This is a genomic window from Mesorhizobium sp. C089B (genome assembly GCF_030323125.1).
Classification (GTDB): domain Bacteria; phylum Pseudomonadota; class Alphaproteobacteria; order Rhizobiales; family Rhizobiaceae; genus Mesorhizobium.
Genome location: NZ_CP100469.1, coordinates 1,794,868 through 1,850,547, shown reverse-complemented (window position 1 = coordinate 1,850,547; position 55,680 = coordinate 1,794,868). Strand labels below are relative to the sequence as shown.

General features: G+C 62.4%; 54 protein-coding genes, 1 tRNA gene and 3 pseudogenes (2 of these 58 cut by a window edge). 26 read left to right on the top strand and 32 right to left on the bottom strand.

The annotated features are described in order from the left end of the window. Together NLY44_RS09405 and NLY44_RS09400 are read right to left on the bottom strand one after the other, a co-directional pair. A protein-coding gene (locus tag NLY44_RS09405) for a hypothetical protein (protein WP_023805306.1) crosses the window boundary here: on the bottom strand, window positions 1-104 show its beginning. It extends 550 nt beyond the left edge of the window; 104 of the gene's 654 nt are visible here — the first part of the coding sequence; the start codon lies at window positions 102-104; its stop codon lies off the left edge, out of view. Continuing rightward, window positions 101-400 carry a DUF3572 domain-containing protein gene (locus NLY44_RS09400; protein WP_023681573.1) on the bottom strand — a complete coding sequence of 100 codons (300 nt, stop codon included), beginning with the start codon at window positions 398-400 and terminating at the stop codon, window positions 101-103. Before NLY44_RS09400 ends, NLY44_RS09405 begins: the two co-directional genes overlap by 4 nt. Window positions 401-639: 239 nt before the next feature. Here NLY44_RS09400 and NLY44_RS09395 point away from each other — a divergent pair, with 239 nt between their 5' ends. Together NLY44_RS09395 and NLY44_RS09390 are read left to right on the top strand one after the other, a co-directional pair. Further along, the gene (locus NLY44_RS09395) at window positions 640-1,011 is read left to right on the top strand and encodes a response regulator (protein WP_023667574.1); all 372 of its coding nucleotides are present in this window, start codon (window positions 640-642) and stop codon (window positions 1,009-1,011) included. Window positions 1,012-1,035: 24 nt separating this feature from the next. Then, window positions 1,036-2,409, top strand: a complete 1,374-nt coding sequence (locus NLY44_RS09390; protein ID WP_023710626.1) for a PleD family two-component system response regulator — start codon at window positions 1,036-1,038, stop codon at window positions 2,407-2,409. Between the two features lie 409 nt (window positions 2,410-2,818). Here NLY44_RS09390 and rpmG read toward each other — a convergent pair whose 3' ends face one another. The 8 genes and pseudogenes from rpmG to NLY44_RS09350 form a co-directional block, all read right to left on the bottom strand. After that, on the bottom strand, window positions 2,819-2,986 hold the full coding sequence (gene rpmG, locus NLY44_RS09385) for a 50S ribosomal protein L33 (RefSeq protein WP_006201775.1): 168 nt from the start codon (window positions 2,984-2,986) through the stop codon (window positions 2,819-2,821). Window positions 2,987-3,309: 323 nt separating this feature from the next. Continuing rightward, window positions 3,310-3,765, bottom strand: coding sequence for a YqfO family protein (locus NLY44_RS09380; RefSeq protein ID WP_023710625.1), 456 nt, complete (start codon window positions 3,763-3,765; stop codon window positions 3,310-3,312). 116 nt (window positions 3,766-3,881) lie between these two features. Further along, window positions 3,882-5,057: an MFS transporter gene (locus NLY44_RS09375; RefSeq protein ID WP_023805305.1), complete on the bottom strand. Its 1,176-nt coding sequence runs from the start codon at window positions 5,055-5,057 to the stop codon at window positions 3,882-3,884. A gap of 79 nt (window positions 5,058-5,136) precedes the next feature. Then, a complete protein-coding gene (locus NLY44_RS09370) occupies window positions 5,137-5,877 on the bottom strand; it encodes an NUDIX hydrolase (RefSeq protein ID WP_023805304.1) in 741 nt (246 codons plus the stop codon). An 87-nt stretch (window positions 5,878-5,964) separates the two neighbouring features. Further along, window positions 5,965-6,417 carry a DUF983 domain-containing protein gene (locus NLY44_RS09365; protein ID WP_031194788.1) on the bottom strand — a complete coding sequence of 151 codons (453 nt, stop codon included), beginning with the start codon at window positions 6,415-6,417 and terminating at the stop codon, window positions 5,965-5,967. After that, window positions 6,417-8,722, bottom strand: a pseudogene (gene rnr / locus NLY44_RS09360) (ribonuclease R). Before rnr ends, NLY44_RS09365 begins: the two are co-directional and overlap by 1 nt. Before the next feature lie 4 nt (window positions 8,723-8,726). After that, on the bottom strand, window positions 8,727-11,390 hold the full coding sequence (gene topA / locus NLY44_RS09355; protein WP_023805302.1) for a type I DNA topoisomerase: 2,664 nt from the start codon (window positions 11,388-11,390) through the stop codon (window positions 8,727-8,729). Between the two features lie 316 nt (window positions 11,391-11,706). Further along, complete coding sequence (locus tag NLY44_RS09350) at window positions 11,707-12,084, bottom strand: COG4315 family predicted lipoprotein (RefSeq protein WP_023688318.1); 378 nt, start codon at window positions 12,082-12,084, stop codon at window positions 11,707-11,709. Window positions 12,085-12,302: 218 nt separating this feature from the next. Here NLY44_RS09350 and NLY44_RS09345 point away from each other — a divergent pair, with 218 nt between their 5' ends. The 4 genes and pseudogenes from NLY44_RS09345 (at window position 12,303) to NLY44_RS09330 (ending at window position 18,098) form a co-directional block, all read left to right on the top strand. Then, window positions 12,303-13,052: a cytochrome c biogenesis CcdA family protein gene (locus tag NLY44_RS09345; RefSeq protein ID WP_023688319.1), complete on the top strand. Its 750-nt coding sequence runs from the start codon at window positions 12,303-12,305 to the stop codon at window positions 13,050-13,052. 792 nt (window positions 13,053-13,844) lie between these two features. Beyond that, a complete protein-coding gene (glmU, locus tag NLY44_RS09340) occupies window positions 13,845-15,218 on the top strand; it encodes a bifunctional UDP-N-acetylglucosamine diphosphorylase/glucosamine-1-phosphate N-acetyltransferase GlmU (protein WP_023805301.1) in 1,374 nt (457 codons plus the stop codon). A 194-nt stretch (window positions 15,219-15,412) separates the two neighbouring features. Further along, window positions 15,413-17,235, top strand: a pseudogene (gene glmS, locus NLY44_RS09335) (glutamine--fructose-6-phosphate transaminase (isomerizing)). A 92-nt stretch (window positions 17,236-17,327) separates the two neighbouring features. Then, a complete protein-coding gene (locus NLY44_RS09330) occupies window positions 17,328-18,098 on the top strand; it encodes a DUF502 domain-containing protein (RefSeq protein ID WP_031193123.1) in 771 nt (256 codons plus the stop codon). On the opposite strand, the gene recG is transcribed toward NLY44_RS09330, so the two are convergent. Next, window positions 18,050-20,158: an ATP-dependent DNA helicase RecG gene (gene recG / locus NLY44_RS09325; RefSeq protein ID WP_023805300.1), complete on the bottom strand. Its 2,109-nt coding sequence runs from the start codon at window positions 20,156-20,158 to the stop codon at window positions 18,050-18,052. The two genes, NLY44_RS09330 and recG, sit on opposite strands and share 49 nt — an antisense overlap. A gap of 314 nt (window positions 20,159-20,472) precedes the next feature. On the opposite strand from recG, the gene NLY44_RS09320 reads away from it, so the two are divergent. Beyond that, window positions 20,473-20,760: an FAD assembly factor SdhE gene (locus NLY44_RS09320; protein WP_023805299.1), complete on the top strand. Its 288-nt coding sequence runs from the start codon at window positions 20,473-20,475 to the stop codon at window positions 20,758-20,760. A 10-nt stretch (window positions 20,761-20,770) separates the two neighbouring features. Then, window positions 20,771-24,262, top strand: coding sequence for a transcription-repair coupling factor (gene mfd, locus NLY44_RS09315; protein WP_023805298.1), 3,492 nt, complete (start codon window positions 20,771-20,773; stop codon window positions 24,260-24,262). On the opposite strand, the gene NLY44_RS09310 is transcribed toward mfd, so the two are convergent. Next, window positions 24,259-24,867 (bottom strand): hypothetical protein, encoded by a 609-nt coding sequence (locus NLY44_RS09310; RefSeq protein WP_198028971.1) that lies wholly within the window; start codon window positions 24,865-24,867, stop codon window positions 24,259-24,261. The two genes, mfd and NLY44_RS09310, sit on opposite strands and share 4 nt — an antisense overlap. A 270-nt stretch (window positions 24,868-25,137) precedes the next feature. On the opposite strand from NLY44_RS09310, the gene NLY44_RS09305 reads away from it, so the two are divergent. Further along, window positions 25,138-26,511, top strand: coding sequence for a class II 3-deoxy-7-phosphoheptulonate synthase (locus NLY44_RS09305; protein WP_023734446.1), 1,374 nt, complete (start codon window positions 25,138-25,140; stop codon window positions 26,509-26,511). A gap of 58 nt (window positions 26,512-26,569) precedes the next feature. On the opposite strand, the gene NLY44_RS09300 is transcribed toward NLY44_RS09305, so the two are convergent. From NLY44_RS09300 to NLY44_RS09290, 3 genes are all read right to left on the bottom strand, one after another. Next, window positions 26,570-27,340 carry an RES family NAD+ phosphorylase gene (locus tag NLY44_RS09300; RefSeq protein WP_023734445.1) on the bottom strand — a complete coding sequence of 257 codons (771 nt, stop codon included), beginning with the start codon at window positions 27,338-27,340 and terminating at the stop codon, window positions 26,570-26,572. Then, window positions 27,300-27,698, bottom strand: coding sequence for an MbcA/ParS/Xre antitoxin family protein (locus NLY44_RS09295; RefSeq protein ID WP_023701176.1), 399 nt, complete (start codon window positions 27,696-27,698; stop codon window positions 27,300-27,302). The genes NLY44_RS09300 and NLY44_RS09295 overlap by 41 nt, the downstream gene beginning before the upstream one ends. Before the next feature lie 105 nt (window positions 27,699-27,803). Beyond that, window positions 27,804-28,874: a GGDEF domain-containing protein gene (locus tag NLY44_RS09290; RefSeq protein WP_023681555.1), complete on the bottom strand. Its 1,071-nt coding sequence runs from the start codon at window positions 28,872-28,874 to the stop codon at window positions 27,804-27,806. Between the two features lie 338 nt (window positions 28,875-29,212). Here NLY44_RS09290 and NLY44_RS09285 point away from each other — a divergent pair, with 338 nt between their 5' ends. The 3 genes from NLY44_RS09285 to NLY44_RS09275 all read left to right on the top strand — a co-directional run bounded on the left by NLY44_RS09285 (window position 29,213) and on the right by NLY44_RS09275 (window position 30,698). After that, window positions 29,213-29,632 carry a GFA family protein gene (locus NLY44_RS09285; protein WP_023725736.1) on the top strand — a complete coding sequence of 140 codons (420 nt, stop codon included), beginning with the start codon at window positions 29,213-29,215 and terminating at the stop codon, window positions 29,630-29,632. Between the two features lie 75 nt (window positions 29,633-29,707). Beyond that, complete coding sequence (locus NLY44_RS09280; RefSeq protein ID WP_023667554.1) at window positions 29,708-30,067, top strand: diacylglycerol kinase; 360 nt, start codon at window positions 29,708-29,710, stop codon at window positions 30,065-30,067. A 43-nt stretch (window positions 30,068-30,110) separates the two neighbouring features. Then, complete coding sequence (locus tag NLY44_RS09275; protein ID WP_023667553.1) at window positions 30,111-30,698, top strand: hemerythrin domain-containing protein; 588 nt, start codon at window positions 30,111-30,113, stop codon at window positions 30,696-30,698. A 3-nt stretch (window positions 30,699-30,701) separates the two neighbouring features. Here the strand turns inward: NLY44_RS09275 and NLY44_RS09270 are convergent, their stop codons facing one another. Further along, complete coding sequence (locus NLY44_RS09270; protein ID WP_023805296.1) at window positions 30,702-31,310, bottom strand: DedA family protein; 609 nt, start codon at window positions 31,308-31,310, stop codon at window positions 30,702-30,704. Beyond that, window positions 31,307-31,869 (bottom strand): annotated as a pseudogene (locus tag NLY44_RS09265) (DUF1003 domain-containing protein). The gene NLY44_RS09270 and the pseudogene NLY44_RS09265 overlap by 4 nt, the downstream one beginning before the upstream one ends. A 91-nt stretch (window positions 31,870-31,960) precedes the next feature. Here NLY44_RS09265 and NLY44_RS09260 point away from each other — a divergent pair. The 6 genes from NLY44_RS09260 to NLY44_RS09235 all read left to right on the top strand — a co-directional run bounded on the left by NLY44_RS09260 (window position 31,961) and on the right by NLY44_RS09235 (window position 39,014). Further along, on the top strand, window positions 31,961-32,677 hold the full coding sequence (locus NLY44_RS09260) for a DNA-3-methyladenine glycosylase I (RefSeq protein WP_023805294.1): 717 nt from the start codon (window positions 31,961-31,963) through the stop codon (window positions 32,675-32,677). 62 nt (window positions 32,678-32,739) lie between these two features. Beyond that, entirely contained in the window at window positions 32,740-34,455 is a 1,716-nt protein-coding gene (locus NLY44_RS09255) for an NAD+ synthase (protein WP_023681548.1), read from the top strand. Window positions 34,456-34,489: 34 nt separating this feature from the next. Next, window positions 34,490-35,374, top strand: coding sequence for an SPFH domain-containing protein (locus NLY44_RS09250; protein ID WP_023805293.1), 885 nt, complete (start codon window positions 34,490-34,492; stop codon window positions 35,372-35,374). Window positions 35,375-35,387: 13 nt separating this feature from the next. Then, window positions 35,388-36,338 carry a diacylglycerol kinase catalytic domain-containing protein gene (locus NLY44_RS09245; RefSeq protein ID WP_084012992.1) on the top strand — a complete coding sequence of 317 codons (951 nt, stop codon included), beginning with the start codon at window positions 35,388-35,390 and terminating at the stop codon, window positions 36,336-36,338. 70 nt (window positions 36,339-36,408) lie between these two features. Next, the gene (locus NLY44_RS09240) at window positions 36,409-36,819 is read left to right on the top strand and encodes a GNAT family N-acetyltransferase (protein ID WP_023681545.1); all 411 of its coding nucleotides are present in this window, start codon (window positions 36,409-36,411) and stop codon (window positions 36,817-36,819) included. Between the two features lie 389 nt (window positions 36,820-37,208). Beyond that, entirely contained in the window at window positions 37,209-39,014 is a 1,806-nt protein-coding gene (locus NLY44_RS09235) for an ABC transporter ATP-binding protein (RefSeq protein WP_023681544.1), read from the top strand. A 43-nt stretch (window positions 39,015-39,057) separates the two neighbouring features. Here NLY44_RS09235 and NLY44_RS09230 read toward each other — a convergent pair whose 3' ends face one another. Genes NLY44_RS09230 through NLY44_RS09220 form a run of 3 tightly spaced genes read right to left on the bottom strand, consistent with a single transcriptional unit; the run spans window position 39,058 to window position 40,279 of the window. Then, on the bottom strand, window positions 39,058-39,471 hold the full coding sequence (locus tag NLY44_RS09230; protein WP_023681543.1) for a GFA family protein: 414 nt from the start codon (window positions 39,469-39,471) through the stop codon (window positions 39,058-39,060). Window positions 39,472-39,497: 26 nt separating this feature from the next. Beyond that, window positions 39,498-39,962: an SRPBCC family protein gene (locus tag NLY44_RS09225; RefSeq protein ID WP_023681542.1), complete on the bottom strand. Its 465-nt coding sequence runs from the start codon at window positions 39,960-39,962 to the stop codon at window positions 39,498-39,500. Beyond that, window positions 39,959-40,279 carry an ArsR/SmtB family transcription factor gene (locus NLY44_RS09220; RefSeq protein ID WP_023681541.1) on the bottom strand — a complete coding sequence of 107 codons (321 nt, stop codon included), beginning with the start codon at window positions 40,277-40,279 and terminating at the stop codon, window positions 39,959-39,961. Before NLY44_RS09220 ends, NLY44_RS09225 begins: the two co-directional genes overlap by 4 nt. Before the next feature lie 339 nt (window positions 40,280-40,618). Here NLY44_RS09220 and NLY44_RS09215 point away from each other — a divergent pair, with 339 nt between their 5' ends. Further along, window positions 40,619-41,209 (top strand): flavodoxin family protein, encoded by a 591-nt coding sequence (locus NLY44_RS09215; protein WP_023805291.1) that lies wholly within the window; start codon window positions 40,619-40,621, stop codon window positions 41,207-41,209. Window positions 41,210-41,342: 133 nt separating this feature from the next. Here the strand turns inward: NLY44_RS09215 and NLY44_RS09210 are convergent, their stop codons facing one another. The 4 genes from NLY44_RS09210 to NLY44_RS09195 all read right to left on the bottom strand — a co-directional run bounded on the left by NLY44_RS09210 (window position 41,343) and on the right by NLY44_RS09195 (window position 44,307). Then, window positions 41,343-41,840, bottom strand: coding sequence for an NUDIX hydrolase (locus NLY44_RS09210; protein ID WP_023667541.1), 498 nt, complete (start codon window positions 41,838-41,840; stop codon window positions 41,343-41,345). Window positions 41,841-42,046: 206 nt separating this feature from the next. After that, entirely contained in the window at window positions 42,047-42,547 is a 501-nt protein-coding gene (gpt, locus tag NLY44_RS09205; RefSeq protein ID WP_023667540.1) for a xanthine phosphoribosyltransferase, read from the bottom strand. Between the two features lie 87 nt (window positions 42,548-42,634). After that, window positions 42,635-43,468: a universal stress protein gene (locus NLY44_RS09200; RefSeq protein ID WP_023805290.1), complete on the bottom strand. Its 834-nt coding sequence runs from the start codon at window positions 43,466-43,468 to the stop codon at window positions 42,635-42,637. Window positions 43,469-43,566: 98 nt separating this feature from the next. Beyond that, window positions 43,567-44,307 carry a competence/damage-inducible protein A gene (locus NLY44_RS09195; RefSeq protein ID WP_023681539.1) on the bottom strand — a complete coding sequence of 247 codons (741 nt, stop codon included), beginning with the start codon at window positions 44,305-44,307 and terminating at the stop codon, window positions 43,567-43,569. Between the two features lie 175 nt (window positions 44,308-44,482). On the opposite strand from NLY44_RS09195, the gene NLY44_RS09190 reads away from it, so the two are divergent. Next, entirely contained in the window at window positions 44,483-45,484 is a 1,002-nt protein-coding gene (locus tag NLY44_RS09190; RefSeq protein WP_023805289.1) for an alpha/beta fold hydrolase, read from the top strand. A gap of 65 nt (window positions 45,485-45,549) precedes the next feature. Continuing rightward, window positions 45,550-45,822, top strand: a complete 273-nt coding sequence (locus NLY44_RS09185; protein WP_023805288.1) for a hypothetical protein — start codon at window positions 45,550-45,552, stop codon at window positions 45,820-45,822. Window positions 45,823-45,941: 119 nt separating this feature from the next. Here NLY44_RS09185 and NLY44_RS09180 read toward each other — a convergent pair whose 3' ends face one another. The 4 genes from NLY44_RS09180 to NLY44_RS09165 form a co-directional block, all read right to left on the bottom strand. Then, window positions 45,942-46,181, bottom strand: coding sequence for a DUF2188 domain-containing protein (locus NLY44_RS09180; RefSeq protein WP_023667535.1), 240 nt, complete (start codon window positions 46,179-46,181; stop codon window positions 45,942-45,944). A 59-nt stretch (window positions 46,182-46,240) separates the two neighbouring features. Further along, on the bottom strand, window positions 46,241-46,519 hold the full coding sequence (locus tag NLY44_RS09175) for a DUF982 domain-containing protein (protein WP_050588904.1): 279 nt from the start codon (window positions 46,517-46,519) through the stop codon (window positions 46,241-46,243). A gap of 84 nt (window positions 46,520-46,603) precedes the next feature. Further along, a complete protein-coding gene (locus NLY44_RS09170; protein WP_023805286.1) occupies window positions 46,604-46,879 on the bottom strand; it encodes an SH3 domain-containing protein in 276 nt (91 codons plus the stop codon). A 16-nt stretch (window positions 46,880-46,895) separates the two neighbouring features. Then, entirely contained in the window at window positions 46,896-47,993 is a 1,098-nt protein-coding gene (locus NLY44_RS09165; RefSeq protein ID WP_023805285.1) for an NADH:flavin oxidoreductase/NADH oxidase, read from the bottom strand. A gap of 144 nt (window positions 47,994-48,137) precedes the next feature. On the opposite strand from NLY44_RS09165, the gene NLY44_RS09160 reads away from it, so the two are divergent. Together NLY44_RS09160 and NLY44_RS09155 are read left to right on the top strand one after the other, a co-directional pair. Further along, entirely contained in the window at window positions 48,138-48,716 is a 579-nt protein-coding gene (locus NLY44_RS09160) for an NUDIX domain-containing protein (protein ID WP_023805284.1), read from the top strand. A gap of 89 nt (window positions 48,717-48,805) precedes the next feature. Next, on the top strand, window positions 48,806-49,777 hold the full coding sequence (locus NLY44_RS09155; RefSeq protein WP_023729826.1) for an ATP-grasp fold amidoligase family protein: 972 nt from the start codon (window positions 48,806-48,808) through the stop codon (window positions 49,775-49,777). A gap of 371 nt (window positions 49,778-50,148) precedes the next feature. On the opposite strand, the gene NLY44_RS09150 is transcribed toward NLY44_RS09155, so the two are convergent. After that, entirely contained in the window at window positions 50,149-50,337 is a 189-nt protein-coding gene (locus tag NLY44_RS09150; RefSeq protein WP_023688348.1) for a hypothetical protein, read from the bottom strand. Between the two features lie 724 nt (window positions 50,338-51,061). After that, window positions 51,062-51,283 carry a hypothetical protein gene (locus tag NLY44_RS09145; RefSeq protein WP_023805283.1) on the bottom strand — a complete coding sequence of 74 codons (222 nt, stop codon included), beginning with the start codon at window positions 51,281-51,283 and terminating at the stop codon, window positions 51,062-51,064. Window positions 51,284-51,369: 86 nt separating this feature from the next. On the opposite strand from NLY44_RS09145, the gene NLY44_RS09140 reads away from it, so the two are divergent. Beyond that, on the top strand, window positions 51,370-52,233 hold the full coding sequence (locus tag NLY44_RS09140; protein ID WP_023805282.1) for an ATP-dependent DNA ligase: 864 nt from the start codon (window positions 51,370-51,372) through the stop codon (window positions 52,231-52,233). Here the strand turns inward: NLY44_RS09140 and NLY44_RS09135 are convergent. Next, window positions 52,230-52,478: a hypothetical protein gene (locus NLY44_RS09135; RefSeq protein WP_023695401.1), complete on the bottom strand. Its 249-nt coding sequence runs from the start codon at window positions 52,476-52,478 to the stop codon at window positions 52,230-52,232. The two genes, NLY44_RS09140 and NLY44_RS09135, sit on opposite strands and share 4 nt — an antisense overlap. A gap of 891 nt (window positions 52,479-53,369) precedes the next feature. After that, the gene (locus NLY44_RS09130) at window positions 53,370-53,561 is read right to left on the bottom strand and encodes a hypothetical protein (protein ID WP_023805281.1); all 192 of its coding nucleotides are present in this window, start codon (window positions 53,559-53,561) and stop codon (window positions 53,370-53,372) included. Between the two features lie 1,537 nt (window positions 53,562-55,098). Between NLY44_RS09130 and NLY44_RS09125 the strand changes: the two genes are divergently transcribed. Beyond that, a tRNA-Leu gene (locus NLY44_RS09125) sits at window positions 55,099-55,183 on the top strand. A 286-nt stretch (window positions 55,184-55,469) separates the two neighbouring features. Then, on the top strand, window positions 55,470-55,680 hold the 5' portion of the coding sequence (locus NLY44_RS09120; RefSeq protein ID WP_286457004.1) for a hypothetical protein. Its footprint extends 143 nt past the window's final position; only the first 211 of its 354 coding nucleotides appear in the window; its start codon is at window positions 55,470-55,472; the stop codon falls past the right edge of the window.

Sequence of the window (55,680 nt, the reverse complement as noted above, 5' to 3'; positions counted from 1 at the left end):
CGGATGAATTCGAGCACGACATCGTCGACATCGAGGATCAGCAGAGGCCGGTCGTCGGCTGCAAGTTCGGCGATCTGGCGTGCCGTCTCGGGATCGTCGCTCATATCGAATGCTCATGGTCGTCGCCGCCAAGAGGCAGCGCCCGCAACGCCTTGCCGATGGCGGCCGGGGGCGTGTCGGTTTCCTCGGCAAAGCGCAGCAAGGTCGGCTCGTGGGCAAGCATGAACTGCAGCACGCCGGCAAGGAATCCCGGTTCGGCCGCGGCGCGGCGGATGGCGGACGCCTCGATGCCGGTGAGGGCCAGGAAGCGCGGCAGGAGTTCGGGGTCGGCGGCGACGAAGCCCAGTGCCTTCACGGCAATGGTTTCCGCTTCCTCGCGCATTGACGCTGCGTTTGCCATCACTACTTTCTCGTTGCGGAAATGAGTCTCTTTTCCGCAGTAATCGCAAGCGTCGCCTGCGGCAAGCCACAGCCCCGATCCAATGTGGTTTTCGAGGTGGAATCCGAATGGCTTTTGCCGCTTCGGGTTTCCATTTCGTCAATCATATTGCCTTAAGAGTGAGCGAGGGTTTGGTGTGCTTCGACAAGGGCGCATAGCGGCAGGGCTTCGGGCAGAAGCCTGGCCGGGACGGGAAATCGATGCCTAAGAAGGTCATGATCGTCGAGGACAACGAGCTCAATATGAAGCTCTTTCGCGACCTCATCGAAGCCAGCGGTTATGAAACGGTGCGCACGCGCAACGGGCTCGAGGCGCTCGATCTGGCGCGCCAGCACAGGCCCGACCTGATCCTGATGGACATCCAGCTGCCCGAAGTGTCGGGGCTGGAAGTGACGAAATGGCTGAAGGAGGACGACGACCTCCATTCCATTCCGGTCATCGCCGTCACCGCCTTCGCCATGAAGGGCGACGAGGAACGCATTCGCCAGGGCGGTTGCGAGGCCTACATCTCCAAGCCGATCTCGGTGCCGCGTTTCATCGAGACCATCAAATCCTATCTCGGTGATGCCTGATGCCTTCAGCCGGAGCCTTGTGACATGACCGCGCGGATCCTCGTCGTCGACGACATCCCTGCCAATGTCAAACTTCTCGAGGTTCGGCTGCTGGCCGAATATTTCGAGGTGTTGACGGCCTTCAACGGGCCGGACGCGATCGAGACCTGCGAAAACGGCAAGGTCGATGTCGTGCTGCTCGACGTGATGATGCCCGGCATGGACGGGTTCGAGGTCTGCAAGCGGCTGAAAAGCGATCCGGCGACCGCGCATATACCGGTGGTCATGGTGACCGCGCTGGGCCACGTTGCCGACCGGGTGCGCGGCCTCGAGGCAGGCGCCGACGACTTTCTCACCAAGCCGGTCAACGATCTGCAGCTGATGACGCGGGTGAAGAGCCTGGTCAGGCTGAAGTCGCTGACCGACGAGCTGCGGCTGCGCGCATCGACCACCCGCAACATCGGCATCGAGGCGCTGTTGAGCCGCAGCTTCGCGTCGGAGGACGCCACGCCGAAGGTGCTGTTGATCGACGAGCGCAAATCGTCGTTCGAGCGCATCCAGAAAATGCTGCGCGGCAGCGCCGAGCTCGACATTGCGACCGATCCGCATGCCGGCTTCTTCCAAGCCGCCGAGGCGCCCTATGAGTGCGTGCTGATCTCGACCGGTTTTGCCGATTTCGATCCGCTGCGGTTGTGTTCGCAATTTCGTTCGCTCGACCGCACCCGCTTCCTGCCGATCATCCTGATTGCCGATGGAGGCGAGGAGGGGCGCATCATTCGCGGGCTCGAGCTCGGCATCAACGACTATCTGATGCGGCCGATCGACCAGCAGGAGCTGACGGCGCGGCTGCGCACGCAGGTGCGCCGCAAGCGCTACAACGACCAGCTGCGCGCCAGCGTCACCCAGACCATCGAGATGGCGGTGACCGACGCATTGACCGGCCTGCACAACCGCCGCTACCTCGACAGCCATTTGCAGACGCTGTTCGACCGCGCCGTGGCGCGGCGGCGGCCTCTGTCGGTGATGATCACCGATCTGGACCGCTTCAAGACCGTCAATGACTCGCATGGCCATGATGGCGGCGACGATGTGCTGCGCGAGTTCGCAAGGCGGCTGCGCAAGAACGTCAGGGGTATCGACCTTGCCTGCCGCTTCGGCGGCGAGGAATTCGTCGTTGTGATGCCGGACACGGACGGCGCGGTGGCGGAGAAAGTTGCCGAGCGCATTCGCGCTGAAATCGCCCAGCTGCCGTTTGCCATCGGCCCTGAAGGCAAGGCGATCGAAGTCACGGTCAGCGTCGGCGTGTCATCGGTTCTGAAGGGCGCGGACACGGTCGCGGCGTTGATGAAACGTGCCGACGTGGCGCTCTACGAAGCCAAAAGTGGCGGCCGCAACCGGGTCGTCGCCAAGGCAGCGTAGGCTAGACCACCGATTATGCAGTCAATCGGACAGGGTTAGGAATTTACCTTAATCCAAGCGATTCGGCAGGCTTGGTTAAGAAACTATTGATTTTCAAACATTGTTGCGCAAATGTGCGGTGCAAGAACAAGGGCGATGCGGGCACGAGGGTAGACAGCCGCATCGCTTCGCCGAATACCCCATGATGCTCAGGTCCGCCGCATCTCCTGGGTCCGTGGGGTCGGCCGGCCGGCGCTGGCACATAGTGGCCTCCTCGTACCGCTGCCATACGCCGACCGGCCCCCTTTTTTGCCAAAAAATGAGATGAGCACTTCGCGCCAAACAGCGGAGGGTTCTGGCTTTTCGGGGCCTTGAATCAAAAACGCCGCCCGAAGGGGCGGCGCTTTTGACAGAGCGTATGAAAACCAGATTACTTGATCTTGGTTTCCTTGAACTCGACATGCTTCTTGGCGACCGGGTCGTATTTGCGGAACGACAGCTTGTCGGTCTTGGTACGGCTGTTCTTGCTGGTCACGTAGAAGAAACCGGTGTCGGCGGTCGACAGAAGCTTGATCTTGATGTTTGCGGCTTTGGCCATTGTATCAGTCCGTTATGTTCGTGGGGTTTTGGCCGCTGGAGCGGGGGAAAACACCCGGACGCGGGAAACTTGGCGCGACACATAAAGAACGTGCCCGGAAAGTCAAGCCCGGCGCGGCCGCCGTGTCGTAAGCACATGAGTTGTCCGGATTAGGTAGCACATGAGTTGTCCGGTTTTATCACCGGCTCGATGGAGGCTGAGGCTCAGGGCGTTCGAATCTCGAAAACCAAGCAATTGGCTTTTCGTCCGCTACGAGGCCGCTTCTCACCCCACAAGGAGAGAAGGTAAGGTCGCTGTTGCTCGCCCTCAGCGGGGCCGGATTTCTAGGCTTCTTCCTTAACTGGAAGCGCTTTTTTCCAGTCCCCGGTGGTGTTCCACCAGCGATTCGGATTGGCGCGGTCGTCCAGGCCCTTGGAGCGGCTGGCGAGGATCGGCTGGATGCGGATCACCGGCTCCTGGTAGGAATGCGCCTGGAAAATCGCCTCGACGACGCGGGCGGCGAGCACCTGGTCGTCGGGCAACTCGAACGAGACCTCGACGGTGCCGGGGCGGCGGCGCAGTTCGGTTTCGACGCCGGCGGCTGCACCTTCCAGCGGTCGGTAGCGTTCGATGCCGTGCGCCGTTTGATAGGCGTTGCGGTCGTATTTGCCCATTGCCAGCGGCGCGATCGCGACCACGGCGTCCATGATGCGGTCGACATCGGTTGCCGGGGCCTGGAAGCTGACAAGCAGCAGAAGCGTCATGCGCAGAGATGTGGTTTCAAAGCCGCTGTCGATCATCGCCGTATCCTCAAACTCGGGTTTTTTGGGACACCCTTTTAGCTGAGGTCTCCTGACACGGTTCTGTCAGCAGCGGCGACATCCCGTCAGGATTGCGCAGGCTGGCGACGGACAGGCTACCAGATCTTGCGGATCAGCCTGGCGCTGACCAAGGCGATATAGGCGGCAAAGAACAGGCCGAGCGACCAGCCGAAGCCGGAGGGCCCGAAGGCATCCATGCCGATGCCGATCGCCTGCGGGCCAAGCACCATGCCGACGCCGTAGCAGAGCACGAAGGCGGCGTTGGCCGAGGCCAGTTCATGGCCGGAGAGCTGCGAGCCCAGATGGGCAAGGCCGATCGTGTACATGGCGGCCACCACGCCGCCCCAGACGAACAGAAGCGTCGCCATCAGATGCCAATTGCCGGCGAAGAACGGCATGAAGATGGTGCCGGCAAGTCCGACCGTGGCGCAGGCCAAAAGCAGATAGCGGCGGTCTGAGACGCGGTCGCTGATCATGCCGATAGGGATCTGCAACAGCACGTTGCCGAGGCCGATCATGGTGAGCAGGAGGGCTGCATCCGCCTCGGAATAGCCGATGCGGTTGCCATAGACGGGGAACAGCGCAAAGCCGCCGGTCTCGACAGCGCCGAACACCAGCACGGCGGCGGTCGCTGTCGGCACCAGCCAGATGTAGCGCAGGAAGTTGCTGGTTTCGCCGTCAACCACGATTGTGGGACTTTCATTCCGTGCGGCCAGCACCGGGATTGCGGCCAGCGCGACCAGGACGATGATGACGCCGAACGGCAAGAAGCCGGTGCTGCCGATATGGGCGAAGATCCATGGCCCGGCGGCGAAGCCGAGCGACAGCACGGTGGCGTAGATGCCGAGCACCAGGCCGCGCCGACGCGGCGGCGCCGAGGTGCTGATCCAGAATTCCGACAGGATGAACAGCACCGTCAGCGCGATGTGCAGCACGATGCGTAGTGGGAACCACATCCAGAAGTCCGGCGCGAAGTGGAAGCCGACAAAGGCGAGCGCGCCGGCGGCGATCATGGCGATCATCGTCCAGGCGACGCCGAAGCGCATCGCCAGCGGCGTGGCCAGCGGGGCGCCGGCGATCGAGGCGAGGCCGGCGACCGCGGTGTTGAGGCCGATCATCGATGCCGAGTGGCCGCGGCTCTCGAGAATAACGCTGAGCAGCGGCATGCCGAGGCCTATGGCGATGCCGACGACGCTGATCGACGAGATCGCGGCGATCATCGGTAGCCAATGTACGCGCTCGTCGCCCTCTTGCTGGGTATCGACCGTCATGTGATGCCTGAATACTCTGTCTGTTTGATATTGCGTAATTCCGGACGGAAAACCGCGTCACACTTTTCCTAGAATTGCTCTAAAGAATTTCGCGAACGAAGCGGTTGCGGACAAGCCGGTAGAACGGCACGGACCCACCGGGTCGCAGGCGCGGATCGCCGGCAAGCCGCGTCTCCAGCTCCAGCAAGATCGTTCGGGTGATGTCGGGGATATTGGCCTCTCTGGCCTTGGCAAGCGGCAGCCAGATCAGTTCTTCCAGCTCATTGGTCGGGCCGCCACCCGGCAGTTCCACGGCGACATCGCTGCGCCAGGCGCTGAAGAAGCGGGTGTCGAAACGACGCACGCGATTGGGCGGGGTGATGGCGCGGGCGAGGAAGCGCAGCGGCGCCAGCGAAGGCTGGACGCCGTGCTCGACAAAGCCCTGCCAGTCGCGTTTGTCGGTTGCGAAAGAGCCTTTGCTGCCGATGAGCAGGCCGGCTTCCTCATAAGTCTCGCGGATGGCCGAGAGCGCGATGGCACGGGCCCGCGACGGGCTGATGCGGCCGACGCCGGCGGTCAGCCTGGCTTCTTCCTCCGGGAGCAATGGGGTGGCAACGGCAATGCGGCTGTCGGCCGAATCGGTGCGGCCGCCGGGAAAGACGAACTTGCCGGGCATGAAGGCGTGGCCTGCGTGGCGCCGGCCCATCAGCACCAGAATCTCGTCGCCCTCGCGGTCGAGCAGGATCAGGGTGGCGGCATCGCGCGGGCGTATGGGCAGGCCGCTGTGGGCGGCTGCGCCACGGTCCATCCTGCTGACTTCCGCCTTGGTCATACCTTCCATGCGCAGGACCTAGCGGAAACTTCTGGCAAACGAAAGTGGCCTTTCACGGTCGGCATGTTGCGCCAGGCGACATTGCCCTGACGCAAACTAGGTTCCGGGATGCGGCTCGGTGCCGTCTTTTTCGCCGCCGAAGCCGTGCATATAGAGCGCCCATTGCAGTCCGATGACGGCGCCCTTGACCGGTTGCAGCAGAGCGACCGACAACACGATGGTCAGCGGCACCCAAATGGCGATGTGCTGCCACATGGAGAGCGTCGAGGTCGCCTCGACGCCCATGAAGGCGCCGAGAACGATGTGGCCGACAATGACGATGACGAGATAAGCGGGCAGGTCGTCGGCGCGGTGGTGGTGGAACTCCTCACCGCACACGGCGCATTTGTCGACGCTTTTGGTGAAGCCGGCGAACAACCTGCCTTCGCCGCAATGCGGGCAGCGGCCAAGGGCGCCGCGCTTCATCGCCGTCCACAGCGGGCGGGCGACTCGGCCCGAATGATGTTCGCCGCCGAAAACCTGCTTCTGGATTCCCATTTCGCTTGCCATTATCGTCTCCTGCCGCGCGACCCCGGGCGCGATTGCGACGCGCGGGCGCGGCCTTTTGCCTTGTGAAACGACCGTTTGGAGCCGGGCAGGGGCTTCGGGTCGGTCAGCATCTCGAAACGCATCGCGCCGGCCATAGGCGCCACCTCGATCAGGCGAACCTCGACGCGGTCGGCAAGCTGATAGCCCTTGCCGGTGCGTTCTCCGAACAGCGATCGCGCGGTTTCGTCATATATATAGTAATCGCCATCCAGACTTGACACCGGGATGAAGCCATCTGCGCCAAACTGCGCCAATTGGACAAATAGTCCCGATTTGGTGACGCCCGAAATGCGGGCGTCGAAGCGGTCGTCGATGCGCTCGGCGAGGTAGGCGGCGATCAGCCGGTCGACGGTGTCGCGCTCGGCCGCCATGGCGCGGCGCTCGGTGCCGGAGATCAGCACCGCGACGTCTTCCAGCCGCGTCTCTTCGTCCTGCGTCAGCCCGCCGGGCCGAGCCCAAGTGCGGCAATCAGCCCGCGATGCACGATCAGATCGGCATAGCGGCGGATCGGCGAGGTGAAATGCGCGTAGCGCTTCAGGTTGAGGCCGAAATGGCCGATGTTCTTGGGCGAATATTCGGCCTGACTCTGCGAGCGCAGCACCACTTCGTTGACCAGCCCCTCATTGTCGGCGCCACGCACGCGCTCGAGAATGCCGTTGAACTGGGCGGGCCGCATCTGCGCGCCACGCGCCAGCGACAGGCCGAGCGTCTGCAGGAACTCGCGCAGCGATTCCTGCTTGGCCAGCGACGGCGCATCGTGGACGCGGTAGACCAGCGCCTGCTTCTTCGCTTCCAGCGTTTCGGCGGCGGCGACATTGGCCTGGATCATGAATTCTTCGATCAGCTTGTGGGCGTCGAGCCGCTCCGGGACGATGACGCGGTCGACGGTGCCGTCCGGCTTGAGCAGGATCTTGCGCTCCGGCAGATCAAGCTCGAGCGGCTGGCGGCCATCGCGGCCACGCTTGAGGATGGCGTAGGCGTCCCATAGCGGCTTCAGCACCGTATCGAGGATCGGGCCGGTCTTGTCGTCAGGAAGGCCGTCTATCGCGGCCTGGGCCTGCGGATAGGCGAGCTTTGCCGCCGATTTCATCATGACGCGGTGAAAGGTGTGACGCAGCTTGCGGCCATCGGCGGCAAAAATCATGCGCACGGCAAGCGCGGGACGGTCCTGGCCTTCGCGCAGCGAGCACAAGTCGTTGGAGATGCGCTCTGGCAGCATCGGCACGACGCGGTCGGGGAAATAGACAGAATTGCCGCGTTTCAGCGCCTCGCGATCGAGTGCGGTGCCATAGCGGACATAGGCCCCGACATCGGCGATCGCCACTGTGGCGATCACGCCGCCGGGGTTCTTCTCGTCGAGGTCGGGCGTGGCGAAGACGGCGTCGTCATGGTCCTTGGCGTCGGCCGGGTCGATGGTCACCAGCGGCAGGTCGCGCCAGTCCTCGCGGTGAGCAAGCGTCGCCGGTTTTACCGCCTCGGATTCGGCGATGACGTCGGCCGGGAAGATATGCGGAATGTCGTGCGCGTGGATGGCGATCATCGAGACCGCCTTTTCGCTGGTCAGCGAGCCCAGCACCGCCACCACTTTTGCGCGCGGCAAACCATACCGGGAGGCCCGCGCCGGCTCGACCTCGACAAGGTCGCCGTTCCTGGCGCCGTTCTGGAATTCCTTGTCGACGATCAGTTCGGGCTGGCGACGTTCGACCGGCTCGATTCGGAAGGTGCCGTCCCTCAGGATACGGAAGACGCCCAGCACGGCATCGGTGCGCTTCTCGAAAATCTTCATCACGCGGCCGGTGTAGGCAGGCCCGGTCGCATCGTCGGTCGGGAAGGTCTTGGCCAGCACACGGTCGCCGATGCCCGGCTGCGGGCCATTGCCGCCGCGGGAGACGCGGATCGAGATGACCGGCGGTTCGCCGGTGCCGACGGCCTCCGCCGGATGCGCCAGCAGGATGCCGTCGCCATCGCGGCCAAAAATGTCGAGTACGGCGACATGCGACAAGGCGCCGACACGGGCCAGCCGTTTGCGCTCCTTGGTCAGGATGCCTTCGTCCTGCAGGTCGCGCAGGATGTCCTTCAGCCAAATGCGGTCGTCGCCGCGCAAGGCAAACGCCTTTGCGATGTCGCGTTTTCCCGCGCGGTCGGGGTTCTCGGCGATGTAGCGCAGGATTTCGTCACGCGACGGCCTGTAGTCGTCCTTGACCTTGGCCCTCGTGTCGGCGGTGCGCGGATCGCCGTGGCTTCTACCGGTGATCCTGCGCGCCACTCTGCTATCCCTTTTTCTTCGCCGCCGGCTTCTTGGTCGCCGACTTCTTGGCTGTGGTTTTCTTGCCAGTGGTTGTTTTGGCAGTGGTTTTCTTGGCTGTGGGGGCCTTGGCGGCTGCCGCCTTGCGGAACGGCTTCTTGCCGCCGCCCTTGGCTTCCTTCTCGGCAATCAGCGCCACCGCATCCTCGACGGTCACCGACTGCGGATCCTTGCCCTTGGGCAGTGTCGCGTTGACCTTGCCGTAGTTGACATAGGGCCCGTATTTGCCATCGCGCACGACGATCTTGCCGCCGCCATCGGGATGGTCGCCGAGTTCCTTCAGCGCCGCCGCGGTGCCGCCATTGCGGCCGCCCTTGCCCTTCAGCTGCTTCTCGGCGATCACGGTGACAGCGCGGTTGAGGCCGATCGAGAACACATCCTCTATGCTGTCGACATTGGCATAGGTGCCATCATGCAAAACGAATGGACCATAGCGGCCAAGCCCGGCGGAGATCATCTTGCCGGATTCAGGATGCTTGCCGATATCGCGCGGCAGCGACAGCAGCGCCAAGGCCTTTTCATGGTCGATCGAGTCGGGCGTCCAGCCCTTGGGCAGGCTGGAGCGCTTGGCTTCCTTGCCGTCGCCGCGCTGGATATAAGGACCGAAGCGGCCTGAGCGCAGCGTGATTTCCTCTGCCGTGTAGGGATCGTTGCCGAGGACCTTGGTGCCGTCCTCGCCGCCGCCATTCTCGCCATTCGGGTTGGCGGCGTCGCCGAGCTGGCGGGTAAAGGAACATTCCGGATAGTTGGAGCAGCCGACGAAGGCGCCGAACTTGCCGAGTTTCAGCGACAGATTGCCGGAGCCGCATTTCGGGCAGATGCGGGGATTCGAGCCATCCTCCCGCGCGGGGAACACCAGCGGCGCCAGTTCCTCGTTCAGCGCATCGAGCACGTCGGTGACGCGCAGTTCCTTGATGTCGGCGACCGCGCCGGAAAAGTCTTTCCAGAAGTCGCGCAGCACGTCCTTCCAGGCGAGCTTGCCGTCGGAAATCTCGTCAAGCTTTTCCTCGAGTGAGGCCGTGAAGTCATATTCGACATAACGCTCGAAGAAGCTTTCGAGGAAAGCCGACAGCAGCCGGCCCTTGGCCTGCGGCACCAGCCGGCGCTTGTCGATGCTGACGTAGTCACGGTCTTCCAACGTCTTCAGGATCGCGGTGTAGGTCGACGGACGGCCGATGCCGAGCTCTTCCAGCTTCTTGATCAGCGACGCCTCGGAATAGCGCGGCGGCGGCTCGGTGGTGTGCTGGGTGGCATTGATCGCCTGACGGGCCAGCTGCTCGCCGGCACGGATCTCGGGCAGGCGACGGTTTTCCTCGTCTTCGGCGTCCTCGTCCTTCTGGTCGGTGTAGGCGGCGATGAAGCCGTCGAAGCGAACGACCGAACCGACGGCGCGAAGCTCCGCCGTGCGGGCGCCATTGACCGCCTCGATTTCGACCGTGGTGCGCTCGATCTCGGCCGACTGCATCTGGCTGGCGATGGCGCGCTTCCAGATCAATTCGTAAAGCCGCAGCTGGTCGGAATCGAGATACTGCCTGACCGAAGCCGGCGTGCGCATGAAATCGGTCGGGCGGACCGCCTCGTGCGCTTCCTGGGCATTCTTAGCCTTGGCTGTGTACTGGCGCGGCTTTTCCGGGAGGTATTTTGGGCCGAATTCCTTGGCGATGGTGTCGCGGGCGGCGTCGATCGCCTCCGGCGCCATCTGCACGCCGTCGGTTCGCATATAGGTGATCAGGCCGGTGGTCTCGCCGCCGATCTCCATGCCTTCATAGAGGCGCTGCGCCACTTGCATGGTGCGCGTCGCCGAAAAGCCGAGGCCCGACGATGCCGCCTGCTGCAGCGTCGAAGTGGTGAAGGGCGGGCCAGGATTGCGCCGCGTCGGCTTGGCTTCCACCGACAGAGCCTTGAAGGTCGCGCCTTCGAGCATGCCCTTGATATCGTCGGCCTGCGCCTTGCTGGCGATGTCGAGCTTCTGCAGCTTCTTGCGCTCGAAGGCGGTCAGCCGCGCCTCGAAGCTGTCGTTACGTGGCGTGCCGAGGAGGGCAGCGATCTGCCAGTATTCCTCGCGGATGAAGCGCTCGATCTCAGATTCGCGGTCGCAGACCAGGCGCAGCGCCACCGACTGGACGCGGCCGGCCGAACGGGCGCCCGGCAATTTGCGCCACAGCACCGGCGACAGCGTGAAGCCGACGAGATAATCGAGTGCGCGGCGAGCCAGATAGGCATCGACCAATGGTGCATCGATCTGGCGCGGATTGGCCATCGCTTCCAGCACCGACGACTTGGTTATGGCATTGAAGACGACGCGGCTGACCGGCTTGTCCTTCAACACGCGCTTCTGCTTGAGCACCTCCAGCACGTGCCAGGAAATGGCTTCGCCCTCGCGATCCGGATCGGTGGCGAGGATCAGGCCATCGGCATCCTTGACCGCGTTGGCGATGTCGGTGAGACGCTTTCCGGAAGCGGTGTCGACCGCCCAGGACATGGCGAAATCCTCGTCGGGACGCACCGAACCATCCTTGGCCGGCAGATCGCGGACATGGCCGAACGAGGCCAGAACCTTGAAGTTCTTGCCGAGATACTTGTTGATTGTCTTTGCCTTGGCCGGCGATTCGACGACGACGACGTCCATGAGGTCTCATATCAGCTGTGGGGCGGCAGAAGAATTCCGCTGCGTGACGCATTCAATTGGTCGCTCACATGGCCGCGCTTTTGCGATCGGTCAAGGGCAAGCGGCCAAAATGCGGAGGCGTGTGCCGCAATACACTCTTAGAGTGTATGGAGAAGATCACAAAATTTTTGTCTGGGACGGTTCGTGTGCCGAGCCCCCGGGAAAGGCGCCGCGACCGCGTCGCGCTGCCCGTAAATGCCGAACTGGCCGCCGGGTCGCTTGGAGCCGGCGGCCAGCCGAGTCCCGCCGACGGCGCGCGGGATAGAGGTTCGGACGATCAGTCGGCCTTGACGATGTGCCAGACCTCGCCGACGCCGTCGCCGGTGACGTCACCGGCCTTCTTGTCCTTGATGAAGGTGTAGACCGGCTTGCCGTCATAGGCCCACATCTTGGTGCCGTCGGTGCGTTCGACGATGGTCCATTCGTCGTCCGCCTTGGCGCCATCCTCGGCCTTCAGCGGCGGCCAGTTGGTGGCGCATTTGTCATAGCAGTTGGTCTTGCCCTTCTCGTCCTTGTCATAGGTATAGAGCGTCATGCCGTTGGCATCGGTGTAGATCTTGGTGCCAGCGACTTCCGCTTCCTTCCACGCTTCGGCGGCGAAGGATGCGGCGGTGCTGAGCAGAAGGGCGGCCAGGCCGACGGTGATCGTTTTCATGGAAATCTCCCTGGTGATCCGACGAAGCGCGCAGAAATCGCGGCTTCGCTCTGTGAACGTTCGGCGAGGGACATTTCTTCCCCGGCTTGGTCAACTTGGGATTGGCCGACAACAATTCGTCCGGCCGGATCGTATCTGTAGCCAAATTCCACACGATGGTGATTGGCGAACACGATTTTGCGTCGCTATATCGGCGCCAAGGAATCTGGAGTTCTGGAATGCCATTGGACATCGGCTATGTCAGCGCGGTCGGAGCGGGGGCGATCTCGTTCCTGTCGCCTTGCGTGCTGCCGCTGGTGCCGCCCTATCTCTGCTACATGGCCGGCGTGTCGGTCGACGACTTTCGCGGTGGCGGTGCCGGCGTCGCGGCCAAGGCCGGCGCCCGCGGCGCGCTCATCTATTCCTCGCTCGCCTTCGTACTCGGTTTCTCCACGGTATTCGTGGCGCTCGGCGCCGGCGCCTCGACCATCGGCCATTGGCTGCGCGTGTGGCAGGAGCCGCTGGCGATGGCTGCCGGGGTGCTGATCATCCTGATGGGGCTGAATTTCCTCGGCATCCTGCGCATACCACTTTTGTCGCGCGAGGCGCGCTTCCAGTCGCAGGGCAAGCCCGCCAGCATGGTCGCCGCCTATGTCATGGGGCTGGCCTTCGCCTTTGGCTGGACGCCGTGCATCGGCCCGGTGCTGGGGCCGATCCTGACCTTGGCCGGCGGCCGCGAGACGGTGGGCGAGGGGGCGCTGCTGCTCGCCGCCTATTCGCTTGGCCTCGGCATTCCGTTCCTGATCGCTGCCCTGTTCTCCGGCGCCTTCATGCGCTTCCTCGGCAGGTTCCGCGTCCATCTCGGTCGCGTCGAAAAGGCGATCGGCGCGCTGCTGGTCGTCGCCGGGGTGTTCTTTCTCACCGGCGGCGTGCAGACGGTGTCCTACTGGCTGCTGGAGAATTTTCCGGTGCTGGGCCGGCTGGGGTAGGTGCTGGGCTTGACCCTAGGAATATCCGCTTCTGTGCACTTCAAATCGCCGTCCGATCTTCTCCGGAATGACTACCTCCTGGCCATCCGAGTCGATCCACGCACCATTTACAACTAAGCATTCTCCCATTGGGGCGGACGATCCATGTCCGTCCCACCCTGGGATGTTAAGATCGTGTTTGGGTGCGGTAGAGACCAACTCGTATCGCCATATCCTTGCCGATGTTGCGTCGATGGAGTTGTCGATTGACCAATTTTTATGCGCAATCGGTAGCGATTCATTCTTATAGGCATCAAGCAACTGCAATCTGAGAGCCGCGATCAACACGCAGTTTGCCGCCTGTCCAAGATCAGGATGAACTAGATACTGAGCTCGCAAACCCGTGGGGCTATTAAAGAAAATGTCAAAGGTCGTTGGCTTAACCCGCAAACAAAACCCAGCGCGATGACACCCGAATAATTCGGCTCGGTTCCCGGGCCTTACAGGCGCATCTATCTTTCTTGAAGCGGCTTCCTTGCATATTCGCTCTACAATCTCGTCAAAAGCAGGCGAATTCTCCAACTCAAATCGCCGCTGTTTGTCGAAATCGGACCGAAAGGCCCAACTGACAGCTCGCGGGAACGAAATCTGGGTATTCATCCCCAAAGCACTTTCTGTCTCCTGCGGATGACCATACTTACCTGACGACCGCCAAGGGTCTTTGTTAGGTTTCTACCGAAATTCAGCCGCATTGGACCGCGATGCCTCCGGTGCTAAGACTGCAACGAATCTCGGTCCTCGGAAACTCCCAACATGCAAACCAGATCCTGCCTGTCCGTTATCCTCGCCGCCGGTGAAGGCACGCGCATGAAGAGCGCGACGCCGAAGGTGCTGCACCAGATCGCCGGACTGCCGATGGTCGCCCATGTGGTGAGGGCGGCAGAGGCCGCCGGCGCCCGCAGCCAGGCGCTGGTGATCGGCCATGGCGCCGAGGATATGCGCAAGGCAGCGGCGAAGTTCGCGCCCAAGGCCGAGACGTTCGTGCAGGAGAAGCGGCTCGGCACCGCGCATGCGGTGCTGGCCGCACGCGGTGCAATATCAACGGGTTATGACGACATTCTCGTGATGTTCGGCGACACGCCGCTGATCGATGCTGAAGCCCTGGTGGCCGCGCGGCAAAAGCTTGCCGATGGCGCGGCTGTTGTGGTGATCGGCTTCCGCCCGCCCAGCCCGGCCGGCTATGGCCGGCTGATCGAAAAGGGCGGCAAGCTCACCGCCATCCGCGAGGAGAAGGACTGCTCCGCCGAGGAAAAGAAGATCGGCTTCTGTAATGCCGGCATGATGGCGGTGGCGGGCAAGCATGCGCTCGAACTGCTCGACAAGGTCGGCAACAAGAACGCCAAGGGCGAGTTCTATCTCACCGACATCGTCGAGATCGCCAGTGCGAAAGGGCTCGATGTCGTTGCCACCGAAACCAGCTTCGAGAGTGCGCTAGGCATCAACAACCGGGCCGAGCTGGCGCAGGCGGAAGGCATCTGGCAGGTGCGCCGGCGCTACGAGGCCATGCTGTCAGGCGTAACGCTGATCGCGCCGGAGACGGTGTATTTCTCGCACGACACCGAAATCGGCGCCGACACGATCGTCGAGCCCAATGTCTGGTTCGGCCCGGGCGTGAAAATCGCCGGCGGCGCCAAGATCCACGCCTTCAGCCATATCGAAGGCGCGACCGTCGCTGCCAATTGCGACGTCGGTCCGTTCGCACGGCTCAGGCCAGGCGCCGATCTCCGCGAGAAAGCCAAGGTCGGCAATTTCTGCGAGGTCAAGCAGGCGGTCATCGAGGAAGGCGCCAAGGTCAATCATCTGACTTATATCGGCGATGCCCGCGTCGGCGCGGGGGCCAATATCGGCGCCGGCACCATTACCTGCAACTATGACGGCTACTCGAAGTTTTTCACCGACATCGGCGAGGGCGCCTTCATCGGTTCGAACTCGTCGCTGGTGGCGCCGGTTACGATCGGCAAGGGCGGCTACATCGCCTCGGGTAGCGTCATAACCGAAAGCGTGCCGGACGATGCGCTGGCCTTCGGCCGCGCCCGCCAGAAGACCATTCCCGGGAAAGGCAAGGAATTGCGCGAGCGCTTTGCCTCGGCCGCTGCGGCGAAGAAAAAGGCCGGCACCGACCATTAACCGCCGAAGCAATTGAACAACCGAGGAATTGCGGTAACCGGATTGCAAGAGCGGTGTGTCATGGTGCATCGGGTTGAGAAGCGTTCCGTTACACCAGACGAAATGCAAAGTGACTTTCGCGGCGGGCCGGCAATCCCTAGATAACGCTGGTTTTCCATCGGGACTGGTTTTCCAGGTGAATCGGGGGCAGGCGCATGTGCGGTATCGTCGGAATTGTCGGCCAGAGCCAAGTCGCGCCGCTCATTGTCGATGCTTTGAAGCGGCTTGAATATCGTGGCTATGACTCCGCCGGAGTCGCCACCGTCGAGAAAGGTGCGCTCGGCCGCCGCCGCGCCGAAGGCAAGCTCATCAACCTCGAACGCCGGCTGAAGGAAGAACCGCTCGACGGCACCATCGGCATCGGCCACACGCGATGGGCGACCCATGGCGTGCCCAACGAGACCAACGCCCATCCGCATTTTTCCAACGGCGTCGCCATCGTTCACAACGGCATCATCGAGAATTTCGCCGAGTTGCGCGATGAGCTGATCCGCGACGGCTATTCCTTCTCGTCGCAGACCGACACCGAGGTCGTAGCGCATCTGGTGGCGCGCGAACTGGCCAAGGGCTGAAGCCGATCGAGGCCGCGCACCAGGCGCTGAAGCGGCTGGAAGGCGCCTTTGCGCTGGCCATCATGTTCACCGGCGACGAGGACCTCATCGTCGGCGCCCGCAATGGTCCGCCTCTGGCCGTCGGCCATGGCGATGGCGAGATGTTTCTGGGCTCCGACGCCATCGCGCTGGCGCCGTTCACCAATTCCATCACCTACCTCGAAGACGGCGACTGGGCGGTGGTGCGCCGCGATGGCGTCACCATCTTCGACATCGACGGCAAAGAGGTTGCCCGCAAGCGCCAGCAATCACTGTCGACCAGCTTCATGGTCGACAAGGGCAACCGCCGCCATTTCATGGAAAAAGAAATCCATGAACAGCCCGAAGTGATCTCGCATACGCTGGCGCACTATGTCGATTTCGTCTCTGGCGTGTCGAAGCCGCTGGAACTGCCGTTCGACTTTGCCAAGATCGGCCGGCTGGCGATCTCGGCCTGCGGCACCGCCTATCTAGCCGGCCTGATCAGCAAATACTGGTTCGAGCGCTATGCGCGGCTGCCGGTCGACATCGATGTCGCCTCGGAATTCCGCTACCGCGAAATGCCGTTATCGGCGGATGATGCCGCCTTCTTCATCTCGCAGTCCGGCGAAACCGCCGACACGCTGGCCTCGCTGCGCTATTGCCGCAAGGCGGGCATGAAGATCGGCGCCATCGTCAATGTGCGCGAATCGACCATGGCGCGCGAATCCGATGTCGTGCTGCCGACCTTGGCCGGTCCGGAGATCGGTGTAGCCTCGACCAAGGCTTTCACCTGCCAGCTTTCGGTGCTGGCCTCGCTGGCGGTGCGCGCCGGCGTGGCCCGCGGCACGATCTCGAAGGACGAGGAAAAGACGCTGGTACGCGCTCTTTCGGAGGCGCCTCGCTACGCCAACCAGGTGCTCAAGCTCGAGGAGCAGATCGAGCGCATCGCGCGCGAAATCTCGCGCTACAAGGACGTGCTCTATCTCGGCCGCGACACCAATTTCCCGCTGGCCATGGAAGGCGCACTGAAACTCAAGGAAATCTCCTACATCCACGCCGAGGGCTACGCCGCGGGCGAGCTGAAGCATGGGCCGATCGCGCTGATCGACGAGAACATGCCGGTCATCGTCATCGCGCCGCATGACCGCATCTTCGAAAAGACTGTGTCGAACATGCAGGAGGTGGCGGCGCGCGGCGGCAAGATCATCCTGATCACCGACGCCAAGGGCGCGGCGCAGGTCAGCGTCAAGACGATGGAGACGATCATCCTGCCCGACGTGCCGGAAATCATCTCGCCGATTATCTATGCGCTGCCGATCCAGATGCTGGCCTACTACGCCGCCGTCTTTATGGGGACAGACGTCGACCAGCCGCGCAATCTAGCGAAATCGGTGACCGTGGAGTAGTCGGCGCTCATCGGCGGTCTTAAAAACTTCGCGGTTCCAAAGCGCCGTTCGCTTCACTAGTGTGGCCCTGCAACCCGCGTCCCCGGTGAACCATGTCCGATGCTCCCAGAACTTCCGGCATGACCCGGCTGAGGAACTATTTCCTCACAGGCTTTATCGTCTGCGCGCCGCTGGCGATCACCGCCTATATCGCCTGGTCGTTCGTCGGCTGGGTCGATTCCTGGGTGAAGCCGTACATTCCGGCGCGCTACAGCCCCGACACCTATTTGCCGTTTCCGGTGCCCGGCTTCGGCCTGATCGTGGCGCTCGTGCTGATCACGCTGATCGGCTTCATGACCGCCAACATCGTCGGCCGCGCGATCGTCAATTTCGGCGAACGGCTGCTTGGCCGTATGCCGCTGGTGCGCGGCATCTACGGTTCGCTGAAGCAGATTTTCCAGACGGTGCTGTCGAACAAGGGCGATATGTTCCGCCAGGTCGGGCTGGTCGAATATCCGCGAAAAGGCGTCTGGTCGCTGGTCTTCGTCGCCAGCGAGAAGGAAACCGAGATCAACCAGAAGCTCGACCATGCAGGCGACCCGATGATCGCCGTGTTCATGCCGTGCACGCCGAACCCTACCACCGGTTTCCTGATGTACGTGCCGAAATCCGACATCGTGCTGCTCGACATGACGATCGAGGACGGCGCCAGGCTGATCGTCTCGGCCGGGCTGGTGGCGCCCGAAGTCAAGCCGAAAATGGTGACTATGAACGGCCAGCCGATCGACGGAGATCTCGCCAACCCGCCGCTTGGCGGGCTGATCGCCGAGGGCGCTCAGCCGGCGCGCAAGAGCCGTACGGCCTCGTCGCGGCCGAACAAATAGAGCAGCAGGCGCAGCGCCTCGCCGCGCTCAGACTGTAGTTCCGGGTCGCGCGACAGGATCAGCCTTGCATCGTCGCGGGCTGCTTCGAGCAAGTCGGCGTGCACCTCGATGCGCGCCACCTGGAAGCCCGGCGTGCCGGACTGGCGGGTGCCGAGCAATTCGCCTTCGCCGCGCAGCTTCAGATCCTCTTCGGCGATCAGGAAACCGTCCTCGGTCTCGCGCATCACCGACAGCCGGCGCTTTGCCGTCTCGCCGAGCGGGTCCTTGTAAAGCAGCACGCAGGAAGAAGGCTTGTCGCCGCGCCCGACGCGGCCGCGCAGCTGGTGCAGTTGCGCCAGGCCAAAACGCTCGGCATGCTCGATGACCATGATCGTGGCGTCCGGCACGTCGACGCCGACCTCGATGACGGTGGTGGCGATCAGGATGCGGGTTTCGCCGGCCTTGAAGGCGCGCATCGCCTCGTCCTTTTCGGCGCCCCTCATGCGGCCATGGATGAGGCCGATGCGATCGCCGAACAAGGGCTGCAGCGAGGCAAAACGGTCCTCGGCCGACATCAGCTTGATCTCTTCGGATTCCTCGACCAGCGGGCAGATCCAGTAGATCTTCTGGCCGTCGGCAACGGCATCAAGCATGCGCCCGACCAGCTCGTCCAGCCGTTCCAGCGGCAGCGTGACGGTGCGGATCGGCTGGCGGCCAACCGGCTTTTCCGTCAGCTTGGAGACGTCCATGTCGCCGAAGGCGGTCAGCACCAGAGTGCGCGGGATCGGCGTCGCCGTCATCACCAGCATGTCGGGGGCGTCGCCCTTGGCGGTGATGGCAAGCCGCTGGTGGACGCCGAAGCGGTGTTGCTCGTCGACCACGGCAAAGACGAGGTCGTGATAGGTCACCGTTTCCTGGAACAGCGCATGGGTGCCGACGACGATGTCGATGTCGCCGCTGGCCAGGCCCGCCAGCGTATCGGCGCGCTCGCGGCCCTTTTCGCGGCCGGTGAGGATGGCGACGCGCAGGCCGGCCTGTTCGGCCAAAGGCGTGATCGTCGCCAGATGCTGGCGCGCCAGGATCTCGGTCGGCGCCATCAATGCCGCCTGGCCACCGGCCTCGACTGCGCGCCCCATGGCCAGCAGTGCCACCACCGTCTTGCCGGAGCCGACATCGCCTTGCAGCAGGCGCAGCATGCGCTCGGGGTCGGCCAGATCGGCATTGATTTCGGCAAGCGCGAATTCCTGGCTGCCGGTCAATGAATAGGGCAGGGCTGCGCGCAGTTTCTCGACGATGCGACCGTCGCCGATGAGCGGCCGGCCCGACAGCCGGCGCACTTTTGCCCGCACCAATGCCAGCGACACCTGGCCGGCGAGAAGCTCGTCATAGGCAAGGCGGCGCCATGCCACCCCCTCGATGGCGACATCGATCGGGTCCGCGGGATAGTGGACGCGGGCGAGCGCGTCGGCAAAGGCCGGAAAGGTCTGCTTGCGCATGAAGGCAGCGTCCTGCCACTCCGGCAATTCCGGCAGCCGGCCGAGCGCCTGGCCGATGGCGCGGCGCAGCACTTTTCCGGACAGGCCCGCAGTGAGCGGATAGACCGGTTCGACGAGCGGCAGGCTCTCAGTGTCACCTGCCAAAGCGATATGGTCGGGGTGGACCATGGTCGGGCGGCCGTTGAACCATTCCATCCGGCCGGAGACGACGACATGCTCGCCCACCGGCATCGCCTTTTCGAGATAGGCGGCATGGGCGTGGAAGAAGGTCAGCCCGATCTCGCCGGTGTCGTCATGGGCATAGACGCGGTAAGGCACCGACCGGTTGCCGCGCGGCGGCGGCTGGTGGCGGTCGATGCGCACGTCGAGCGTGACGATGGAGCCGGCCGGCGCAAGCGCGATGCCGGGACGATTGCGGCGGTCTATGACGGTGTGCGGCAGAACGAACAACAGGTCGCCGGCGCGCGCCGGCCGTTCGCCGAGATCGGCCGCCACCACCTTCTCGATCAGAGCGCCAACCTTGGGGCCGACGCCGGCAAGCGAAGTGATGGGGACGAAGAGAGGGTCGAGGAGGGAGGGGCGCATGCCTTTACCCTCCCCCCTGTGGGGAGGGTCGATCCGCGAAGCGGAGCGGGGTGGGGGTAGGTGCGCGTCTAACTTTCGAGGAAGTCGGTAGGTCAGCGCCGCACCCCCACCCCGTCTCACTCGCTTCGCTTTGCGAAGCGTGCTCGCCGACCCTCCCCACAAGGGGGAGGGTGAAGTGCGGGCGGTGTCCGGCACCAGCGTTGTCAGGAGTGTTCTTCACACCCGGGATGTTTAGCCGCCCACCCGTGCGTTGCAAGGCTGACACCGCCCTCTATCCACGCTATATGCGCCGCACCAAGCAAGGATGCGGCACGATGACCGGGACGAAACGATCAAGCGAGGGGCTGGATATCAGGCGCCGCAAGCTGTTGTTCCGCTCCTGGCATCGCGGGATGCGCGAGATGGACCTTATCCTCGGTACGTTTGCCGACAACGAGATCGGCGCCTTGACCGGCGATGAAATCGACCAATATGAAAGGCTGCTCGACATTCCCGACGCCGAATTCCTGCCCATGGTCACCGGCGAACGCCCGGTTCCCAGGAATATCGACTGTGCCGTCCTGCAAAAGATCCTGGCATCGCGCCGGACCATGACATTTTAAACGTGCAACCATGAGCCTCATTCCCAAAATCGGTCTGCCGAAAGGCCGTGCCGGCCAGTTCATCGTCGACGGCGTTGCCGATGGCTACGAAGCCTTTGCGCTGGTGCAGGCGATCCATGAGATTGCGCCTGACAAACCGGTGCTGTTCGTGGCGCGCGACGGCCAGCGCCTGCCGTCGATCATCGAGGCGCTGACCTTTGCCGCCCCCGGCCTGCCGGTGCTGGAGTTGCCGGCCTGGGATTGCCTGCCCTATGACCGCGTTTCGCCAGGCTCCGATGCCGCCGCCAAGCGGCTCGATGCCCTGACGGCGATGATCGCGCTGGCAAAAAAGCCGCATCGCGCGGTCATCCTGACCACTGCCAATGCGCTGCTGCAGCGCATTCCGCCGGCCGATCTGGTCGAAGCGCAGACTTTCCACGCAAAGCCCGGCAACCAGATCGACATGAACGCGCTGGTGTCCCGGCTGGAGATTTCCGGCTTCGAGCGAGTGCCGACGGTGCGCGGTATCGGCGAATTCGCCGTGCGCGGCGGCATCCTCGACCTCTACGCACCCGGCTGGACGGAAGCACTGCGGCTCGATTTCTTCGGCGACACGCTGGAATCGATCCGCGTCTTCGACGCCGCCACGCAGCGCACCACCGGCCAGCGCAAGTCGATGGCGCTGCAGGCGATGAGTGAAGTGGCGCTGACCCCCGAAACCATCAGCCGCTTCCGCCGCTCCTATATCGAAGCCTTTGGCGCGCCGCAGCGCGACGACGGCCTTTATGCGGCGGTGAGCGAAGGGCGGCGCTTTGCCGGCATGGAGCACTGGCTGCCGCTGTTCTACGAGCGGCTGGAGACAGTGTTTGATTATCTGCCGGATGCGCCTGTCATCTTCGACCATCTGGCGCACGAAGCGCTGGCTGAGCGTCACACGCTGATCCTCGACCACTACGAAGCGCGCCGCAAACAGGCCGACGCCGCCTTGAAGGACGCCGTGCCCTACAAGCCGGTGGCGCCGGACCTGCTCTATCTCTCACCGGAAAACCTCGTAGCGTCGCTCGGACCGCGCGAAGCCATCGACTTCACCGCCTTCGACGCGCCCGATGTCGGGGCCAAGAAGGTCTTCCATGGCGGCTCGCGCCATGGCCGCAGCTTTGCCGAGGAACGGGCTGACCCAAACATCAACGTCTTCGATGTCGTCGTAAAACACATCGCCGACGAGCGCGCGGCGCGCCGGCGGGTCATCGTCGCCGGCTGGACCGAAGGCTCGCTCGACCGGCTTGGCCAGATCCTGGCCGAGCACCATCTCGGCAATCTCGTGCCGGTGGCGACGCTGGCCGAGGCGGAAAAGCTCGAGCCGGGGCAGGCGGCACTCGCCGTGCTGCCGCTGGAATCCGGCTTCGAGACCGAACAACTGGTCGTCGTCGCCGAACAGGATATTCTGGGCGACCGGCTGATCCGGCGCTCGAAGCGCAAGAAGCGCGCGTCGGATTTCATCGCCGAGGCGTCGTCGTTGTCGGCGGGCGACATCGTCGTCCATGCCGATCACGGCATTGGCCGTTTCATCGGCCTGCGCACCATCGAGGCGGTCGGCGCGCCGCATGATTGCCTGGAAATCCACTATGCCGGCGACGACCGGCTGTTCCTGCCGGTGGAAAACATCGAGCTTCTGTCGCGCTACGGCTCTGACACAGCCGAGGCGACGCTGGACAAGCTCGGCGGCGGCGCCTGGCAGTCGCGCAAGGCGCGGCTGAAGAAGCGCCTGCTCGACATGGCCGGACAGTTGATCCGCATTGCCGCCGAGCGCCAGATGCGTACCGCGCCGCCCATGGTGCCGGCGGAAGGGCTTTACGGCGAGTTCTCGGCCCGCTTTCCCTATGAGGAGACCGACGACCAGCAGGGCGCGATCGAGGCCGTCGTGGACGACCTCGGCGCCGGCAAGCCGATGGACCGGCTGATCTGCGGCGATGTCGGCTTCGGCAAGACCGAAGTGGCGTTGCGCGCCGCCTTCATCGCGGCGATGGAAGGGTTCCAGGTCGCGGTCGTGGTGCCGACGACGCTGTTGTCGCGCCAGCATTTCAAGACCTTTTCGCAGCGCTTCTCCGGCCTGCCGATCCGCGTCAGCCAGGCCTCGCGGCTGGTCGGCGCCAAGGAACTGGCGGAAACCAAGAAAGGCATCGCCGAGGGGCAGGTCGACATCGTCATCGGCACCCATGCACTGCTCGGGTCGGCGATCTCGTTCAAGAATCTCGGCCTGCTGATCATCGACGAGGAGCAGCATTTTGGCGTCAAGCACAAGGAACGGCTGAAGGACCTCAAAACCGACGTCCACGTGCTGACGCTGTCGGCGACGCCGATCCCGCGCACGCTGCAGCTTGCCTTGACCGGCGTGCGCGAACTGTCGCTGATCGCCACGCCGCCGATCGACCGCATGGCGGTGCGCACCTTCATCTCGCCTTTCGACCCGCTGGTCATACGCGAGACGCTGCTGCGCGAACGCTATCGCGGCGGCCATTCCTTCTATGTCGTTCCGCGCATCAGCGATCTCGCCGAAATCCATGATTTCCTGCGCGAATCCGTCCCCGAGCTGAAGGTGGCGGTGGCCCATGGCCAGATGCCGCCGGGCGAACTCGACGACATCATGAACGCCTTCTATGACGGCCAGTACGACGTGCTGTTGTCGACCACCATCGTCGAATCCGGGCTCGACATTCCGACCGCCAACACGCTGATCATCCATCGCGCCGATATGTTCGGCCTGTCGCAGCTCTACCAGCTGCGCGGCCGCGTCGGCCGTTCCAAGGTGCGGGCATATGCGTTGTTCACGCTGCCGGCCAACCGCAAGCTCACCGACACGGCCGAGCGCCGGCTGAAGGTGCTGCAGTCGCTGGACACGCTTGGCGCCGGGTTCCAGCTCGCCAGCCACGACCTCGACATCAGGGGCGCCGGCAATCTACTCGGCGAAGAACAATCCGGACACATCAAGGAGGTCGGCTTCGAGCTCTACCAGCAGATGCTGGAAGAGGCGGTGGCCGAGGTGAAGGACTCCGGCGAGGTCCAGGACGGCGGCTGGTCGCCGCAGATCGCTGTCGGCACGGCTGTCATGATCCCGGAAAGCTACGTGCCGGACCTTCAGCTCAGGCTGGCGCTCTACCGCCGCCTTGGCGATCTCGAAAACACCGAGGAGATCGATGCTTTCGGCGCCGAGCTGATCGACCGCTTCGGCCCGCTGCCGGAGGAAGTGAAGCATCTGCTCAAGATCGTCTTCATCAAGGCACTCTGCCGCAGGGCCAATGTCGAAAAACTCGATGCCGGCCCCAAGGGCGTCGTCATCCATTTCCGCAAGCGCGAGTTTTCCAACCCGGTCGGGCTGGTCAAGTACATCGGCGAACAGGGCTCGCTGGCCAAGATCAGGGCCGACCACAGCGTGGTCTTCATCCGCGACTGGCCGACAGCCGAGAAGCGTCTGGCGGGCTCGGCTGTCGTCATGACGCAGTTGGCGCGGCTGGTGGCCACCTAGACTTTCGGATGGAAATTCGACTGCAACTGCAGGTCGGATGCCGAGAACGTGCCGGCGCCGACGATGACGTGCCCGGCAGGCACGGTGAAGCCGCGCGCGGCGCCGGCGCCTTTCAGCAATCCGGCCCGTCGGTCGGGGTCGGGCTCACGAAAACTGCCGCCCGGTTCCAGCCGGCAACTGTCGACCGTGATTGCACCGAGAAGCTGGCTGCCTGAACCCAGCACCGTTTCGCCGAAGACCGCCGCGCCGTTGAGATAGCGGCCTTGATCGCCGATCACGATCGAGGCTCCCGGCCTGTTGGCCTTTGCAGTAAAACCACCTTCACCGAACTGGTTGCGTGAGCCGACGCGGATGATGCCTGTGGCTGCTTCGAACAGTGTGTTGGCGTGGAAAATGTTGGCGTCGCCGATCTCCAGCGCGCCACCGTCGGTGCAGAACAGGTAGGCGCCGGGGAAGAAGACGTTGCCTCGCCCGATGACGGCGCCTGCGGAAATCAGCGTGGAGTAGGGGTCGTAGATCACGTTGCCGCGCTCGGACAGGCCAACCACCTCTTCGATCGTAAACAGGCCTTGCTCGCGGCGCACGCGGTCAAAGTAGGCGGACACGGACATAGGGACTCCATGGAGAATTGTTGCGCGGCGGACGATGACCGGCGCGACTAGATCGGTGAGGATCGATTCTGGCACCAAGCGATATTGCACAGCCGTCGCGAAGATAAGAAGCCAAAGTGGGTCGCGGCATGGCGCTCCCCATCATTCGCCAGCGCTTGAATTCCGGTCTAGAATAGGAAATCGGCTTCGTGTATGGAGCCGCCATCCCCATATGGGGCGGAATGGCGGGCAAAAGCCTGCTGGAAAGAGCGTTTGGGTGCAGCGATGACGAAATGGTCGCCGAATTCTTGGAGAGCGAAGCCGATCAAGCAGGTTCCTGCCTATCCGGACCTTGCCGCCCTGAAGAGCACGGAAGCCCAGCTCGCCACCTTTCCGCCGCTGGTTTTTGCCGGTGAGGCGCGCAAGCTGAAGAAGCAGCTTGCGGCCGTCGCTGCCGGCGACGCATTCCTTCTGCAGGGCGGCGATTGCGCCGAGAGTTTCGCCGAGCATGGCGCGGACAACATCCGCGACTTCTTCCGCGTCTTCCTGCAGATGTCGGTGGTGCTGACTTTCGCCGGCGCGCAGCCGGTGGTGAAGGTCGGCCGCGTTGCTGGTCAGTTCGCCAAGCCGCGCTCGTCCGACAATGAGACCAAGGGCGAGGTGACGCTGCCGAGCTATCGCGGCGACATCATCAACGGCATCGAGTTCGACCCGAAGTCGCGTATTCCCGACCCGGCCCGCCAGGAGATGGCTTACCGCCAGTCGGCGGCGACGCTCAACCTGTTGCGCGCCTTCGCCCAGGGCGGCTATGCCAGCCTGGAGAACGTGCATAGCTGGATGCTGGGTTTCGTCTCCGACAGCCCGCAGGGCGAGAAATACGGCAAGCTCGCCAACCGCATCACCGAGACGATGGACTTCATGAAGGCCGTCGGCATCACCTCGGAAACCAACTACGCCTTGCGCGAGACCGATTTCTACACCAGCCACGAAGCGCTGTTGCTGGGCTATGAAGAGGCGCTGACCCGCGTCGATTCGACGTCGGGCGACTGGTATGCAACCTCCGGCCACATGATCTGGATCGGCGACCGAACCCGCCAGCCCGACCATGCCCATGTCGAATATTGCCGTGGCATCAAGAACCCGCTCGGCCTCAAATGCGGTCCGTCGCTGACGCCGGATGGTTTGCTGGAGCTGATCGACCTGCTCAATCCGGAGAACGAGCCGGGCCGGCTGACGCTGATTGCCCGCTTCGGCTCCGACAAGGTCGCCGACCATCTGCCGAAGCTGGTGCGCGCGGTGCAGAAGGAAGGCCGCAGCGTCGTGTGGTCGTCCGATCCGATGCACGGCAACACGATCGAGGCCGCCGGCTACAAGACGCGGCCGTTCGACCGCATCCTCAAGGAAGTGCAGACCTTCTTCGAGGTGCATCGCGCTGAGGGCACGCACCCCGGCGGCATCCATGTCGAGATGACCGGCAAGAATGTTACCGAATGCACCGGCGGCGCCCGCGCCATCACCGCAGAGGAATTGCAGGACCGCTACCACACCCATTGCGACCCACGCCTTAACGCCGACCAGGCGATCGAATTGGCTTTCCTCGTCTCCGACCTGTTGAAGAAGAGCCATCCCGTGCAGCACAAGCAGGCGGCCAACGGCTGAACCCGTTTTCAGATTGAAGTGGAAAGCGCCGGAGAGATCCGGCGCTTTTTCGTTTTGATCAACGCCCGCGTTCCCAGCGCAATCCGTTGAGCCGGGGATCGTTGGCAAAGGCGGTTCTGGAAAACTCGATGCGCCTTTCCGGAAATTCGCAGATCGCCTGGACGCCGAGGGAGCCCAGCCGGATGCGCCATGTGTGCGGCTCCAGCGGCTTGGCCTTGGTAAAGCCGCGGCATGTCAGCAGCGCCACATTGACGCCCTTCGGGTCGCGCGCCGAACGGTAACGGATCGCCTCCAGCCCAGCCTCACGCGCGACATCGGCAATCGCCTGGCTGGCGGCATAGTCGGTCGGATGCGTCCAATGGGCCCGGTCGCGGTCGAGCGGCGGCCGCGTCAGGTCGATGGCCTTGTCGGTACGGATCGCGGCGGCGAAGGCGGTGTATTCGGCGGCGTCGTGCGGCCATGGCGTGTCGGGCGAATCGGCGAAGAACAACAAGCGGTAGAAGGCCATTTCGGCGACCGCCGTCATGATCGTCTCCGCGGCATAGTAGACACCCAGGGTGCGGCCAGCGCGGCGGAAGCGCGAGCCGTAGGGATAGATCGAGCCGTAGCGGAAGGGCGTCGCCAGGAGATAGTGGAGATGCCGGCATTCCATGGGGATTTGCGGCTTGGTCTCCTCGATCAGATCCTCGAGCAGCGCCTGTTCGTCCAGCGTGTCGACGATCTTCAGCGTCGAGACGCGGTGCTGCGCCTCGACCATGCGCCAGTATTTGCCGTCGAGCCGGACGGCTTCAGACGAGAGCGCGTCGGGAGTCCAGATAGGCAATGACATCGACAAGCCCGGTAATAGTGAGGATCTTTTCAAGCGGGCTGCCATCGAAAGCCGTGTTGGCGTTCTTCAGCCATGCCCGGGCTATCGTCTCGTCACCGCCGACAATGGCATCGAGCGAACGGAACAGCCGCACGAACAGCACCGCGAGTTCGAACGGCTTGGTGCCGCGCTCCAGCAGGAATTCCTGCCTGCGCATGCGTGAAACCGTGGCTTCCGAGACGCCGATGATCGACGCAAGCACCCTGGCGGTTATATCCAAGAGTTCGGCGGCGCGCAGCGTGGCCTTGGTCAGAACCGCGTTTTCGGCCGCCTTCGCGGTCAGATCAGGGGCGGCAGCATTGGGTGGTGTAACAGACATGGCCTCTCTCTTTCCATGGAAAATATAGTCCACGGAAATTCATATGGAAAGAGGCGGGATCCGATAAATTTGCCTGTGCCCGGGAATTGGCTGCACGCCGAAGCGTCAGTCTTTCTTGTAGAGCAGCCAGTTCTTGCCGGTGCGGCCGGCCATTGTCGAGTGCCGGGTGACGCGGTTGCGCCCGCCAACCTTGGAGCGGTAGAGCGCCCGGTCCGCCTTGGTGTAAAGATCCTCCGGGCTTTCCGCTTCGGAAGCCATGCAGATGCCCATGGAAACGGTCACCGTGCCGTAATTGGCGCCGGTCTGGCTGCTGGTGAACGGCGTCTGTTCGATCAGCACGCGGATGCGTTCGGCGATCTCGTAAGTGGTATCCTCGCTGGCGCCCTCGACGATCAGCGCGAATTCCTCGCCGCCGGTGCGGGCAACGAACATGTCTTCACGGATGCTGGTCTGGAAGATTTCAGCGACGATCTGGATGATCTTGTCGCCGACCGGGTGGCCGTAGCGATCGTTGACACCCTTGAAATGGTCGATGTCGGCAAGGATCAGGGCGTTGAACAGGATCCCCTTGTTGGAGGTGTAAATCGCCGTGATTTGCTTGTCGAAGGCGCGGCGGTTCCAGATATGCGTCAAGGGGTCGGTGTCGGCGAGCCGCTTGTACTCCTCAAGCTTCGACTTGACGCTCTCCAGTTCCGCCGTCTTGTCGCTCAGCGTGGTTGCAACCTGCTTGCCGTGGTCGAGGGTCGAGTTGGTGGCCGCCGCCATGGCGCTGGCGACCTTCTGCAGCAGATCCTGCGAAAGCAGGCTGCGGTTGGCGAGGCCACTCGATGTCTCATCGAGGATCTTGCCGTATTTCTCGATATGGCTACGTTCGCTGCGCAGCAGCAAGGCGATGTCCTCGAGTTCCCTGGCCAGCACGTCGCGCGCCTGCTCGACAATGCCGGGACCGTGATGCTGGGCAAAGAAAGCGCGGCCGATGCGGTCGAGATCGTCCTGCGTCGGCTGGTTGCCCAGCGCGACGACGGCCAGGCCGAGTTCGCGATTGGTGCCTTTCAGTGCTTCGTAGAAGATTTCGTAATTGCGCGGCAGGCCAAGCACGCCGAGCTGACGCATGGTCGCCACAACGGCTGTTGCAATGTCGCTGTTTCGGTCGGTCTGGACGGCTGCCGGCTGCATGTTCTGTTCACTCTGCCTCTGGGAACCATCGCAGACCGTGCGAGATGCCGCCGACCGGAGAGTGCCAGCCGTATTTCGGATCATCCTGCGAAAGACACGTCCCCAATCGCGACATTCGCTTGGCAACGACCATAGATGCGCCGGCGCTAAAGTTTCCTTAATGTGCCGCCAGGTAACGCGTCCGTTCTACCGCAGGCTGCAGAAATGGTTTGCAAAGATCCTGAGGTCAGGTCCGAACACGCCCACCCCATGTCGCATTTGCCGGTGCCCGGCTGCGGCAAAACTGAAATCCTCTCGGCCAGCGGCGAAGCCGTGGACGATGGCTGGTGGAGGTAGGGATGAGCAACAACCACAGCGGATCTTGCCTGTGTGGAGCCGTGCGTTTCCAGACGCGAGGGCCGTTGCGCGGCGTCATTTATTGCCACTGTTCGCAGTGCCGCAAGCAGAGCGGGCATTTTTACGCCGCGACCAACGTCGCCGACGGCGACATCACGATAACCGGCGCCGACAACATCAGCTGGTACGAATCGTCTTCCTTTGCGAAGCGCGGCTTTTGCAAGATCTGCGGCTCGGTGCTGTTCTGGAAGCCGGGTCAGAATGCGTATGTCTCAGTTCTGGCCGGATCGTTCGACAACCCGACCGGGCTCGAAGGCCAATGCCACATCTTTGTCGGCGACAAGGGCGATTACTATACGATCGACGATGGACTGCCGCAGTTCGAGAAGTCGACGCCGACGATCAAGGTTGCGGAGGAGTGATTTTGCGGCGGCTGCCTTATTCCCTTGATCCAGCCATTGCGATATCCCCTGCCGGTGATTCGAAGGGGATGCGGCATGCAGCGGCTGATCGGTGCTTACTTCAATTCTGTGCGAGCCTTTCGCAAGCTCGCCGCCAGCGAAAGGGCATTTCAGCAGGAACTGATGCTGCTGGTGCTGGCGCTGCCGCTCGGCTGGTTCGTCTCGGTCTCGTGGCGCGGCTACGCGCTGTTGATCGGCGCGGTGCTGCTGCTCATCATGGTCGAAGTGCTGAACACCGGCATCGAGGCAGCCTGCGATGCCTTCAGTCGCGAGTTCAACGTCGACATCCAGCTCGCCAAGGACTGCGGCTCGCTGGCGGTGCTGATTTCGGTTGTTATCGTCGCCGGCGTCTGGGGAATCGCCCTCATCGAGCGCATCACGGGACTACCGATCTGATCTGAACGCTCCCATATGTTAGTCACCAAAGGAGACTGACGTCGTGGAAGCCAATTTTCTGCTGCTTGAAAGAGCCGGCCTGCCGGAAGACCTGCGCTGGCTGGCGGAAAAATATCCGCGCGAGACATGGCAGGGCCACGCCAACATCCACGGCATGGCAAACATGTGGCTGCAGCGGCACGACATGTTCCGAGAGCTGGGCGGCATGCTCACCAACGGCATTGGCGACTATCGCGAAGGCAGGCTGACGGCGCCGGATTTCGCGCGCTGGTTCGCGCCGCGGCTGAACCACTTTCTCGGCAATCTCGACGGCCACCACAATGTCGAGGACTACCAATATTTCCCGGCTTTCGCCAAGGCGGAGCCGCGCCTGAAGCGCGGCTTCGAAATCCTCGATGCCGACCATCACACCATTCATGAGGGGTTGGAGCGCAACGCCGAGACGGCGAACGCCTTCATCCGCACGCTCGAGGAGAGCGAGGACAGGCAACGCTTCGCCGCCGACGCCTATGCGGACGAGAACAGCCGGCTGATCGCCATGCTGAAGCGGCATCTGGCCGACGAGGAAGATCTCATCATCCCGCTGATCCTCGATCGCGGCGACCGGGCTCTGGTCGAGGACGACGACTGAACCTTACGATGTGGTTTCGCTGTCGCGGGCGTCCTTGGCGCGCTCCTTGCCGGCGACGGTGCGGGCGATGAGCCAGGCAAGGATGGCGACACCCAGACCTATGGCAAGCGCGATCAGCAGCCGTTCGTGATGGAGCAGTGCCTTGCCTATCATCTGCTCGGCTTCGAGGCCGAAGACGTAGCCGATGCCGCAGAACAAAGCCGCCCAGACCAGCGACGACACCGCGTTGAGGATAACGAAGCGCGCTACCGAAATGCTGGCGAAACCGGCCGCGATGCCGCCGACCAGGCGCAGGCCATAGATGTAGCGGTTGGACAGGACGAATATGTTGGGATGGGACGAGACGAGACGGTAGGCGTGGTTGAAGCCGGGCCTCGCCTTCAGTTTCAGCACCCTGGGATGGTCGGCAAAGCTGCGGCCGAGAATGAAGAAAAACGTGTCGCCGACGAAGGCGCCAATGGCGGCCGTGAGGAAAGCCTTCCAGAGGATGAAGACATGCTGATGGGCGAAGAAGCCGCCGAGGATGGCCGCACTTTCGCCTTCGGCGACACAGCCCATGAAAACCGCGATCAACCCATATTGCTCGATGAGGTGATGGACGATCCCGGTCATTGAGAGGTTTGCCGGCCCGACAGTTTTTCGTCTATGCGGTTCACCTGTTCGGCCAGGCGCGCGATGTCCTCGCGCACGCCGATGATCTGGCTGTGGCGCAGTTCGTCCAGCTTTTCATGCAGAGCCATGATCTCGATCTCGGCCTTGAGGTTGACCTCATAGTCATGCGCGGCGTCGATGCGGTCGCGCGCGGCCTGGCGGTTCTGCGACATCATGATCACCGGCGCCTGCAAGGCGGCGATCATCGACAGCACCAGGTTGAGGAAGATGAAGGGGTAGGGGTCGAACGAGTCTCGCCGAGCAGCCACCAATTGGTGCCGATCCACAGCACCAGGAAAGCAATGAAGGACAGGATGAACGTCCATGAGCCGCCGATGCGGGCAATGGCATCGGCGATCCGGTCGCCGGCGCCCTGAAGGCCGGTGAGGCTGTCGTTGATATCCTGCGAGATGGGCTTGCGGTCGACAGTGCTCTGCAACACCCGCCGCTCGAGCTCGCTGAGGGTTTCAGGCGTTCGCCTCAACCAGCGGTTGGCAAGTTCTGGCACGGTCTTGTGCATGGATGTCTCCATAGGAAAAGCGTCGGCTTGGCAGCCTCGTTTGCATATAGGAAGATGGCGTTTCGTCAAAAGCGCGGCGCGAGGATGCAGGATGCCCGATTTCGCGAAGATTCGCGCCCGTGCTGCAAAACGCAAAGGCGGCGACGCGGTGCTGATGTCGCTGCTCGGGCCGGCGCCTGAAAATGCCGCCGTGGCTGACATTACGGACGATCGTATCCTCTCGACGATGGCCGAGCGGGTGTTTGCCGCCGGCTTCGTCTGGCGCGTTATTGAACAGAAATGGCCCGGGTTCGAGGACGCGTTTCTCCATTTCCAGCCGAAACGGCTGTTGTTTCAACCTGATGACTTCTGGCACGACCTGACGGCTGATCAACGCATTGTGCGCAACCCGCAGAAGATCAAATCCGTCCGCGACAACGCCGCCTTCGTTGAGCGTGTGTCGAAGGAACATGGCGGTTTCGGCAAATTCCTCGCGGAGTGGCCTGACGACGACCAGGTCGGGCTGATGGCGTATCTCGGCAAGCATGGCAGCCGGCTTGGCGGCAACACCGGCCAGTATTTCCTGCGCTGGCTGGGCTGGGACGCCTTCGTCATCTCGGCCGATATGGTCGCGGCTTTGCGTGACGCCGGCCTCGACATCGCCGAAAGTCCGACGTCGAAGAGGGATCTCGACAGGATTCAGGCGCAGATCAACAAATGGGCGCAGGAAACCGGCCTGCCGCGCCGGCACATCTCGCGCATTCTGGCGATGTCGATCGGAGAGAACCATTCGCCGCAATCGCTGCGCGAATATATGGGCGATGACTGATCACCGAATTGGTCCAAACGAACGCCATTGCCGGGGCAATTCTGCCGCGCTAAACCGCACAGATGACCCAGAAGACCGCACCCGATATTCTGCGCATCGCCGTTGCCCAGCTCAACCCGACGGTCGGCGATGTCGCCGGCAACCTTGCCAAGGCGCGCGAGGCGAGGGCGGATGCCGCCCGCCAGGGCGCCGACATCGTGCTCTACACCGAGCTTTTCCTTGCCGGTTATCCGCCGGAGGACCTGGTGCTGAAGCCGGCCTTCCTCAAGGTTTGCGAGAAGGCCGCTCAGGATTTCGCCGCGGATACCTCCGATGGCGGGCCGGGCGTCATCATCGGCACGCCGCTGAAGCGCAAGAGCGGCACCCACAATTCGATCATCGTCGCCGATGGCGGCAAGATCCTCGCCGAGCGCTACAAGCTCGATTTGCCAAACTATGGCGAGTTCGACGAGAAGCGCGTCTTTCAGGCCGGCCCCGAGGCTCAGGGACCCGTCAACTTCCGCGGTGTGCGCATCGGAATTCCGATCTGCGAGGACATCTGGGGCGACGTCGGCATCTGTGAAACCTTGGCCGAGAGCGGCGCGGAAATCCTGCTGGTGCCGAACGGCTCGCCCTACTACCGCGCCAAGATGGACGTGCGCCATCAGGTCGTTATCCGCCAGGTCATCGAGACCGGTTTGCCGATGATCTATGCCAATCAGATCGGCGGCCAGGACGAGCTGATCTTCGACGGCGCCTCTTTTGCCATCGGCGCCGACAAGACGCTCGCCTTCCAGATGAGCCAGTTCGAGGAAACTGTCGACGTCACCACCTGGAAGCGCAACCGCGTCGCCGCAGGCGCGCAAAACGCAGAAGAGTTCGACGGCTGGGTCTGCTCGGAAGGGCCGATGTCGAAAATCCCCGAGCGCGAGGAGGCGGACTACCGCGCCTGCATGCTCGGCCTGCGCGACTACGTCAATAAAAACGGCTTCAAGAACGTCGTGCTGGGTCTCTCCGGCGGCATCGATTCGGCGATCTGCGCCGCATTGGCCGTCGATGCGCTCGGCGAGGAGCGGCTGCGGGCGGTGATGATGCCCTACCGCTATACCTCGGAGGATTCGCTGAAGGATGCCGAGGATTGCGCCCGTGCGCTTGGCTGCCGCTATGACATCGTGCCGATCTTCGAACCGGTCGAGGGTTTCCTACACACGCTGGCGCAGCTTTTTGAAGGCACCAAGGAAGGCATCACCGAAGAGAATCTACAGAGCCGCGCGCGCGGCACGATCCTGATGGCGATTTCCAACAAGTTCGGCTCGATGGTCGTCACCACGGGCAACAAGAGCGAGATGTCGGTGGGCTACGCCACGCTTTATGGCGACATGAATGGCGGCTTCAACCCGATAAAAGACCTCTACAAGATGCAGGTCTATGCGCTGTCGCGCTGGCGCAACAGCCATGTGCCGCCGGGCGCGCTCGGTCCCTCAGGCGAGGTGATCCCCAGGAATATCATCGACAAGGCGCCGTCGGCGGAATTGCGCGAGAACCAGACCGACCAGGATTCGCTGCCGCCCTATCCGGTGCTGGACGACATTCTGGAATGCCTGGTCGAGAACGAAATGGGCGTCGACGACATCGTGGCGCGCGGCCACGACCGGGCGACGGTGACGCGCGTCGAACATTTGCTCTACATTGCCGAGTACAAACGCCGGCAAGCGGCGCCGGGTGTGAAGATCACCCGGAAGAATTTTGGCCGCGACCGCCGCTATCCCATCACCAACCGTTTCAGGGATCGCGGCTAAACATCTGATTAAATTGATGAACCTTGGGGGACGCATGTTTATCAGCTATTTCAAGGGAACACCTGAGTATCACATCCTGCGCTTCAAGAACGGCAAGATCAGGGAGCAGGGGCGCGGCATCTCCTTCTGGTACGGCACGTTCGGCACCACGATAGCGATGGTGCCGGTGACGTCGCTCGATAACCCCTTCATCTTCACCGAGACGACGGCGAATTTCCAGGATCTGGCAATCCAGGGGTCGGTCAGCTACCGCATCATCGATCCACTCAAGGCAGCCGAAGGTTTTGATTTCAGCGCCAAGCTCAGCCGTGCCGAGGTCGTCGGCGACGGCCGGGAGAAGATCGCCGAGCGCCTGGTGCTTGCGATACAGAGCCGCGCCCGCGCGGTGGTTTCGAGCATGACGCTGGAACAGGCGCTGGCCGAGGTGACCAAGCTCGGTGGCAATCTCGCCGAACTCCTGCGCAACGATCCGATTGCCGCGACCGCCGGCCTGTCGATCGAGGAGGTTCACATCACCTCGGTCCAGCCGACGCCGGAGATCCGCAAGGCGCTCCAGACCGAATATCGCGAGGCGCTGCAGCGCCAGGCCGATGCCGCGATCTATGGGCGCCGTGCCTGGGGCGTGGAGAAGGAGCGCGAGATCAAGCAGAGCGAGCTCGCGACCGAAATCGAGCTTGCCGAACGCAACAAGCTGCTGGTCGATACCGAGGCGCGCAACAAGCTGACGCTTGCCGAGGCGGAAGCCAAGGCCCAACAGCTCGAACTCACCGTCTATTCGTCGGCGCCGGCGCACGTGCTCACGGCGATGGCCTTCAAGGCCTGGGCGGAAAAGGGCGGTTCGGTCGGCAATCTGTCGATCACGCCTGATATGCTCACCAGCGCGCTCAGCCAGCTTTCCACTCCGAAAGCCGGGTCCTGAAAGGCAAGCTCGGGTGGCAAGCGACCAGAGCGGCAGGCCGATCGACCGGGTGATCGTCGTCACCCGCAAGACCGAGCTGGAGGAGCTGACGACGCGCTTCAACACGCAGGGACAGGCGCGCTTTTATCTCCGGCAGGCCGGCATGAATTTCGACCCGGTCAAGGCGGCGCATGACGTCTATCACCAGGCGCTCGACCGGGTGATGGGTTCGCTTCCCCAAGGCCTCAAACAGTTGCGGCTCGACCGCGAACTGGTCCCGCAGTTCGAATTCGGCTCCGACGCGGTGATCGCGCTCGGTCAGGACGGGCTGGTGTCCAACACCGCGAAGTACCTCCCGTACCAGCCGCTGATCGGCATCAACCCGGACCCGGCGCTTTTCGACGGCGTGTTGCTGCCGTGGAATGCCGACGATACCGAAAAGGTCCTCGGCCTGACGATCGCCGGCAAGGCGAAGCGCCAGGCGGTGGTGATGGCCGAAGCGCGCTCCAATGACGGACGCCGGCTGATCGCCTTCAACGATCTGTTCGTTGGCGCCTCGACGCATGTCTCGGCGCGCTACGAATTGACCTATGGCGGCAGGACCGAGCGCCAGTCGTCGAGCGGCATTATCATCTCCACGGGCGCCGGCTCTACCGGCTGGCTGCGCTCGGTGATGGCGGGCGCCGCGGGACTGGCCGCGGCCTATGGTGACAACTCCGTGCCGACCGTGCCGCCGCAAGGCTATGACCGCGAAGCCGAACAGCTGTTCTTTTCGGTGCGCGAACCGTTTCCGAGCAACACGACCGGCGTGTCGCTTGTGCATGGCGTCATCACCCGCGACCGGCCGCTGGTGGTTTCTTCGCGGCAGAGCAGGGGCGGCGTCATCTTCAGCGACGGGATGGAGCTCGATTTCGTCGAGTTCAATTCCGGCACCCACGTGACCATCGCGATCGCCGACCAGAAGGCCTATCTCGTGGTGCCATAAGCGCGCCACGTGGGCAGCCAAATCACCGGCCGGACTGAATTCGGCCGCCCTCCATTCTTTGCGAGGCACCATGCCCGACTGTGAAATCAGCTTCGACATGTCACGGATCGATTTCCGGGCGACCTCCGATCTGTTGATGGCGAGTTATTGGGGCGCCGGCCGCAGCGATGACTTTCATCGCCGCGCCTTTGGCAACTCGTTCTGCACCGCGGCCTATATCGATAGGAACCAAGTCGGTTTTGGCCGGGCCATCACCGACCGTACGGTGTTTGCCTATCTCGCCGACATCATCATCTGGCCGCAGCATCGCGGCCAAGGCATTGGCACGCAACTGGTGCGGGCGCTCATCAACCACCCTGAACTCAACACGGTCTCGCACTGGAGCCTGTCGACCAGTGACGCGCATGGCCTTTATGAGAAGCTGGGCTTCAAGGCATCGACCGACGGCCGCTACATGCGCCTCGATCGCAACCCGGAATGAGGCATAGCGAGGGGTTGACCCGCTGTTGTTGCAAAATAACCTCACTGGTTGGACCAGTTACGCTTTGCCACGTGCCCGGCCTTGGCGATCCTTCATGGCGTCTCTATAAGGACCGCTCCGCAAGTGTCTTGCGGGAGGTCTGAATGGCAGTATTTCACATGGTAATGCGAGGCCGCGAAGCCTAGGTCTCACCTGGCGTCCGGCGAAGGTTTGCCCTTCGCACCGATGCCGGGTCGAGTACAGGCTTCTGCCGATGCCGGTCGCCACCCGACAACCCGGGGCGCGCCGCCACCCATGCCGAACCTCCGCAGCCCCGGGCGAATTGCCCAGCGCGGTTTTCAATTTTCAGACCTTACCGGGACCGGGCAGATTTGCGCCCGGATGACATCATGGCTCGTTTTCGAATCGATCTGCGTGCAAGCGCCTTTCGCAGCGTTCTTGGCTTCACGCTCAGCCACTGGCGGCGCCAGCCGTGGCGGCTTTCGCTGATCATGGGCAGCTTCCTGCTGTCGACCATAGCGGACGTGTTGACGCCGCTCTATTCCGGCCGGCTGGTCGACGCCGTCGCCAGCAGTGCGTTGGCTGACGATGTCGCGTGGAATGCGGCAATGGCGGCGTTCTTCGCGCTCATCGCTTTGGCGATGACCGGCGTGGTGCTGCGCAACCTGGCTTTCATGGGCATTGTCGAGCTGACGCTGAAGATGATGGCCGACATCGCCGCCGACGCGTTCCATCGCGTGCAACGCTTCTCAACCGACTGGCACGCCAATAGCTTTGCCGGATCGACGGTGCGCAAGGTCACGCGCGGCATGTGGGCTCTCGACCTGCTCAATGACACCATCCTGATTGCGTTGTTGCCGTCGGTCGCCATGCTGGTCGGCTCGACGTTGCTGCTCGGCTGGTTCTGGCCACTGATGGGGCTGGTCGTGGCAGTCGGCTCGCTGCTGTTCATCACGGTGACGGCGCTGCTGTCGCTCGGCTATGTCGCGCCCGCGGCACGGCTCGCCAACAGCTGGGATACGCGGCTTGGCGGCTCGCTTGCCGATGCGGTGAGCTGCAATGCCGTGGTCAAGGGTTTCGGTGCCGAGACGCGCGAGGAGACGCGTCTTGCCAAGGTCGTCGCCAAATGGCGCGCGCGGACCAGCCGCACCTGGGTGCGCGGCACCATCAACGGCACGACGCAAGGCGCCATGTTGCTGGTGCTGCGGACGGCAGTAATCGGCCTGTCGCTGATGCTGTGGGCCTGGGGCCAGGCAAGTGCGGGCGATGTCGCCTTCGTGCTGACCTCGTTCTTCGTGCTGCAGGGCTACCTCAGGGACATCGGCACGCATATCCGCAATTTGCAGCGTTCGGTCAACGACATGGAGGAACTGGTCGATTTCCAGTCGCAACCGCTCGGCATCGAGGACCGGCCCGGCGCCAAGCCGATCCGGATCACGCATGGCCACATCGCCTTCGATAACGTCACCTTCCACTATGGCAGCCATCGCCTGCCGCTCTACCGCGACTTTTCGGTGGAGATAGCGGCGGGCGAGCGGGTCGGACTGGTCGGTCATTCCGGCTCGGGCAAGACGACCTTCGTGAAGCTGATCCAGCGTCTCTATGATGTCAGCGGCGGCAGGATCCTTATCGATGGCCAAGACATCTCGCAGGTTGCACAGGCGTCGCTGCGCGCGCAGATTGCCATCGTCCAGCAGGAGCCCATCCTGTTCCACCGCTCGCTGGCGGAAAACATCGCCTATGCCCGACCGGACGCCACGCAGGCCGAGATCGAGCATGCCGCCAAGCTCGCCAGCGCGCACGACTTCATCACCGGCCTGCCGAAGGGCTACGGCACGCTGGTCGGTGAACGGGGCGTGAAACTGTCGGGCGGCGAGCGCCAGCGGGTGGCGATCGCGCGCGCCTTCCTGGCGGATGCGCGCATCCTGATCCTGGACGAGGCGACATCGAGCCTCGATTCGGAATCGGAAGTGCTGATCCAGCAGGCGATGGAGCGGCTGATGGTTGGCCGCACGACGCTGGTCATCGCGCACCGTCTGTCGACGGTGCGGGCGCTGGACAGGCTGCTCGTGTTCGACCGTGGCAAGATCGTCGAGGAAGGCTCGCATGACGAGCTGATCCGGCTGAAGGGCGGCATCTACCGCCGCCTGTTCGAGCGGCAGGCGCTGGAACTGACCAAGGGCCTGGTGATCTGAGCTGAACGCAGAGCCCTATCCGAGGGATAGGGCTCTGCTTGGTTCATCCAGGCATTCGCTCGAATGGCTGAAGCGCTGGGTCGATCGTGTCCCAGACGTGGCCGCGCACGGTGTAGGTGACCGCCTGCGGGTCGAACTGGCCGGGATCGTCGAGGCTCGTGGCCTGGATCGCCGTCACCTCCGGCATGGCGACGAACGTTACGTAGACCGGCGTGCCGCAGGTCGGGCAAAAGGCCTGGGCTTTTTCATTGCCGCTGTCGGCGATCATCCGCCATGTGCTCGGCTCGCCGGTGATCTTTACGTCAGCGCGCCGGCCGAAGGTCACATAGGAACAATGGCCAGTACCGCTGCGCTTCTGGCAATCGAGGCATTGGCAGTGGTTCTGAAAGATCGGCTCGCCGCTGGCCTCATAGCGGATCGCGCCGCAGGCGCAGCCGCCGGTATAGTGCCTGGTCATTGTCGTTCTCCCGCTGTCAGATTGCTTCAGGCCGATTTCGGCTTGGCGAACAGGTCGATGCCTGTGCCGGTTTCGAGGAAGGATTTCATGCTGGACAGCACGGCCGGCCAGCCCTGGCTGATGCCCTTGGCCATGCCGCTGCCGGCTTCGAGCTCGTCATGGCTGACGGTCAGCTTGACCATGGTGTCGTATTCCTCGATGGCGAACGTCACCCGGCTGTGCTTGGTGGGATCGTCGGCCTGCGAGGCGTTGGCCCAGCTCATGACCAGGCGGGTCGGCGGCGAGATTTCGACGACCTTGCCAACGAGTTCGACGGTCCGTTCGTCATTGGCGCGGATGTGTTCCCATTTCGAGCCGGGCTTCCAGTCGGAGACGTTTTCGTGGCCCCAGTAGCGCTTGGCGATATCGGGCCTGGTGATGGCTTCGAACACCTTTTGTGGCGTCGATCTGATGTAGGTCACGTAGACAAAACTGGTGGTTTCCCGGGTCATTGGTCGTCTCCTTCGAGTTCTTGTTTCAGGTCGTGCAGCAGGCTCAGCCGCTGCCGTTCGAATTTTCGCACCCACCGCTCGTAGACTTCGTGCAGCGGCACGGGGTTGATGAAATGCAGCTTCTCGCGGCCACGCTTGACCGTGCTGATCAGATTGGCCGCTTCCAGCAGATCGATGTGCTGCGTGGCGGATTGCCTCGCCATGTCGAGATTTTCGCAAAGCTCGCCGAGCGTCTGGCCGTTCTTCTCACACAGAAGATCGAGCAGCATTCTGCGGGTCGGGTCGCCCAGCGCTTTGAAAACCTTGTCGGCGTCCATCGGTCTCACTCATCTTGAAGACACAATATGCAGGTAAATACCTGCATGTCAAGCCGCAACCAATCGTAACCTGAAAGGGGAGGGTCTGTCCGATTGTACGACAAGTCGCGAACTTCAACGGCTGCTTCCGTTAGACTCTGCCCAAGAGCTCATTTCGTTTGGGGTAAAGGGCCATGGCTGGGGATTTGGGGATGGCTTTGGTGTCACGTATCGGGAGTGATCCGGAGAGTTCAGCCGTAAAGAGCAGTATCGTCGACTTTGAAGCCATCGTTGGGGATACTCAAAACTTCGCCCGTGCCGTTCGGCATCGAGCTGACACGCCTTACTAGGGATTCTCACATGGACAAAGCGACGACCATCATTGGAATAGACTGCAGCCCGCGCGCGTCCAGTAACTCAGGGCGGATGCTCGGCGAGGTTCTTCGCTCGCTGGAGAGAGAGCGGCGGGTGAAGGTCGTGGAACAGGTGCGCCTGGCCGATGAGCGTATCGACTGTCTCGGGTGCGAGCAGTGTTATCAAACGTTCGGATACCACTGCGACGGGATCGATCGTGTTCTGTCACTCATGAAAGAGTCGGACGTGATTCTGATGGCTACTCCCACCTGCTTCGGAATGCCGCCGGCCCTGGGCGTCGTCTTGCTCGACAGATCCGATCCCCTGTGGCGCGACGGACAACAGCTCAAAGGAAAACTCGGAGCGGTCATCGTCAACGGCGCCAGCGATCCCGCGGACGATCCGAGTGTGCGCCAATGCGCGGACAACATGGTCAAGCTTTTCGAACAGCACGAGATGCCTTGTGTCCAGCCGGTCCATTTGGGGGGAACGCTCGCGTATCCCGAGCAACGGTTTCCGGACCCGCTCCCCGCCGGGACGGCAGGCGTTCTCGAGCAATTGGCTGACGAGATCCGGCAGTGGGTCGGGGGCAGGTGATACCGGCACATCTCTTGTCGTCGATGTCGGATGGAGTCGGATCAATGGGCGCTGCGGGCGATACGTCGAATGGTATTGATGGGCAAGACCTGCGGGCGCATGGAAATGTGGCGCGGTCGCTGCGGAGTTGTGACTAGGCTCTAACGACGAACTTGTCGGGATCGGCGCAGAAATGGGCGATGATCTGGCAGAGGTCCGGCTCGTTGACCATGCGTACGGCCTCGGCCCCATTGACCCATTTGCGGGTGCGCGCGCGCTTTTCCTTCCAGCGGTCGGCAACGTGCTCGACCTGCAGCGGAAACACCAGCACTTCGCAAGGGACTTCCTCGCCGGACGCGAGGGCCTTGGCGTAGAAGTAACGACCGGCCTCGAAAAGCGAAATCTTGCCACGCAATCCGGCTTCCTCGCCCGCCTCGCGCGCCGCTGCCTCGCAGAGCGGCTCCCTGGCCTCGGGCCAGCCCTTCGGCAGCACCCAACGCCCGGTGTCTCGGCTGGTGATCAGCATGATCTCGACGCCGTCTTCGTTATTGCGCCATGGCAAAGCGGCAACCTGCAGGCGACAAGGCGAAGTGCCGAAGAGCTTGCGGACCCTTTCAGCCAGATGGTCGTGTGTCGCCGGTGTCGTCAGCATCAGTGAAAGCTACCCCAGCCCTCAGAATCGTTAGCCGCCGTATGAATCTTACCGACAAGTGTAAGTCTTAAAAGTAAAAAACATCACACCAACCGTCCAATCCGCCAACAGGCGTCGATTCGACAGAATAATGTGCCTTCCAGTGTCTGTTTTCATAGCAGACGGGGCGGGTTTGGCCGTCTGGGCAGAAATGGGGCTGGCGCGAATCAGCCGGCGTGATCGTCGGCGATCGGCTTCTGGTAGGTGAAACCCATGTCCCAGGGAAAGTAGATCCAGGTGTCCTGGCTGACTTCGGTGATGAAGGTGTCGACCAGCGGCCGGCCTTTCGGCTTGGCGTAGACGGTGGCGAAATGCGCCTTGGGCATCATGGCGCGCACGATGCCTGCCGTCTTGCCGGTGTCTGTGAGGTCGTCGATGATCAGCACGCCCGCGCCATCATCGGCGAGCAGCGCCGGCGTGATCTCCTTCAGCACCTGCAATTGCCCCTGGCTGGTGTAGTCGTGATAGGAGGCGACGCAGACCGTCTCGATGACGCGTATGCCGAGTTCGCGTGAGATGATGGCAGCGGGAACCAGGCCGCCACGGGTGATGCAGACGATGGCCTTCCACTGACCCTTGTTGGCGCCGGCAAGCCGCCAGGCGAGCGCCCGGGCATCGCGGTGGAACTGGTCCCAGGAGACCGGAAAGGCTTTTTCGGGAAGGGACATTCTGCACTCCGCGCGCAACATTGTGGAATGCGCGCGGAATTAACTGGAAAGTCAGGGCATTGGCAAGGGCGGGGCCAGTCTGTGGAGTTACCGCGACAAAAAGGCCGCAACCGGCACGCTGCGCAACACGGTGCGCGTGACGCCGCCGAACAAAAGCTGACGCAGCCAGGAATGGCTGTAGGCGCCGAGCACCAGAAGGTCGGCTCCGGTCTCGGCGATCCGGGTCTGGATTACGTCATCGACCGAAGCATTACCCGATTTCTGCACCGACACGCTGACCGTTGCGCCATGCCTGGAGAGTGCCGCGGCGATCTCGGCGCCGGCGGCTTCCGGGTTGTCATCCAGCGTATCCGGCGGATCGATGACCAGAATGTCGGTCTTTTCGGCCTCGATGATGAAGGGCAGCGCGTCGAAGGCGGCACGCGCCGCCTCCTTGCTGCCGTTCCAGGCCAGCAGCACATGTTTGAATGTGGTGACCAACGGCCCCTCATGCGGCACCACCAGCACTGGCCGGCCGGCATCGTAAACCAGCGTGTCGACATCGGCGCTCGTGTCGCCCCCGGTCTCGCGCTGCGCGGCAATAATCAGATCGGCGGCGCGCACGCTGGAAATACCCGTCAGCGCGCTGTCGCCGGAAAAGCTCTCGAGGCTGCGCCATTCGAAGGAAAGGCCGGAATTCTCGATCCGCCCAACGAAAAGCGCCTGCAATTTCTCGGCGCGCTCGCGGTTCATGTCGGCGGAGACCTGCAGGAACTCAGTGTCGGGGAAGCCGGTTGCCGAGGTGTAGGGAACGGGCAGCGCTTCGGCATGGATGCCGATGAGATGGCTCTCGAACCGGTCGGCAAGCGGGATGGCGCAGTTGAGCACGCGTTCGGCGTCCTGTTCGTTCTGCAATATGGCGACGATGGTCTTGAAGCGCATGCGAAATCCCTCAAATCTGCCAGCGCGTGCTGCGCCCGAGGGAAAACGTGGGAGTGCGGTGCTTGGTTCCGGCCCGGCGATGGTCCGCGAACCCAGGGTCAATTGGCGGCGGTGAAGCCGGCCACCATCGCCTCGACGTCCTTGCGTGCCGAATCCAGCGCCTCCTGGCTGCGGGCGCGGACCACCAGCTCCGTCCAGAATTTGCCGTCGCCATATTTCGGATAGGAGCCGATGATGGTGTCGGGATGCGCCTTCTGGATGTCGCCCAGGGGACCGCCGATCAGGCCTTCGCCGAACGGGCAATGGACGGTGGCCGACAGCATCTTGGTGCCGGCCTTCAGCGTCGGCACGACATTGTCGAGCATGGCCTGGAAAATCGCCGGCACGCCGGCCATGACATGGACGTTGCCGATGCGAAAGCCGGGCGCGACGGAGACCGGATTGTCGATATGGTCGGCGCCGCGCGGCATGCGCGCCATGCGCTTGCGCGCCTCGGTGTATTCGATGCCGCGCGCGGCATAGCTCTCGCCCAGCATGGCATAGGCCTTGGCGTCGTATTCGCACGGCACCCCAAAAGCCTTGGAAACGGAATCGGCGGTGATGTCGTCATGCGTCGGGCCGATGCCACCGGTGGTAAAGACATAGGTGTAGCGGGCGCGTACGGCATTCACCGCAGCGACAATCTCGTCCTCCTCGTCGGGAACGATGCGCACTTCCTTCAGGTCGATGCCGATGGCCGTCATGATGTCGGCGAGGTGGCCGATATTTTTATCCTTGGTGCGGCCGGACAGAATCTCGTCGCCGATGACAAGCATGGCGGCAGTGACGATTTCAGGCATGGAAGGCTCCGGCAAACAGGCCCGTTGGCAGACAAGGTCGCCTGAGGCAGAAAGAAGGTCGCCTGAGATAGCGCGCCATCGAACTGGCGGCAATGCCGACACAAGCCGCCATCTGCCTTGCCGAGCGTTCGTCAGTGGGTGATGGTGCGCGCCGGCCCGCTTCCCGGGTGAAAACATGCTGGTATCGATTCTGCTTTGGCTTGTCGCCGGCCTGTCCGTGCTGGCTCTCGTCATCGTGGCCTGTCTGGTGGCCGCTACGCTCTTGATTGCCGCCAAGGCCGAAAGGCTGGTGCCGGCCAGCGGAAACTTCGTCGAGATCGACGGCAGCCGCATCCATTATGTCGAAACGGGCGAGGGACGGCCGATCCTGTTCGTGCACGGACTTGGCGCGCAGCTCCACCAGTTTCGCCACACGCTGTTTGAGCGCTTTGGCCCTGGCTACCGCCTCATTGCACTCGACCGGCCGGGATCGGGCTATTCTGTTCGCGCGCGAGGAGCCACCGGCCGTCTGCCTGAACAGGTCGAGATCATCAGGCGCTTCATCGAAACACTCGGGCTGGAAAGGCCGCTCGTGGTCGGGCACTCGCTGGGGGGCGCCGTCGCGCTGACCCTGGCCTTGGAGCATCCCGGCGCGATTTCCGGCATCGCTTTGCTGGCGCCGCTGACGCATCTGGAAGCCGGCGCCCGCGAGAAAGCGGGCCTGCTCTATATCCGTTCGCGGCTTTGGCGCTGGATCATGGCCTACACCGTCGCGATACCGACAAGCCTCAGATATGCGCGGCAGACACTGGAGTTTATCTTCGCGCCGCAGGCCGTTCCCGCCGACTACATGATCGATGGCGGCGGATGGCTCGGGCTGAGGCCAAGCCATTTCCATGCAACCTCCACCGATTTCGTAGCGGTCGAACAGGATCTTGGCCGCATCGAAGAGCGCTATGAAGAGATCGCCATGCCGGCCGGCATTTTCTTCGGGACAGCCGATCGCGTCATCGCCATGCGCATACATGGGGAGCCGATGAAGGACAGGATCGAAGGGCTCGATTTCGAGACGGTCGAAGGCCTCGGCCACATGCCGCAATTCGTCGAGCCGGACCGCGTCATCGCCTTCATCAAGCGCATTGCCGAGCGGACATTCGCCGGCCAAGACCTCACCACAGCCTCACAACAATTTCACTGAACCATTCGGCTGATATCCGGTTTTACCCCGTGTCGCACCCAAGGCGGCGGATACGGAGTAATTCAATGTACAGGAAAGTTTTTGCAGCATCCGTGCTGACGATCGGTCTTGCCACATCGGCGATGGCGCAGTCATCGGACAGCACGTATTCCAACCATCACAGCTGGTGGCCGTTCGGGAACGAGCAGTCATCGACCGTCGACCAGAGCACCACCGGCAGCATCAATGCCGACGGCAGACAAGGCTATGGCGGCGCTACGGGGCCGTGCGCCTCCGACCCGTCAGGACCCTATGGAAATGTGAGGCCCAACGTGAACGATCAATATTGCGGCAAGTGATCAAGCCGCGGCTTCGACTGACCGGCAGGATGTCCCGCCTGTTTGTTTTGACACGCAATTCCCAAGGGAATTGCTTAGGCGAGCATCCATGGCCGGCAGCGAAAGCTGAGGGGCAAGGATCAGTCGGAAACTTCGGTCTGCGGCCGGTCGCGGCCGTCGGCCAGTTCGTCGTGCCACTTGCCTTCGGCATCCTCATACTGGATGCCGTCCGTGGCGCCGGCGATCTGCTGTTCGGCCGAGGCGATCTCGGCGGCGCGTAGCGCATCCTGGTGGGTCGGGAATGTCTCCGAGAATGTCGAACCGACCTTGTAGGCCCAGCCCCCGTCATGCTCGACGATCTTGTAAGTCAGCTTCGCCATGAAATCCTCCGGTTCGTCCGTCCGCTCAATGCGGCCCGTTTTTCATTGCAATTTGGGCTTCAATGCAACTTGGCGTCTGGCAGCCGGTCTTCGGGAACCAGCACTTCCGATTCCTTGGCCGCTTCGATCAAGGCCCTGCGTGCATCGGCCGTCGAACGATAACCTTCCAGCACTTTGAGGCAAGTGTCGAGAGCATCACGATGGCACGGGCCGCGATTGAGCGGCCACACCGTCATCAGACACTCCGCCGCTTCCTGGGTGCTGCGGATCTGGCGATATTTGCCGACATGGCCGAGTTCGACCACGACCGGGGTTTCAAAAGGTTTGTTATCCATGATGGCCGCAACGCAAAGCAGCCAATATGGTTGCAAAAGTGGCCGTCAGCCTGCGCCCAAACGTCTCACCAACCGCAATCGTTGGTCTCAGTAACCGCAGTCGTTGCGCAGCCAGCGGGCGTTGGCCCAGCCGGTCCGTCCGCCGATTTCGACCTGGTACCAGTTGCCGCGGCGGTCGAAAATCTCCATGTGGTCGCCGTTGAACAATTGCCCGATCATGCGCGACGACGAGTTCGGCCGCGCCCGCACGGCGAGAAACCCGCTGCCGGTATCGAGATCGTAGTGCCTCGACAGGCCGTGCACCGTGCCTTCGCAATATTGCGCGCCGACCGGAGACGACGCGGCGAACGACAGCGCGACCACCGTCGGCGCTGCCTGTTCAGCCCTTCGTCCAATGCTGCATCGTCGTCACCGAGCGGGCGAGCTGTGGCGCGGGATGGATTTTCTCGCTGAAGGTGGCGGCGGCGCGCCAGCCCCAGCGCGGATCGGCGAGGAAGGCGCGGGCCAGCGCGACCATGTCGGCGCGGCCGTCGGCGACGATCGCCTCTGCCTGCGCGGGATCGTCGATCAGGCCGACAGCCCGTGTCGGGATGCCCGCGCCCTTGCGCACCGCTTCGGCCAGATGCACCTGATAGCCGGCGCCGGTCGGCAGCTTCTGCAACGGCGAATTGCCGCCGCTCGAACAGCAGATATAGGCAACATTAAGCGCCTTCAAGGCTTTGGCCACCTCGATCGCCTCGTCGACCTCGAAGCCGCCATCGACCCAGTCCTTTACCGACAGGCGGGCGCCAAGCATCAGGTTTGGAACTGCCTTCCTCACCGATTTGGCGATCTCGATGAGGAAACGCATGCGCTTTTCCAGCGAGCCGCCCCAGCGGTCGGTGCGCTGGTTGGAAAGCGGCGACAGGAACTGAAAGATCAGATAGCCGTGCGCGGCGTGCAACTCGAGGAAGTCGAAGCCGGCGCGCTCGGCCCGCCTCGCGGCTTGAGTGAAGCGCTCGATAAGCTGCAGGATTTCATCCTCCTCCAGCGCATGCGGCACATTCCAGCCGGTGTCATAGGCGATGGCCGAGGCCGAGACGGTCTGCCAGGGATCCTCGCCCGGCTGCAATGGGCCGCCACCTTCCCAGGGCTTTCGGTTGGAGGCCTTGCGGCCCGCATGAGCAAGCTGAATGCCGAATTTCGTTTCCGGCGCGGCGACGCGCCTTGCTGCATCCAGCGTGCGCCGGGCGGCCGCCTCGTTGTCGTCGGAATAGAGGCCGAGGCAGCCATGGGTGATGCGGCCGCGCCGTTCGACGTCGGTCATCTCGACGGTGACCATGCCGGCGCCCGACATCGCCAGGTTCATCCAGTGATAGAGATGCCAGTCGCTGGCCGAGCCGTCTTCGGCGGAATACTGGCACATCGGCGCCACCGCGATACGATTCGGAAAGGTCAGGCCATCGAGGGCGATCGGCTGGAAAAGCGCTGCGGTCATCAAAAAAACTCCGGAGAGGGACTGCAGCTATTTAGGCGATGGCAGTTGCCGGCACCAGACACGAGGCGGTGAAAGCTTCGCCGTTTCGGTTGCGCGCAAAACCGTTCGCGGTTACGCCATGGCGCCGACAGCTTGGAGCTCATCATGGAAGATCGTATCCGCATCCGCTCGGAGGAAGTCCTGTCCGACGACTGGGCGGTCCTGAAGAAGACCGTTCTCGATTACCGTCGGCGAGACGGGCAGTGGGAGACGCAGATTCGCCAGACCTACGATCGTGGCGACGGCGCGGTGATCCTGCCTTTCGATCCCGAGCGTCAGACGGTGCTTCTGGTGCGGCAGTTCCGCTACCCCGCCTACGTCACCGGCCACCGCGAACCGCTGATCGAGGCCTGCGCCGGCCTGCTCGACGAAAACGATCCCGAAACCGCCATCCTCAAAGAGGCCGAGGAAGAGCTCGGCTACCGCCTACAGAACATCGAGCGGCTGTTTTCCCCCTATATGAGCCCGGGCAGCGTCACCGAACGGCTGTGGTTCTTCGTCGCCCGCTATTCACCCGCCGACCGCATCTCGGCCGGCGGCGGCGCGGCCGACGAGGGCGAGGACATCGAGGTTCTGGAAATGCGGCTTGATGAAGCGCTGGCCGGCATTTCAGACGGCCGCATCATCGACGCCAAGACGATCATCCTGATCCAGCATTTGAAACTGTACCCGATGAAGGGCTAGCTCGGCGAAGCTCGACGTGCCTCACTGCTGCGGGCAGGGTGGCACGTCCACTTCGCGGATGAAGTTGCGCAGGTTGCAAGGACACCGGAATGGCGCGTGGCGCGAAGGCATGGCTGAAGCGAAACAGCGCGCGGGCATCTCTCCTGTTGCTGAACGCCGCGCTGCTTGTCCGCTACCGTCGGTTGACCCAGCGTTTCCTTGAGCGGATGCGGCATCTGCCGAATTTTGCAGCCCCGGTGACGTTCACGGAAAAGATCCACTGGCGCAAGATTTTCGATGACGATCCTCGCTTTACCGGTCTTCTCGACAAGCTCAAGTCCAAGGAAATCGTCAGGGAGCGGCTTCCCGGGCTCGCCATCCCTGAGGTACTGTGGCAGGGCGACGATCCGCGCCAGATCCCCTTCGATGACCTGAAAATCCCCTACGCCGTCAAATGCAACCACGGTTGCGCCATGAATGTCATCGTTCGCGATCCGGCCAACGCCGACCGGGAGGCGATCATTGCCGAGATGACGGAATACCTTGGCCAAACCTATGGCGCCCGCAAGCTGGAGCGCAGCTATGCGCACATAGAGCGGCGGGTTTTCGTCGAAGCACTTGTGGGCAAGGACCAGGATTATGACCCGGTCGACTACAAATTCTGTGTGCTGGCTGGCCGCGTCACCTACATTGTCGTCGTTGCCTTCCGTTCCACGGTCAAGAATACCGCCCACCTGGATCGCGATTGGCGCCCGCTGAACATCGTCCAGGGCGCGATCGACTCGAGCCTGGAAATTCCCCGTCCCAAGAGCCTGGCGCGGATGATCGAGGCAGCCGAGGCGCTTGGCAGCGAGTTCGACATGGTGCGTGTCGATTTCTACGAGGAGGAGGGGGAGCCGATCTTCGGAGAATTCACGGTCTACCCACGCAGCGGCTTGCTGCAATTCGACCCGGCTGCCTTCGACCGCGAACTGGGCGCGCATTGGGATATTGGCGCGTCAGCTTACCTCAGTCGTTTGCCCAGCCGATTTGCCCGGCGATATAAGGCAACGCTGGTCGCCGCCGGCTATCTCGACGTTTGACGGCTACTCGGTGGCCTGCCACCCCGAAGCTCGAAGAGCGAAGGGTGGTGCGGAGAACCCATACGATTAGAGATCGAGGGAAACTGATAGCTCAGCAGGTCAATAGCCGTGATTTCGAAGTGCTGCCTCACTGAGCCGTAGCGGTCAATTTGCCCTGCTGGGATCAATCTTCGTGAGCCGCTGCCTGGTCTCGACCACGCGCCTTTGCGCAGATCGGATTCGGCAACACAAGGCGAGATTCATAGCGACGCCGCAGTCTTCATCGAGCAAGTTTTCAGCGCGCTTCCTGCTGCGACTCGGCCGATTACCGCTAAGGTTACCGGCAAGCTCTCCCACGTCCGGACTGGGTCGAGATCATTTGAAGAACTCTTTCAGCTTGTTGAGTCGACTGTCGCCAGAGGCCTTCCGGCCTTCAGGACACGCCGCCTCGCCGATCGTATCCTGCTGGATAAAGCGAGGTTCTCAGCCACCATTTTCTCGCTGAGTACCAGCGCGAACTCGGTCTGTTTGATGCGCTGCTGAGCATCAGCGAGTTGCATCGTGAAAAGATCGGTTGCCATTGTTGATCCGGGATCCGCGAGATTCATGATTGCGTAACACATGGCGGCCGAAATCGTTCCTAGTTGTCGGGCGAAGCCGGTGCCGCAAAGGGCGGCTGAGTTTGAACTTCCCACCCGACCAGACGTCCGCGAGCGCCAAGGTATCGAGAGCTCAGTGATCGGAGGGCCACTACGAGCGGGCGCAACCCGACCACTTAAGTGATCAGCCTCGCTACAGCCTTGACAGGTACAGTCGCGGCCTCATCAAGGGGAGGTATCAATGGTCTCGGCGATTGGAAACCAACATCGGCAGGCAGCTGAAACTCGACCGAAACCCGCAAAGACAGAACCGGGCGAAGGATTTGCGCCAGGCAAAAGCGCAGACAGCGTAGGACATCGCGCCAAGGCAATGGCGGCAGAAAGTGGCGACACGGATTCTGGCGCCCAGGGGCGCGCCGCATCGACAATCGCCAGGATGGATATCACCGTTTTGGCTCCACAGAGCGAAGAGCCGCCTTTGGAGTAACCCGGGCGGCCGTGTCGCTGCCTCGGTCCTTGTGCAGCACGACGCGCGCTGGCTACGCTCGGTGGACATCGTCGTCTCGAAACACTTCGGGCGTTGCACTGCCGCGAGCCGCCTTCGCTGCTGGTCGAGGGGCTGTAACCCTTGGTGAGGCCGGCATCGCCTCGCCGGTCGTTGCGAGCCCACGATCGCGCGGCCAAGCGACCTTCCCTGTGTCGGTCTCTATTTGATACTAGGGGACGGCGGTTTCATCACGGGCAATTGCAGCTGGTCAATGGTTACGACGATGCCGGCGGCAATGGCTTCCGCCTCATGGATCAGTTCCGGACCATAGAGCCCATTGACCATCTCTTCGCTCGGCAGCACGCCAGGAGGACAGTGCTCTTCCATTGTGCGCCGGATGAGCGTCAGCGCTGCCCGGCATTGGTCGGCTTCGATCTTCATAGCCCTTCAAACATCCAATTCGTCTAAAATGTTCCGGAACTAATTTAGCGATAGCTAATTGAAGTCGTGGTTCTGCGAGTCAGTGCATGCGTCTGAAATTCATCAAGCCTATGGAACCCGAACTGGTCGACACGCCGCCGATGGGCGATGATTGGATTCATGAGATCAAATTCGATGGCTACCGCACCCAGGTCATCAAGGATGATGACGGGATTCGGCTGATCACCAAGAACGGTTATGATTGGACGGGCCGCTACATCCAACTTGCCGGTGAGGCGGAAGCGATCGAGGCGAAAGACTTCATCATCGACGGCGAGACCATTACGATCAATGAGGCTGGCCTATCCGACTTCCATGCGCATCAATCAGCCGCGACCAGCCGCAAGCCGTCGCGCGATCTGTATCTGCCAGCATTCGACCTCTTGCATCTGAACGGGCATGACTTGCGGGACACGCCGGTGGAAGACCGTCGCGAGATCCTCCGGGCGTTGATCCCGGACGGCGGCCGAATCCAGTTCAGCGAAGCGATGCCGGGCACTGGCGACGCCGTCTTTCATCTGGTCGACCAGGCTGGGCTTGAAGGTATCGTTTCAAAGCGGAAGGGCAGCAAGTATCGGTCGGGTCCGACGACGAACTGGCGCAAGATCAAGTGCTATGCCGAAAAGGAGATGGACATCATCGGCGTGCAGCGCGAGGCCGGCAAGCCTGCCATGGTGCTGATGGCCGACAAAGGCCACTATGCCGGCGGCGCCTTCGTCACCTTCAAGGCGGACAAGCGCCAGCGCCTATGGGACCGCGTGCAAGGCAAGATTGGCGGGCCGGCGCCGAAAGGGCTCAAGAGTGACAAGGCCGAATGGCTAAAGCCGGGCCTGGTCGGCCGCGTGCGGTTCCTAAAGGGCGAGGAGAAGCTTCGCCATGCCAAGCTGCTGGATTTCCGGGAGGAGACTTAGCCCGGAGGCTTGTCCCGGGGCTGTGCCGGTCCTGTCCCGTTCCACTGGATGAACTTCGCCCTCTGGCCGGTGATGGTCTCGATCGACTTCAACAGGGGTCCATGGACCTTACGTAGAGCTTGGTAGTGCTCGCCGTGGTACGCCAGGAGCGGCCCGACGATGCTCTTGTGCAGCGCTTCGGCTGCCGCCAGGAAGCGCTCGATTTCAGCCCGGGAAAGTTGTTCCGAAGGTTTGGTTCTGGCCATTGGCGCTCTCCATTGAGGGGTCGCCGCAACGAGGACTATAATCCTGCATGCCGGACTGCCTGACAAGAGGGCTCGCCGGCCTTACCCCGCAGGTAGCAGTAGGGCGACGGCGCCATGCGCAGCCATCAGGAGCAACCACCAGCAAAGATGAGCAACGGCAGGCCCGGCGACCTCCTTTGGCACACGGGACAAACAAGAAGGTCGCCGAGCCTTACCGGCGCTGCTTTGTGAGGGAGACGACGCCGGATGAGATGAGAGTATGCGATCGTGCTAATCTCTGCGAACCATGCGAACGAAGGAAAGCCTTGTGGCACCGACGTTGAGATCAAGGTCGGCGGGGCGCTGATCGCTGCGGCAGGATTCTTCCAAAGCGGTAGTGAGTCCAGAGCGGAACATTAGCGTCGGCTAACGGTTAATTCGGCAGGTTCCGAACCGTGATTGGTGGAGCGATGGTGACGTTTCATCTTGTATATTTTTCCGGCCTGACGGCAGACCAGCTGCTAGGCAGCGCCGTTTCTATCCTGGCGTGTTTGCTGCTTTATAACGCTCTGGCTACGGACGCCTAACTGATAGGTCGGCCAGCGGCCCGGCATCCTTGGCAGCCGGCGATTGCCATCCCGATGCCAACTCCTATCACGAGGCCAAAGACAAGCTTGCCGACGAAATCAATGGCGAGGGCCGGACAGGACGCCACACGTCCAGGCAGGGCTCTCTGAGGGCATTGGCGATGCCCGTTGCCTCAAGGTGGCGAGCTTTTTCGTTAATGGGCCTCCGCGCTGGGCAATCTGTTCCAAGAGCTTCTGTGATGCCTCTATGACGCGCCAAACCTTGGAAAAGGTTTCCGTGGCAGGACCGGGGTACGATTCTAACAAACTACGGCTGTATAGGCCACTAGCGCCCGACGATCCGGCTAATCATGTCGTCGTCAGGTGCGCTGTCGGTGAATTCCCGTAGGAGCGCCTTCGCGTGGTCTACCCAATGCTCTTCAGCCAGGTTCAGCTCCCGAACGGATCTCCTGAAGGTCTCGCACACCACATCGAAATCGAGGGCGTTAATGCTGTAGCCTTCCTCGTCATGGTCCATCGGCCGCCTCCCCCAATGGGGGAAACTGTACGGAATCGTACGAAGCAAGTGCAAGGGCATTCAAAAGCAATTGGCTGATGCCGCCCGATCGTTCCACAATGTGTTGCTAATATGCAGCACCGACTGAATCTCCGATCAGCGGCACTTGTGGTTGGTTCCAACAGCTGCACGTTGACGGCAAGATGCCAAAGCCAACGATATGCGGGCGACGAAGATGGACAAGCGACAAAACACAAGAAATGTTGAGTTGGTCGGTCTTCTGGCCGTGCCGTTGTCAGTTCTAATCACGCTGCTGATAGCTGGAATGATCCTTTGCTGAAATGTTTGAGTGGCAAAAGGCTGGGGCGGCGGGCTTTCCCCTTTGAAAGAAGTCACCATGTCCCAATCCGTCGAACCCCCGATATTGCCAGAGGATAGCCCAGACCGTGAGGTGAACTGTGAAGTCGCATTAGAAGCCGCGTTTGCGGCCTTGGTGACTGCGTCAGAAGCGCAAGGTTGGACGCCACAGGAAACGGCTGCAACTCTTCTTAAAATCGCGACGGAGCATGCCCACCGGGTTGAGGCCGCTGCGGCCCCAGCCGGCTCCCGTTCTGCGGCCACATCCTGATCTCATAATGACCGTCAAGGCCGGACGACGGGTATTTCTCATGTCGGCCTTCATTGTAAGTTCCGGTACTTCGGAAGGCATCCTCGATGTCGACATGCTCCATAGCGTATGAAGAGCTACCAGCACGCTTGTAATATTGCTTTTGATCGCTGCGATGTGGTCGACGTTCCGACCGTGGCACGTCGATGACTATGAACTCGGCGTTTTGGTCGGCATTCGATGCAAATCCAGCGACACGGATACCGTCGTTTTTCGGATGCAGTAGATCCCCAACTGCCGAGCTTACGACCGAAGGGGCTACTTTCCAGTTCGGGATTGGCTCAGCGCAGTTGCGCAGTCAGCCCCGTCACTGTTCTTACGGCAGCCAATACCGAACACCAAAACACGACCGGCCGAATTGATGAAGGCTGACAGTGCTTTTGCCAACGCCGCCCGACCATCCTTAGTTGGTTGTTCGTGAGGTGTGAAAGCGGGCCCCTGTTTCCCCGACCGCGGGTGTCTTGAAGTCTAGCTAGGCTTTTCCTGCATCTCGGCCTCAACTGCTCATTTAGCAGAGCTTCCCTATGAGCGACCAAGTCTTGAAAATCCAGCAAGGCAGTTCCCGGCTTTGTATCCCGGCTGCCCCTGCGGCTACCCGCGTCAGCCTGTTCTATGGTAGCCAGTGAGTTCGTACGGAACGATCCTAAGCATTTCAACTGGTGCGGACGACGGGAATCGAACCCGTACGATCAGAGATCGAGGGATTTAAAGTCTCTTTTTCTGCGTGTTTCTCGCTCAATAGCCTGAAAACCAGGACGTCGAGCTGATGGTGAGTCTGGTTTTCTCCCACATTTGAGGGAAATCCCACGATATTTCCCACGCAATCAAGTGTGCGAGCATGCTCCCTCGCTCTTTGCAAAATCCCACACCACGGGTACATGTGCGGGCACTGCGGGCGTGGTGAAATTGGTATACACACCGGACTTAAAATCCGGAGGCTTCGGCCATGCGGGTTCAAGTCCCGCCGCCCGCACCATGCTTCGAGCATGCTCCCTCGCTCTTTGCAAAATCCCACACCACGGGTACATGTGCAGGCACTACGGGCGTGGTGAAATTGGTATACACCGGACTTAAAATCCGGAGGCCTCGGCCATGCGGGTTCAAGTCCCGCCGCCGGCACCATGCTTCCCATAGGATCGCATCACGGTACGGAGGCAATTTTAAACATGGTTAGGCGACCATCTAAAAAACCAGCGAAAAAGATGTCAGCCGGACCGCTCAGCTTGGCGCTGCGATTGGATGCCATGGGCGTAACCGCATACATGACCAAAGCTGCAATTGAGGACCTCATCAAAGAGCTAGTCAGGATTAGCGCGTCCGATCCGGAGGAACTCCACGATGTGCATCTTGCGATGCACTTCGGCGGCTGGACGCCCTCAGGCGAATATATCGCGCCGAGTTTCGGCCATCACCATGGGCTTGGATCAATCCTGACCAAACTGCGCAACGAGCAACTGAAGGATGGCATGACGG

Coding starts and splice junctions, on each gene's coding strand:
- NLY44_RS09165 (WP_023805285.1), bottom strand. CDS start 47,993: ATGACCGCAGCGCTTTTCCAGCCGATCGCCCTCGATGGCCTGACCTTT.
- NLY44_RS09160 (WP_023805284.1), top strand. CDS start 48,138: ATGGAAGATCGTATCCGCATCCGCTCGGAGGAAGTCCTGTCCGACGAC.
- NLY44_RS09300 (WP_023734445.1), bottom strand. CDS start 27,340: ATGTCATTGCCTATCTGGACTCCCGACGCGCTCTCGTCTGAAGCCGTC.
- mfd (WP_023805298.1), top strand. CDS start 20,771: ATGAGCCTCATTCCCAAAATCGGTCTGCCGAAAGGCCGTGCCGGCCAG.
- NLY44_RS09305 (WP_023734446.1), top strand. CDS start 25,138: ATGACGAAATGGTCGCCGAATTCTTGGAGAGCGAAGCCGATCAAGCAG.
- NLY44_RS09290 (WP_023681555.1), bottom strand. CDS start 28,874: ATGCAGCCGGCAGCCGTCCAGACCGACCGAAACAGCGACATTGCAACA.
- NLY44_RS09155 (WP_023729826.1), top strand. CDS start 48,806: ATGGCGCGTGGCGCGAAGGCATGGCTGAAGCGAAACAGCGCGCGGGCA.
- NLY44_RS09365 (WP_031194788.1), bottom strand. CDS start 6,417: ATGGCAAGCGAAATGGGAATCCAGAAGCAGGTTTTCGGCGGCGAACAT.
- NLY44_RS09135 (WP_023695401.1), bottom strand. CDS start 52,478: ATGGCCAGAACCAAACCTTCGGAACAACTTTCCCGGGCTGAAATCGAG.
- NLY44_RS09150 (WP_023688348.1), bottom strand. CDS start 50,337: ATGGCAACCGATCTTTTCACGATGCAACTCGCTGATGCTCAGCAGCGC.
- NLY44_RS09200 (WP_023805290.1), bottom strand. CDS start 43,468: ATGCGCTTCAAGACCATCGTCGCCATATTGCAGAACGAACAGGACGCC.
- NLY44_RS09235 (WP_023681544.1), top strand. CDS start 37,209: ATGGCTCGTTTTCGAATCGATCTGCGTGCAAGCGCCTTTCGCAGCGTT.
- rpmG (WP_006201775.1), bottom strand. CDS start 2,986: ATGGCCAAAGCCGCAAACATCAAGATCAAGCTTCTGTCGACCGCCGAC.
- NLY44_RS09215 (WP_023805291.1), top strand. CDS start 40,619: ATGGACAAAGCGACGACCATCATTGGAATAGACTGCAGCCCGCGCGCG.
- NLY44_RS09285 (WP_023725736.1), top strand. CDS start 29,213: ATGAGCAACAACCACAGCGGATCTTGCCTGTGTGGAGCCGTGCGTTTC.
- NLY44_RS09130 (WP_023805281.1), bottom strand. CDS start 53,561: ATGGACCATGACGAGGAAGGCTACAGCATTAACGCCCTCGATTTCGAT.
- NLY44_RS09350 (WP_023688318.1), bottom strand. CDS start 12,084: ATGAAAACGATCACCGTCGGCCTGGCCGCCCTTCTGCTCAGCACCGCC.
- NLY44_RS09295 (WP_023701176.1), bottom strand. CDS start 27,698: ATGTCTGTTACACCACCCAATGCTGCCGCCCCTGATCTGACCGCGAAG.
- NLY44_RS09330 (WP_031193123.1), top strand. CDS start 17,328: ATGTCCGATGCTCCCAGAACTTCCGGCATGACCCGGCTGAGGAACTAT.
- NLY44_RS09380 (WP_023710625.1), bottom strand. CDS start 3,765: ATGATCGACAGCGGCTTTGAAACCACATCTCTGCGCATGACGCTTCTG.
- NLY44_RS09375 (WP_023805305.1), bottom strand. CDS start 5,057: ATGACGGTCGATACCCAGCAAGAGGGCGACGAGCGCGTACATTGGCTA.
- NLY44_RS09220 (WP_023681541.1), bottom strand. CDS start 40,279: ATGGACGCCGACAAGGTTTTCAAAGCGCTGGGCGACCCGACCCGCAGA.
- NLY44_RS09370 (WP_023805304.1), bottom strand. CDS start 5,877: ATGGAAGGTATGACCAAGGCGGAAGTCAGCAGGATGGACCGTGGCGCA.
- NLY44_RS09180 (WP_023667535.1), bottom strand. CDS start 46,181: ATGGCGAAGCTGACTTACAAGATCGTCGAGCATGACGGGGGCTGGGCC.
- NLY44_RS09320 (WP_023805299.1), top strand. CDS start 20,473: ATGACCGGGACGAAACGATCAAGCGAGGGGCTGGATATCAGGCGCCGC.
- NLY44_RS09230 (WP_023681543.1), bottom strand. CDS start 39,471: ATGACCAGGCACTATACCGGCGGCTGCGCCTGCGGCGCGATCCGCTAT.
- NLY44_RS09140 (WP_023805282.1), top strand. CDS start 51,370: ATGCGTCTGAAATTCATCAAGCCTATGGAACCCGAACTGGTCGACACG.
- NLY44_RS09190 (WP_023805289.1), top strand. CDS start 44,483: ATGCTGGTATCGATTCTGCTTTGGCTTGTCGCCGGCCTGTCCGTGCTG.
- NLY44_RS09400 (WP_023681573.1), bottom strand. CDS start 400: ATGGCAAACGCAGCGTCAATGCGCGAGGAAGCGGAAACCATTGCCGTG.
- NLY44_RS09270 (WP_023805296.1), bottom strand. CDS start 31,310: ATGACCGGGATCGTCCATCACCTCATCGAGCAATATGGGTTGATCGCG.
- glmU (WP_023805301.1), top strand. CDS start 13,845: ATGCAAACCAGATCCTGCCTGTCCGTTATCCTCGCCGCCGGTGAAGGC.
- NLY44_RS09345 (WP_023688319.1), top strand. CDS start 12,303: ATGCCATTGGACATCGGCTATGTCAGCGCGGTCGGAGCGGGGGCGATC.
- NLY44_RS09280 (WP_023667554.1), top strand. CDS start 29,708: ATGCAGCGGCTGATCGGTGCTTACTTCAATTCTGTGCGAGCCTTTCGC.
- NLY44_RS09255 (WP_023681548.1), top strand. CDS start 32,740: ATGACCCAGAAGACCGCACCCGATATTCTGCGCATCGCCGTTGCCCAG.
- gpt (WP_023667540.1), bottom strand. CDS start 42,547: ATGTCCCTTCCCGAAAAAGCCTTTCCGGTCTCCTGGGACCAGTTCCAC.
- topA (WP_023805302.1), bottom strand. CDS start 11,390: ATGGACGTCGTCGTCGTCGAATCGCCGGCCAAGGCAAAGACAATCAAC.
- NLY44_RS09225 (WP_023681542.1), bottom strand. CDS start 39,962: ATGACCCGGGAAACCACCAGTTTTGTCTACGTGACCTACATCAGATCG.
- recG (WP_023805300.1), bottom strand. CDS start 20,158: ATGCGCCCCTCCCTCCTCGACCCTCTCTTCGTCCCCATCACTTCGCTT.
- NLY44_RS09240 (WP_023681545.1), top strand. CDS start 36,409: ATGCCCGACTGTGAAATCAGCTTCGACATGTCACGGATCGATTTCCGG.
- NLY44_RS09250 (WP_023805293.1), top strand. CDS start 34,490: ATGTTTATCAGCTATTTCAAGGGAACACCTGAGTATCACATCCTGCGC.
- NLY44_RS09395 (WP_023667574.1), top strand. CDS start 640: ATGCCTAAGAAGGTCATGATCGTCGAGGACAACGAGCTCAATATGAAG.
- NLY44_RS09195 (WP_023681539.1), bottom strand. CDS start 44,307: ATGCCTGAAATCGTCACTGCCGCCATGCTTGTCATCGGCGACGAGATT.
- NLY44_RS09390 (WP_023710626.1), top strand. CDS start 1,036: ATGACCGCGCGGATCCTCGTCGTCGACGACATCCCTGCCAATGTCAAA.
- NLY44_RS09210 (WP_023667541.1), bottom strand. CDS start 41,840: ATGCTGACGACACCGGCGACACACGACCATCTGGCTGAAAGGGTCCGC.
- NLY44_RS09185 (WP_023805288.1), top strand. CDS start 45,550: ATGTACAGGAAAGTTTTTGCAGCATCCGTGCTGACGATCGGTCTTGCC.
- NLY44_RS09260 (WP_023805294.1), top strand. CDS start 31,961: ATGCCCGATTTCGCGAAGATTCGCGCCCGTGCTGCAAAACGCAAAGGC.
- NLY44_RS09145 (WP_023805283.1), bottom strand. CDS start 51,283: ATGAAGATCGAAGCCGACCAATGCCGGGCAGCGCTGACGCTCATCCGG.